59 protein-coding genes, 5 tRNA genes and 1 pseudogene are annotated in these 47,681 nt (G+C 35.4%); 9 read left to right on the top strand and 56 right to left on the bottom strand.

Annotated elements, in window-relative coordinates; translation table 11 throughout:
- Nucleotides 1-156: 156 nt before the first annotated feature.
- The 9 genes from cmk (at nt 157) to U9P79_03370 (ending at nt 9,293) form a co-directional block, all read left to right on the top strand.
- The gene (gene cmk, locus U9P79_03410) at nt 157-837 is read left to right on the top strand and encodes a (d)CMP kinase (protein ID MEA2103672.1); all 681 of its coding nucleotides are present in this window, start codon (nt 157-159) and stop codon (nt 835-837) included.
- Between the two features lie 70 nt (nt 838-907).
- Nucleotides 908-1,432, top strand: a complete 525-nt coding sequence (locus U9P79_03405; GenBank protein ID MEA2103671.1) for a lysophospholipid acyltransferase family protein — start codon at nt 908-910, stop codon at nt 1,430-1,432.
- On the top strand, nt 1,432-2,292 hold the full coding sequence (gene ispH, locus U9P79_03400) for a 4-hydroxy-3-methylbut-2-enyl diphosphate reductase (protein ID MEA2103670.1): 861 nt from the start codon (nt 1,432-1,434) through the stop codon (nt 2,290-2,292). Before U9P79_03405 ends, ispH begins: the two co-directional genes overlap by 1 nt.
- A gap of 38 nt (nt 2,293-2,330) precedes the next feature.
- Entirely contained in the window at nt 2,331-4,301 is a 1,971-nt protein-coding gene (locus U9P79_03395; GenBank protein ID MEA2103669.1) for a 30S ribosomal protein S1, read from the top strand.
- 185 nt (nt 4,302-4,486) lie between these two features.
- Nucleotides 4,487-5,656, top strand: coding sequence for a poly-gamma-glutamate synthase PgsB (gene pgsB / locus U9P79_03390; GenBank protein MEA2103668.1), 1,170 nt, complete (start codon nt 4,487-4,489; stop codon nt 5,654-5,656).
- A gap of 125 nt (nt 5,657-5,781) precedes the next feature.
- Nucleotides 5,782-6,228 (top strand): poly-gamma-glutamate biosynthesis protein PgsC, encoded by a 447-nt coding sequence (pgsC, locus tag U9P79_03385; protein MEA2103667.1) that lies wholly within the window; start codon nt 5,782-5,784, stop codon nt 6,226-6,228.
- Nucleotides 6,229-6,244: 16 nt separating this feature from the next.
- On the top strand, nt 6,245-7,363 hold the full coding sequence (pgsW, locus tag U9P79_03380; protein MEA2103666.1) for a poly-gamma-glutamate system protein: 1,119 nt from the start codon (nt 6,245-6,247) through the stop codon (nt 7,361-7,363).
- Nucleotides 7,360-8,256 carry a hypothetical protein gene (locus U9P79_03375; protein MEA2103665.1) on the top strand — a complete coding sequence of 299 codons (897 nt, stop codon included), beginning with the start codon at nt 7,360-7,362 and terminating at the stop codon, nt 8,254-8,256. Before pgsW ends, U9P79_03375 begins: the two co-directional genes overlap by 4 nt.
- 2 nt (nt 8,257-8,258) lie before the next feature.
- Nucleotides 8,259-9,293 carry a hypothetical protein gene (locus U9P79_03370; protein ID MEA2103664.1) on the top strand — a complete coding sequence of 345 codons (1,035 nt, stop codon included), beginning with the start codon at nt 8,259-8,261 and terminating at the stop codon, nt 9,291-9,293.
- A gap of 205 nt (nt 9,294-9,498) precedes the next feature.
- Here the strand turns inward: U9P79_03370 and ssb are convergent, their stop codons facing one another.
- The 56 genes and pseudogenes from ssb to U9P79_03090 form a co-directional block, all read right to left on the bottom strand.
- The gene (ssb, locus tag U9P79_03365; protein ID MEA2103663.1) at nt 9,499-9,846 is read right to left on the bottom strand and encodes a single-stranded DNA-binding protein; all 348 of its coding nucleotides are present in this window, start codon (nt 9,844-9,846) and stop codon (nt 9,499-9,501) included.
- Nucleotides 9,847-9,907: 61 nt separating this feature from the next.
- Nucleotides 9,908-11,005: a DegT/DnrJ/EryC1/StrS family aminotransferase gene (locus tag U9P79_03360; protein MEA2103662.1), complete on the bottom strand. Its 1,098-nt coding sequence runs from the start codon at nt 11,003-11,005 to the stop codon at nt 9,908-9,910.
- A complete protein-coding gene (locus U9P79_03355) occupies nt 10,980-11,210 on the bottom strand; it encodes a hypothetical protein (GenBank protein ID MEA2103661.1) in 231 nt (76 codons plus the stop codon). The genes U9P79_03360 and U9P79_03355 overlap by 26 nt, the downstream gene beginning before the upstream one ends.
- Nucleotides 11,207-11,959 carry a DapH/DapD/GlmU-related protein gene (locus tag U9P79_03350; protein ID MEA2103660.1) on the bottom strand — a complete coding sequence of 251 codons (753 nt, stop codon included), beginning with the start codon at nt 11,957-11,959 and terminating at the stop codon, nt 11,207-11,209. The genes U9P79_03355 and U9P79_03350 overlap by 4 nt, the downstream gene beginning before the upstream one ends.
- A gap of 72 nt (nt 11,960-12,031) precedes the next feature.
- Nucleotides 12,032-13,186 (bottom strand): methionine adenosyltransferase, encoded by a 1,155-nt coding sequence (metK, locus tag U9P79_03345; protein ID MEA2103659.1) that lies wholly within the window; start codon nt 13,184-13,186, stop codon nt 12,032-12,034.
- 31 nt (nt 13,187-13,217) lie between these two features.
- Nucleotides 13,218-14,621 carry an adenosylhomocysteinase gene (ahcY, locus tag U9P79_03340; GenBank protein MEA2103658.1) on the bottom strand — a complete coding sequence of 468 codons (1,404 nt, stop codon included), beginning with the start codon at nt 14,619-14,621 and terminating at the stop codon, nt 13,218-13,220.
- Between the two features lie 113 nt (nt 14,622-14,734).
- Nucleotides 14,735-15,202 (bottom strand): annotated as a pseudogene (locus U9P79_03335) (vitamin B12 dependent-methionine synthase activation domain-containing protein).
- Between the two features lie 303 nt (nt 15,203-15,505).
- The gene (locus U9P79_03330; protein MEA2103657.1) at nt 15,506-15,817 is read right to left on the bottom strand and encodes a hypothetical protein; all 312 of its coding nucleotides are present in this window, start codon (nt 15,815-15,817) and stop codon (nt 15,506-15,508) included.
- Nucleotides 15,818-16,067: 250 nt separating this feature from the next.
- A complete protein-coding gene (gene rplQ / locus U9P79_03325) occupies nt 16,068-16,439 on the bottom strand; it encodes a 50S ribosomal protein L17 (protein ID MEA2103656.1) in 372 nt (123 codons plus the stop codon).
- Entirely contained in the window at nt 16,426-17,448 is a 1,023-nt protein-coding gene (locus tag U9P79_03320; protein ID MEA2103655.1) for a DNA-directed RNA polymerase subunit alpha, read from the bottom strand. The genes rplQ and U9P79_03320 overlap by 14 nt, the downstream gene beginning before the upstream one ends.
- A gap of 14 nt (nt 17,449-17,462) precedes the next feature.
- Complete coding sequence (gene rpsD, locus U9P79_03315) at nt 17,463-18,092, bottom strand: 30S ribosomal protein S4 (protein ID MEA2103654.1); 630 nt, start codon at nt 18,090-18,092, stop codon at nt 17,463-17,465.
- 10 nt (nt 18,093-18,102) lie between these two features.
- Nucleotides 18,103-18,495 carry a 30S ribosomal protein S11 gene (gene rpsK / locus U9P79_03310; GenBank protein MEA2103653.1) on the bottom strand — a complete coding sequence of 131 codons (393 nt, stop codon included), beginning with the start codon at nt 18,493-18,495 and terminating at the stop codon, nt 18,103-18,105.
- A gap of 39 nt (nt 18,496-18,534) precedes the next feature.
- Complete coding sequence (gene rpsM / locus U9P79_03305; protein MEA2103652.1) at nt 18,535-18,897, bottom strand: 30S ribosomal protein S13; 363 nt, start codon at nt 18,895-18,897, stop codon at nt 18,535-18,537.
- A 48-nt stretch (nt 18,898-18,945) separates the two neighbouring features.
- Nucleotides 18,946-19,059 (bottom strand): 50S ribosomal protein L36, encoded by a 114-nt coding sequence (gene rpmJ, locus U9P79_03300; GenBank protein ID MEA2103651.1) that lies wholly within the window; start codon nt 19,057-19,059, stop codon nt 18,946-18,948.
- Nucleotides 19,060-19,074: 15 nt separating this feature from the next.
- Complete coding sequence (infA, locus tag U9P79_03295; GenBank protein MEA2103650.1) at nt 19,075-19,293, bottom strand: translation initiation factor IF-1; 219 nt, start codon at nt 19,291-19,293, stop codon at nt 19,075-19,077.
- Nucleotides 19,293-20,090, bottom strand: coding sequence for a type I methionyl aminopeptidase (gene map, locus U9P79_03290; protein ID MEA2103649.1), 798 nt, complete (start codon nt 20,088-20,090; stop codon nt 19,293-19,295). Before map ends, infA begins: the two co-directional genes overlap by 1 nt.
- Nucleotides 20,091-20,759, bottom strand: coding sequence for an adenylate kinase (locus tag U9P79_03285; GenBank protein ID MEA2103648.1), 669 nt, complete (start codon nt 20,757-20,759; stop codon nt 20,091-20,093).
- Entirely contained in the window at nt 20,756-22,066 is a 1,311-nt protein-coding gene (gene secY / locus U9P79_03280) for a preprotein translocase subunit SecY (protein MEA2103647.1), read from the bottom strand. The genes U9P79_03285 and secY overlap by 4 nt, the downstream gene beginning before the upstream one ends.
- Nucleotides 22,066-22,518 (bottom strand): 50S ribosomal protein L15, encoded by a 453-nt coding sequence (gene rplO / locus U9P79_03275; GenBank protein MEA2103646.1) that lies wholly within the window; start codon nt 22,516-22,518, stop codon nt 22,066-22,068. The genes secY and rplO overlap by 1 nt, the downstream gene beginning before the upstream one ends.
- A gap of 78 nt (nt 22,519-22,596) precedes the next feature.
- Nucleotides 22,597-23,106: a 30S ribosomal protein S5 gene (rpsE, locus tag U9P79_03270; protein MEA2103645.1), complete on the bottom strand. Its 510-nt coding sequence runs from the start codon at nt 23,104-23,106 to the stop codon at nt 22,597-22,599.
- A gap of 14 nt (nt 23,107-23,120) precedes the next feature.
- Complete coding sequence (rplR, locus tag U9P79_03265) at nt 23,121-23,498, bottom strand: 50S ribosomal protein L18 (protein ID MEA2103644.1); 378 nt, start codon at nt 23,496-23,498, stop codon at nt 23,121-23,123.
- Between the two features lie 41 nt (nt 23,499-23,539).
- The gene (gene rplF / locus U9P79_03260; GenBank protein MEA2103643.1) at nt 23,540-24,130 is read right to left on the bottom strand and encodes a 50S ribosomal protein L6; all 591 of its coding nucleotides are present in this window, start codon (nt 24,128-24,130) and stop codon (nt 23,540-23,542) included.
- A 14-nt stretch (nt 24,131-24,144) separates the two neighbouring features.
- Nucleotides 24,145-24,558 carry a 30S ribosomal protein S8 gene (rpsH, locus tag U9P79_03255; GenBank protein MEA2103642.1) on the bottom strand — a complete coding sequence of 138 codons (414 nt, stop codon included), beginning with the start codon at nt 24,556-24,558 and terminating at the stop codon, nt 24,145-24,147.
- Nucleotides 24,559-24,569: 11 nt separating this feature from the next.
- Nucleotides 24,570-24,755 (bottom strand): type Z 30S ribosomal protein S14, encoded by a 186-nt coding sequence (locus U9P79_03250; protein MEA2103641.1) that lies wholly within the window; start codon nt 24,753-24,755, stop codon nt 24,570-24,572.
- Between the two features lie 12 nt (nt 24,756-24,767).
- A complete protein-coding gene (rplE, locus tag U9P79_03245; protein MEA2103640.1) occupies nt 24,768-25,310 on the bottom strand; it encodes a 50S ribosomal protein L5 in 543 nt (180 codons plus the stop codon).
- Between the two features lie 9 nt (nt 25,311-25,319).
- A complete protein-coding gene (rplX, locus tag U9P79_03240; protein ID MEA2103639.1) occupies nt 25,320-25,628 on the bottom strand; it encodes a 50S ribosomal protein L24 in 309 nt (102 codons plus the stop codon).
- Nucleotides 25,629-25,636: 8 nt separating this feature from the next.
- Nucleotides 25,637-26,005 carry a 50S ribosomal protein L14 gene (rplN, locus tag U9P79_03235; protein ID MEA2103638.1) on the bottom strand — a complete coding sequence of 123 codons (369 nt, stop codon included), beginning with the start codon at nt 26,003-26,005 and terminating at the stop codon, nt 25,637-25,639.
- 9 nt (nt 26,006-26,014) lie between these two features.
- Nucleotides 26,015-26,290 (bottom strand): 30S ribosomal protein S17, encoded by a 276-nt coding sequence (gene rpsQ / locus U9P79_03230; GenBank protein ID MEA2103637.1) that lies wholly within the window; start codon nt 26,288-26,290, stop codon nt 26,015-26,017.
- Between the two features lie 29 nt (nt 26,291-26,319).
- Nucleotides 26,320-26,541 (bottom strand): 50S ribosomal protein L29, encoded by a 222-nt coding sequence (gene rpmC / locus U9P79_03225; GenBank protein MEA2103636.1) that lies wholly within the window; start codon nt 26,539-26,541, stop codon nt 26,320-26,322.
- A gap of 7 nt (nt 26,542-26,548) precedes the next feature.
- Nucleotides 26,549-26,962, bottom strand: coding sequence for a 50S ribosomal protein L16 (rplP, locus tag U9P79_03220; protein ID MEA2103635.1), 414 nt, complete (start codon nt 26,960-26,962; stop codon nt 26,549-26,551).
- 58 nt (nt 26,963-27,020) lie between these two features.
- On the bottom strand, nt 27,021-27,683 hold the full coding sequence (gene rpsC, locus U9P79_03215) for a 30S ribosomal protein S3 (GenBank protein MEA2103634.1): 663 nt from the start codon (nt 27,681-27,683) through the stop codon (nt 27,021-27,023).
- Nucleotides 27,673-28,044 carry a 50S ribosomal protein L22 gene (gene rplV / locus U9P79_03210; GenBank protein ID MEA2103633.1) on the bottom strand — a complete coding sequence of 124 codons (372 nt, stop codon included), beginning with the start codon at nt 28,042-28,044 and terminating at the stop codon, nt 27,673-27,675. The genes rpsC and rplV overlap by 11 nt, the downstream gene beginning before the upstream one ends.
- 6 nt (nt 28,045-28,050) lie before the next feature.
- Nucleotides 28,051-28,323 (bottom strand): 30S ribosomal protein S19, encoded by a 273-nt coding sequence (gene rpsS, locus U9P79_03205; protein ID MEA2103632.1) that lies wholly within the window; start codon nt 28,321-28,323, stop codon nt 28,051-28,053.
- 30 nt (nt 28,324-28,353) lie between these two features.
- Complete coding sequence (gene rplB / locus U9P79_03200) at nt 28,354-29,193, bottom strand: 50S ribosomal protein L2 (GenBank protein ID MEA2103631.1); 840 nt, start codon at nt 29,191-29,193, stop codon at nt 28,354-28,356.
- A 174-nt stretch (nt 29,194-29,367) separates the two neighbouring features.
- Nucleotides 29,368-29,658 carry a 50S ribosomal protein L23 gene (gene rplW / locus U9P79_03195; GenBank protein MEA2103630.1) on the bottom strand — a complete coding sequence of 97 codons (291 nt, stop codon included), beginning with the start codon at nt 29,656-29,658 and terminating at the stop codon, nt 29,368-29,370.
- Entirely contained in the window at nt 29,651-30,271 is a 621-nt protein-coding gene (rplD, locus tag U9P79_03190) for a 50S ribosomal protein L4 (GenBank protein MEA2103629.1), read from the bottom strand. Before rplD ends, rplW begins: the two co-directional genes overlap by 8 nt.
- A gap of 14 nt (nt 30,272-30,285) precedes the next feature.
- A complete protein-coding gene (gene rplC, locus U9P79_03185) occupies nt 30,286-30,912 on the bottom strand; it encodes a 50S ribosomal protein L3 (GenBank protein ID MEA2103628.1) in 627 nt (208 codons plus the stop codon).
- Between the two features lie 58 nt (nt 30,913-30,970).
- Nucleotides 30,971-31,273 carry a 30S ribosomal protein S10 gene (gene rpsJ / locus U9P79_03180; protein MEA2103627.1) on the bottom strand — a complete coding sequence of 101 codons (303 nt, stop codon included), beginning with the start codon at nt 31,271-31,273 and terminating at the stop codon, nt 30,971-30,973.
- Nucleotides 31,274-31,288: 15 nt separating this feature from the next.
- Nucleotides 31,289-33,406 carry an elongation factor G gene (gene fusA, locus U9P79_03175; GenBank protein MEA2103626.1) on the bottom strand — a complete coding sequence of 706 codons (2,118 nt, stop codon included), beginning with the start codon at nt 33,404-33,406 and terminating at the stop codon, nt 31,289-31,291.
- Nucleotides 33,407-33,581: 175 nt separating this feature from the next.
- Nucleotides 33,582-34,052: a 30S ribosomal protein S7 gene (rpsG, locus tag U9P79_03170; protein ID MEA2103625.1), complete on the bottom strand. Its 471-nt coding sequence runs from the start codon at nt 34,050-34,052 to the stop codon at nt 33,582-33,584.
- Between the two features lie 16 nt (nt 34,053-34,068).
- Nucleotides 34,069-34,446, bottom strand: a complete 378-nt coding sequence (gene rpsL, locus U9P79_03165; protein ID MEA2103624.1) for a 30S ribosomal protein S12 — start codon at nt 34,444-34,446, stop codon at nt 34,069-34,071.
- Nucleotides 34,447-34,483: 37 nt separating this feature from the next.
- Complete coding sequence (gene rpoC, locus U9P79_03160) at nt 34,484-38,647, bottom strand: DNA-directed RNA polymerase subunit beta' (protein ID MEA2103623.1); 4,164 nt, start codon at nt 38,645-38,647, stop codon at nt 34,484-34,486.
- Between the two features lie 68 nt (nt 38,648-38,715).
- A complete protein-coding gene (gene rpoB, locus U9P79_03155; GenBank protein ID MEA2103622.1) occupies nt 38,716-42,576 on the bottom strand; it encodes a DNA-directed RNA polymerase subunit beta in 3,861 nt (1,286 codons plus the stop codon).
- Nucleotides 42,577-42,677: 101 nt separating this feature from the next.
- Nucleotides 42,678-43,058 (bottom strand): 50S ribosomal protein L7/L12, encoded by a 381-nt coding sequence (gene rplL / locus U9P79_03150; protein MEA2103621.1) that lies wholly within the window; start codon nt 43,056-43,058, stop codon nt 42,678-42,680.
- Between the two features lie 129 nt (nt 43,059-43,187).
- Entirely contained in the window at nt 43,188-43,730 is a 543-nt protein-coding gene (gene rplJ, locus U9P79_03145) for a 50S ribosomal protein L10 (protein MEA2103620.1), read from the bottom strand.
- A gap of 5 nt (nt 43,731-43,735) precedes the next feature.
- Entirely contained in the window at nt 43,736-44,443 is a 708-nt protein-coding gene (gene rplA, locus U9P79_03140; GenBank protein ID MEA2103619.1) for a 50S ribosomal protein L1, read from the bottom strand.
- Between the two features lie 18 nt (nt 44,444-44,461).
- Complete coding sequence (gene rplK / locus U9P79_03135) at nt 44,462-44,893, bottom strand: 50S ribosomal protein L11 (GenBank protein ID MEA2103618.1); 432 nt, start codon at nt 44,891-44,893, stop codon at nt 44,462-44,464.
- A gap of 13 nt (nt 44,894-44,906) precedes the next feature.
- Nucleotides 44,907-45,437, bottom strand: a complete 531-nt coding sequence (gene nusG, locus U9P79_03130) for a transcription termination/antitermination protein NusG (protein MEA2103617.1) — start codon at nt 45,435-45,437, stop codon at nt 44,907-44,909.
- The gene (secE, locus tag U9P79_03125; GenBank protein ID MEA2103616.1) at nt 45,437-45,625 is read right to left on the bottom strand and encodes a preprotein translocase subunit SecE; all 189 of its coding nucleotides are present in this window, start codon (nt 45,623-45,625) and stop codon (nt 45,437-45,439) included. The genes nusG and secE overlap by 1 nt, the downstream gene beginning before the upstream one ends.
- A gap of 25 nt (nt 45,626-45,650) precedes the next feature.
- A tRNA-Trp gene (locus U9P79_03120) sits at nt 45,651-45,726 on the bottom strand.
- Nucleotides 45,727-45,735: 9 nt separating this feature from the next.
- A complete protein-coding gene (gene rpmG / locus U9P79_03115) occupies nt 45,736-45,885 on the bottom strand; it encodes a 50S ribosomal protein L33 (protein ID MEA2103615.1) in 150 nt (49 codons plus the stop codon).
- A gap of 10 nt (nt 45,886-45,895) precedes the next feature.
- Nucleotides 45,896-47,086 (bottom strand): elongation factor Tu, encoded by a 1,191-nt coding sequence (tuf, locus tag U9P79_03110; protein ID MEA2103614.1) that lies wholly within the window; start codon nt 47,084-47,086, stop codon nt 45,896-45,898.
- A 26-nt stretch (nt 47,087-47,112) separates the two neighbouring features.
- Nucleotides 47,113-47,187: transfer RNA gene (locus tag U9P79_03105), tRNA-Thr, on the bottom strand.
- 1 nt (nt 47,188) lies between these two features.
- Nucleotides 47,189-47,265: transfer RNA gene (locus U9P79_03100), tRNA-Gly, on the bottom strand.
- 13 nt (nt 47,266-47,278) lie between these two features.
- Nucleotides 47,279-47,363, bottom strand: a tRNA-Tyr gene (locus U9P79_03095).
- A gap of 65 nt (nt 47,364-47,428) precedes the next feature.
- Nucleotides 47,429-47,503 (bottom strand) — tRNA-Thr (locus U9P79_03090).
- Nucleotides 47,504-47,681: the final 178 nt, after the last annotated feature.

Genomic DNA, 47,681 nt, shown 5'->3' with positions numbered 1-47,681 from the left:
AATACAGTAATACGTTTCTCCGAAACGTTGGGCGCGAAACACTTCAGAAAAACCGTTTACGATTCACATCTTGATAAGATCATCAATCATTCGCCCGGTTTTACTTTCTTAAAACATTGACTGAAAAAATCCACATTTAAGTTTTTTGCAAATTCTATGAAAAAAATTAAAAAGAAATTCGTCATTGCTATTGACGGACCTGCCAGTTCAGGAAAAAGCACAACTGCCAAACAATTGGCAGATAAGCTCGGCTGCGTTTATATTGACAGTGGAGCTATGTATCGTGCTGTGGGCTTGTATCTAATTGAAAATGGAATTGATATTAAAGATGAAAAAAAAATCAGCGTATGCTTAAAAGACATTTCCATTGAGATCATCAATTATAATAATGAGGACGGGAATATAATTTTACTGAATGGGAAAGATGTTACACAAGATATACGAAAACCGAAGGTATCCAAATATTCATCTCTCGTTGCTCGTATGGGTGCGGTTAGAACCAAATTGGTTGAACTCCAGCGTCAGATATCTCAACGAAAATCCATTGTTATGGACGGAAGAGATATCGGCACAGTTGTCTTTCCCAATGCGGATTATAAATTCTACATTATCGCAGATGTGAAGGAACGTGCCCGAAGAAGGTGGGATGAATTACAAAAAAAGGGTGAAACCAAATCTCTTGAAGATGTGATCAAAGAACTTGAATGGCGGGATGAATCGGATAGCACCAGAAAAATTTCACCTCTCCGAAAACCTGATGATGCAATTTTGATTGATACAACATTCCTCACAATTGCAGAACAAGTAAACAAAATTTATCAGATGATAAATTTTTAAAAATTATATTCTTATGGGATTACCTTTTAAAATTGCTCAAAAAACTTTTCTTTTCACAATGAAGGCATTCTTGAATCTAAAAGTGGTTGGGATAAATATAATTGAAGAAAAAAGTGGGATTATAGTTTGTGCCAATCATCAGAATTTACTTGATCCACCTTTTCTGGGTTCTATTTTACCTTTTGAATCATACTTCATTGCAAAAAGTGAACTTTTTAAAAATAAACTTTTCGGAATAATCATCTCCTTTTTTAATGCTATACCTGTAAAAAGGGATAGTTATTCAGGAAGCACAATAAAAAAAAGTGAAGAGCTGATTAGAAACAAAAAGAATCTGATAATATTTCCGGAAGGCAGCAGAAAATCTTTTAAAGCTAAAGCTGGTATTGCCAGAATCGCAATATCTACCGGAGCAACTATTTATCCCGTAAAAATTTTGAATGCCAATAATTTCAAAGAGTGCTTTTTTCATAAAAAAAATTTAACCTTTATTTTTAAAAAACCTTTCAAACCGGGCTGGCATAAAAAATATACGGATGAGAAACCGAATTATCGCAAATTATCTCAGATCATTCTCGATAGGATAAACGAATAATGACTAAATGTAGTATAGAAATTTCAGAACACTCCGGATTTTGCTTTGGAGTAGAGCGAGCAATTCAAATGGCTCTGCAAGCCTTGAAAGAATACGAAAATGTGGTAACTCTTGGTCCAATTATCCACAATCCGCAAATGGTTCAATACCTACAGAAAAAAGGGTTGGGATGCGTGAATTCCATTGAAGAAATTACAGATCAGGTTGTCATTATCAGATCACATGGAATCACAAATGAAAATTATAAAAAGCTGCAAGAAAAAAATGTAATCATTATTGATGCGACTTGTCCAATCGTTAAAAAGGCACAAAATTTTGCGAAAAAATTGACAGCGAAAGACTACCAACTGGTTATTTTGGGCGAAAAGGCTCATCCCGAAGTTGAAGCTCTTTTGAGCTATGTCGATGACAAATCTATTGTTGTTGATAATCCTAATGAGAAGCTGGAACTGGATGATATGAAAATTGCCTTGATCGCCCAAACCACTCAAAGCGAAGAAACGTTTGAATTGCTGGGCTTTAAGTTGTTAAAAATGTGTCGCGAATTGCACGTTGTAAAAACAATATGCAATGCAACAAAATTGCGGCAAGAAGAGACAAGAATGATTGCAAAAAAAGTTGATATTATGTTTATTGTTGGCGGAAAAAATAGCGCAAACACAACCCGTCTTGCAGAAATTGCCAGACAGGAAAGATGTGAATCTTTTCACATTGAAACTGCCGATGAAATTCATAATAAAATGTTTCGCTCCAATCAGAAGGTAGGAATCTGCGCCGGAGCATCAACTCCTGCTTGGATTATTAATAATGTAAAAAATAAAATAAATAAATATCTATGTGAGGATAATTTAAATGTGTAAATTAAAAATTATGTATCCTCAAATAATTCGGAGGAAAAATGGCTGTTAATGTCAATGAAAAGGAAAAATTGAACGTAAACCAAGTAAGTGAAAAGGAGGACAATAATAAGTCCAAAATTACTATTGATGAAAAACAGGATGAATCCTTGATTGAGAGCAAAAATCTCACACAAGATTCACCGGCAAAAGAAGAACCCTCTAAAAGTAAACCCGAGGATATTGCCGAGAGCTCAGAAGAATCTGATTTGGAAGCAGAACAACCCGAGTCGGATTCTGACGAAAAACCTGCTGAAGATTCTGAAAAGAAATCTGAAAGCAACAATTCTGCCCTTCAAAAAGAAATTGCAATGTATGAAAAAACAATGGAGAGCGTGAAAGTTGGTAACATAATTGATGGTAAAATCATCAAAGTAGATTCAAACGAAGTTTACGTGGATATCGGGTTTAAAGCCGAAGGTATTATCCCTCTTCATGCTTTTAGTGAAGAAGTAAAAGTTGGTGATATAATTTCCGTTTATATTGTATCCCAAGAAAACAAAGCAGGGCGACCCAGATTGTCTAAGAAAAAAGCCGATATTAAAAACACTTGGGATGAACTGGAACAATTAGAAAAAGACAACGTTTCTTTAACTGTCAAAGTTATTAAAAGGGTTAAAGGAGGTTTAATCACGGTTTATAAAGGTGTTCAGGGATTTTTGCCAGCTTCACAAGTTGCCTTAAAAATTCTTCCCAACCTTGATCATCTTATTAATAAGGAACTTGTTGTTAAAATTATTAGCCTTGAACGTTTAAAAAATAATCTTGTTTATTCCCGTAAAATCGTTTTGCAAAAGGACATTAAAAAGCAAAAGGATCAGTTGGTTGAGAAATTAGAAAAAAATTCCGAAGTTGATGGTGTGGTTAAAAACATTATGGACTATGGTGTTTTTGTCGATTTAGGTGGAATGGACGGACTTGTTCACATTTCAGACATGTCATGGGGACATATTGACCATCCTTCTGAAATGCTTTCAATAGGAGATAAGGTTAAGGTGCGAGTGTTGAATTTTGATAAAGATAAGGAAAAAATATCTCTCGGACTCAAACAATTAGTCCCTCATCCTTGGAAAAATATCGAAATAAAATATCCTGAAGGTTCCAAAATAAAAGGAAAAGTTACAAATCTTGCCAATTTTGGTGCTTTCGTTGAACTCGAAAAAGGTGTTGAAGGCTTGATTCATATATCGGAAATGTCATGGACAAAAAAAATTAGCCACCCCAAACAATTATTACAGCTTGGTAATGAAGTCGAAGCCATTATTTTAGATATTGATAAGGATGAGCATCGAATTTCTCTTGGGCTAAAACAGATTGAACCTAATCCCTGGCTAACCATTGAGATTATGCATCCTGTAGGTAGCAAAGTTACCGGAAAAATAAAAAATATTACAGAATTCGGTGCCTTTATGGAAGTTGAAGATGATATTGACGGACTTATCCACGTATCCGATCTTTCTTGGACGAGAAGAATTATGCATCCGAGAGAAACTCTAAAAGTAGGACAAGAAATTACCGCTGTTGTTCTATCTATCGATAATGTGATGCAACGTATTGCACTTGGATTGAAACAATTGGAAGATGATCCGTGGGAAATGATCGAAGATAAAATGCCATTAAACTCAGAACATATTGTGGCAGTTGACAAGATAATTAATAAAGGTGCAATTGTAATTACAAAAGATAATATTGAAGGATTTATTCCGGCATCTCATCTTGGAATTCCCGGATTGCAAGAACCAAAACTTGCCTTTAATAAGGGTGATGAATTACCTGTAAAAGTGATTGAAGTTGATCAAGGAAATCGAAGATTAATTCTTAGTGTGAAGACTTATTACTTTGGTAGAGAAGAACAGGAAATTAATGAATATGTTAGAGAACATTTGAAAAAAATTAAATCTGCTCGATCAGATCGAATTAAAAAACGCAATAAGAAAACACGGGAACAAAAACCTGAAGATACAAAAGCATAATTATAAATAAACATATTGGGAAGGATCGAACGATTCTTCCCTTTTTTTTTGCAACCAAAAGTGAGTTTAAATTCCAAGCAAACCATAGTCCTGTTTTTAAATTCATTGACAACACTTTCTATGTAAAATTTTTTTACTCAAAATAATTTGATTAAAATATTTCTTCTTAAAGGACTTAAAAAAATATGCTCGTTTTATTCATTTTTTTCACTACTCTGATTCTCTATTCTCTTTTTGAGTATCATAGACATCAACGGTATAGGAAGCAGATACCCAAAATCATTCACGTAAACGGAACAAGGGGAAAATCAAGTGTAACTCGTTTAATTGCCTCAGGTTTACGTGCTGGTGGTCTCAAAATAGTTGCAAAAACGACAGGCTCCGCTCCTCGAATTATTTTGGAAAATGGTAATGAAATACCAATTGCCAGATTTTTTGGTGCAAATATTAAAGAGCAATTAAAAATAGTTGAATTTGCCTCCAAGAGAAATATTGATGTACTTGTGCTTGAGTGTATGGCGGTAACTCCTGAATATCAGTGGATTACAGAACAAAAAATGTTACATTCCGAAGTGGGTGTGATAACTAATATTCGGCTGGATCACCTTGACTTGATGGGACCAGGTATGAAAAACGTTACTTATTCCATTTGTAATACGATTCCCACAAATTCAACAGCGTTTACCAGTGAAAAAAAATTATTTCCTGTGATGGAAAAAATTGCAAAAAAGCGAAATACAACAATTCACTATTGTAATCCCAATGAAATTGCAAACGAAGACATAGAAGATTTTCCATTTATTGAGCATAAAGAAAACGTAAGTCTGTCACTTGACGTATGTGAAAATTGTGGGATAGATAGGAAAATTGCCTTATCTGCAATGAAAAAGACGAATCCTGACATTGGAGCTACGAGAATATATAATATGAATATTAATGGCAAAATAATTTATTTTGTCCATTCATTTGCTGCCAATGACCCGGAATCAACAAAATACATTGTTGATTATATCAAAAATTTGCATCCGAATATTGACCATTTTGGATTAGTTCTGAATACTCGAGCTGATAGGATGTATCGCTCCAAACAGCTGATACAAATGCTTACAGATGTTGCTTTTGACAGGTTATTTCTAATAGGAGAAGAATCCTCATCCATCAAGTCATTTGCTTTGAGACATAAAATTGATGGAAATAAAATTGAAGAAATGGGCTGGACAAGAGGAGACGAGCTTATGAGTAAAGTAAATCAACTTGAAGATAAAACCGTTTTACTGATTGGAATAGGCAATATTGGTGGAAACGGTGGGATGATCGTTGATTATTTTAAGGAGCAGCACCGGAAAACTTTATAAATCACAATCACTACATCATAAGATTAAAAGTGGGCAAAGGAAAAAATAGCAATGAATTTTTTTCACGTTTTTTTTGTGATTAAACTTTTTTAGTATGAAGCAAATAAATTTTAGGAGTATAAAATATGTTTGAAGCCTCAATTGGATTTGGAGTTATAATTAGTTTGTTCTTTTTAGAAACGTTCGGCGCTGCTGCCGGCGGAATCGTTGTTAGTGGATATGTAGCAATGTATTTGCATCAACCGTGGACAGTTTTGGGAACATTGATGATTAGCTTCTTAGCGTATGGAATCGTCAAATTAATTGGCATATGGGTTTTTATGTATGGACGACGAAGGATGGTGATTTCTGTTCTTGCCGGTTTTATTCTTGGCTGGCTTGTTCGTTGGTATGGTTTGTTCGGATATTTACCCGGAGATTATTCTGCTCAGGTAATTGGATACATCATTCCCGGTCTTATTGCAAATTCTATGGATCGTCAAGGTATCGTGCCGACTTTAACAATAATGGGTATGGCAGCTGTAATTGTTAGGTTTATTATGGTTTTGGTTTTTTCAGGAAAGATCATTTAACAAATTGAGGTAAAATATGTTTATTCCAAGTGCAAAATCTAAATTTAGTTTGATATCATTATTGATCATTTCGTTAATGCTATTTGCATGGTCTAATAACAGCCGGGTAAAACAAAAGCAAAAATACTATAAAGAAAAATTGGCAGCAGCTGTATTAATGGAAAAGGCTGAAAAAATTTTGAAAGATTATCGAATTGAACAGGGAATCTTTATTGATGAAGTCAACGACCCGAATAAAACAGGTTTAATCGGTGAAAAATATACACAAATTACTACAGAAGAGGGCAAGTTAGAGTCTAAACTTACATCCCTGAATCCGAATTTTGCTGCTGTGATCGTTGAATTTTTCAAGAAAACAGGATTGCAACAGGGAGATGCTGTTGCAGTTAGTTACACCGGCTCATTTCCGGCTTTGAATATTGCTGTTTTGAGTGCTGCAAAAATTCTTGAACTGGACTTGGTAATTATTAGTTCACCAGGAGCTTCCATGTTCGGAGCTACTGACCCCCAATTTACCTGGCTTGATATGGAAAATTTGTTGTATCGAGAAGGAATATTTCCATACAGATCGGTTGCCTCTTCCATCGGTGGTGGAGAAGATAATGGACGAGGTTTGAGTAAACAAGGTAGAGAACTGCTTGAAAACTCTATTCATCGAAATAATATTCCCCTTATCAAGGAAGACAGCCTAATGGCAAGTGTCGAGAAGAAAATGGAGTTCTTCAATACCGAAAAAACAAAAAAGATAAAATTGTATGTGAATGTGGGGGGAGGATTATCCAGTCTGGGGAGCTCATTGAACGGAGAATTGATTGAGACAGGATATCACAAAAATATTCCGGTTAAAAATTATCATGCTAAGGGAACGATGATTCTTTTCGCCCAAAAAGGTATCCCAATAATCCATCTTGAAAATATTGCCATATTAGCGAAAGAAAATGAATTGCTTGTTGCACCGGTCCCTTTACCAAAACCTGGTGTGGGAAATGTTTTCATCGAAGACAGATATAATATTACAGTGGCAGCCATATCGTTAATGATTATGTTTATCTTGATTCTAACGGTAATATTGTTTGATCATAAACGGCAAAAATTTAGCGAAAAAGATATAATTAAAACGGAGGAAAATTTATGAACAAACTATTTTTAATGCCACTGATTTTTCTGATTTGTTTATCAACCTTTCATCCTTTAGATGCAGAAATTACACATAAATACGCAGATCTACAAGATTATGCAATTTTTAATGAAAATACGGGTAAAATATTTAAGTATAAGCTAATTTTCCCAAATAATTCCACGCAACTTCAGATAGATAATTGTGATAGTGCAAAAATTTACACAAGGCTAATCACTGATACCGATAAAAATATCGCATATACGTATAAACTGATTCTAAACAATTCCATCGAAAAAATAATTCACAAATCTGCTAATATTTCCCAAATATCAAAAGGATTATCCGGTGATAATGTAACTTCCTACAACAAATATTTGTGTTTTTTTAGTGATAGTAGCAATTCGCTACAATTTTTTAATGATTCTGATTATAAAATTTTGTTGAAGATTAAATATGAATCACTTAAAGCACTAACAGATCAATATAAATATATTTCTTTTCCAATCCGCCAGCTGGCGGATGAAGACGAGAAAATTCTTGCAATCAATGAACAAAAATACACTTATTATTCAGCAAATTCCAAATCTGTAAAATTCACTTTGATCGGTCCATTTAAATTGAAGATTGTGAGCCGGATTATCATTGATAGTGATGATATTTCCGACAAATTTCGTTACAGATTTGATGTTTATGATAATGAAAAATTGGTTGAAAAATTCATAGAACTTGCTTTCCGTTCTTCAGAAGCAATTTTAACAGATACTAAGGCACAAATACCTTCCACAGGAGATATAAATATCCTTACTTTTGAAAATGGATTACATAATATTGAAATAAAAAACCCTAATGTAAACAGAGAGGTTATTTTTAGCGTTTATCTCAATAAAGTTGTAAATTCAAAAGAGTAAAAATGAAAAAGATTTTAAGTCTCATTTGTTTCTTAATTATTCTCTTCGGTAATCTCTCTGCCGATAATTCTTCCTTAAATTTCAGGTTTACAACATCTTATGAAAGCAATATTCTGCATCTTTCCGAGAATGATATAGATCAATTTTTAGCAGATACATATTCAGCATATTCAGGACAGTATAAACTGAAGTCTGTGGATGATTTAATTTACTCATTCAGAGTAAATCTAAACTACAAAAATTATCTCGTAGGTGGACACACCCAGATCGACAAAATCACATTCGGATATGATAAATATCAAAAAAACGGATTTAATGATTTCAAATTTATTAGTTTACAGATTGACCAATACTTAAATAAATATTTTAAATGTTTTGCGAAATATTACTATTATCCAAACATATATATCAATCAATATAAGAGTGAATTAGAATCCTCTGACGAGTATCGTGAATTGGCATATTCAAAAGATAAATATGTTTCGGGAGGTAAATTAAGTATCCCTAATTTGTTCAGATTTGAATATTCATTTGAATTTGCCCAAAGCTATCATAACCAATATTTTACTTATTACAATGCCGATATTTTTAATAATTCGTTTTCGGTGGAATTTTTTCCTTTGAAAAATTTTAAGATCAAGGCAAAATATTCATACAAATTTTCACTTACAGATATTTTTGTTCAAGCAGGACAGGAAGTAATGGATGCTTCGTACAATTCGGATATTTACTTTCTTTCACTCAATTTTCCTTTGAACATGTTGGGTTTGCGAACTCGATTTATTTATTCCTGGGAATTTGAGGACAAATATTATCAATCTAATCTACCAATCGAAATTGACGAATTCCATAAAAACAGAAATGATCAAATTATTGATCATAACATTATTCTGAAATATTCGGTTTTTGAAAATATCACTCTCAGGGGACTTTACGAATTTAAACAACGAAAAACTTATTCACCCAAAGAAATCGTGAAGCGAGAAAAAAATTATACTGCTTATAGCTGGGGTTTGGGGATTAGTTTGAATTTCTAACCTTTTTAAATTTTAGTTCTTGAGGGATAAAATTTTGGGTTAAACGAATAGAATAGTTTTTATTTGCTTACGATTTTCTCAATAATAAAGATCGGTTAAGAAAATGAAAAATAATTTGATATTGAAAAAAGAAGCCAAGACTATTAATCTCGGCTTCTTTGCATTGTCCCAAACAGATTTCTCAGATTAAGGACATTAAATTGAATTATGAATTCTGTAAGATATGTACCTTATCAACTTTGACAAGTAATTTCGAGTGTGAGTTACCGTCTTTGTCTTTCCAATTGCTATTTTTCAAAGAACCCTCAATGATTACAGGATCGCCTTTTTTACATTTCTCTTCAACTTTTTCCGCTTGTCTGCCCCAAATTTCAGTCTCAACATACGTAGTTTCTTCCTGCCAATTTTTATCTTTGTCGAGATAAGAACGATTATTTGCGATTGTGATATTCGTAACAGCAGTTTTCTTCGAGCCAACATGACGGACTTCCGGGTCTCTGACAATATTACCAGCCAAACTAATTCTATTCAAGCTCGGTGCTTTCTTATTCATTGGATTACCCCCTTTCTTATTATTTGGATAATATGCATTGCATAAAAGTTCCTACTTTCGCTTATTCAAAAACGGATTTGATATTATCAACAATATAATTCTTCTGCTTTTCGTTAAGTTCACTATAAATCGGAATGGAAAGAACCTGTTTTGCAGCTTTTTCTGCTTCCGGGAAATCACCCTTTTTATAACCCAAAAATTCAAAGCATTCCTGTAAATGCAATGGTATCGGATAATAAATGGCATTCCCGATATTTGCTTCCGTTAATTTTAGTTCCAACTCATCACGTTTTTTGCTCCGCAAAGTATATTGGTTATAAATCATACGATTGTAATCTTCTACATAAGGGACGGTTAGCAAGTTCTTCAAATTTTCATTATAGAATTCTGCATTTTCTTGTCGCTTTCTATGCCAATTTTCTAATAAAGGAAATTTCTGGAGCAAAAATGCAGCTTGTAATGCATCCAATCGAAAATTGCCACCGATTATATGGTGATGATATTTCGGTTTGCTTCCATGATTACGAAGTATCCCTATTTTTTCTGCGAGAGTTTTATCATTCGTAGTAACAATTCCACCATCACCGAGACAGCCGAGATTTTTGCTTGGGAAAAAAGAAAAGCATCCGACATTACCGATAGAACCGGCTCTTTTACTTTTGTATTCGGAACCGATTGCCTGAGCAGCGTCTTCGATCACAGCAAGGTTATATTTTTTGGCTATTTCATTAATTTTATCCATTTCTGCAATCTGCCCGAAAAGATGAACAGCCAAAATTGCTTTTGTTTTATCGGTAATTTTTTCTTCAATTAAATTTGAATTAATGTTATAGGTTTTCTGATCAATATCCACAAAAACCGGTTTCGCACCAACTCTATGTATTGAACCGGCAGTTGCAAAAAAAGTAAACGGGGTTGTGATGACTTCATCATCTTCACCAATATTTAATGCTGTCAAAGAGATAATTAACGCATCAGTTCCGGAAGAAACTCCAATCGCATATTTGCATTGACAATATTCGGCAATCTTACTCTCCAACTCTTCAATTTTTGGTCCACCGATAAACCGTTTCGTTTCAAAAACATCTTCAAATGCGGCAAAAATATCCTTTTTGATTGGTTCATATTGAGCATTAAGATCCAGCATTGGAACTTTCATATAGACTCCTTTTTATCATTTCAATTTGTGTTTTTTTATTATTATTCTTCTCAGCCAGCTGGCGGATGGGAACGAGAATACTGTTGAGGGCTTGGGAACGAGAATCGCTTAATTTAAGAAAAATTTTAATGGTTAAATCCCCTTTTTTAAGTGGACTTATTAATTCGTGAAAATCAATGACCTTAGTGGACAGATTCTTTTTCACTTTTTATCCATATTATTTTTCAGCAACTGCTTTTCACTCACGTCTTTATAAACTTTTGCAGGAAAACCAATAACAATTTTTCCCTTAGGAACATCCTTTGTTACAATAGCTCCGGCAGCAACCATTCCATCTTCGTTAATAATTTTTCCCGGTAAAATCGTAGCATTTACTCCAATCCTACCGCCCTTTTTAATTGTTATGCCCTTAAAATGCTCATACCTTTCCTTGTTGCGAGCCATATAATTATCATTGCTGGTTGCTACGCAGGGAGCAACAAAACAATAGTCTTCAATCTCCGAGTAGGCTGTAATGTAAACATTGGTTTCAAACTTACACCGATTGCCTATTTTTACATAATTTTCTATTGCCACATTCCTGCCGATTATGTTCAAATCACCGATCTTCACATTCTCTCGAATTGTAGCCATATCTGCGATTAGATTTTTTTTCCCTATCGAACAACCAACATAAATGATTACATTCCCACCAATTAGACAATCGTCATCAATTTCGGTGGGGGTATATTTCTTTATTTTGAAGATACTTCTCGGAGAATATAGCGGGTTCTTTCCGATAATTGTATTATCATCAATTCTTACATTATTTCCGATTTTACTTCCAGCATGAATCACAACATTATGCCCGATCATACACCCGATTCCAATTTCTACATTTTCTTCAATGATAACATTTTTCCCGAATTCTGTATCTTTTCCAACAACTATATTTTCTGCAATATGTTTTGTCATGTTTACCTTACACGGAAAATAGAAAATAGGAGATCTGTTACGGCTCTCCTTTTTCCCCTTTCCGTTTTTCTTTTATAAATATTTTTTCAAAACATCTAATTTATCTGTTTTTTCCCAAGTAAAAGTTTCTTCATTTCTACCAAAATGACCATATGAAGCAGTTATTTCATATATTGGTCGTTTTAATTTCAAATGAGAAATTATTGCTTCCGGAGTTAAGGGAAAATGTTCACGCACAATTTCTATGATTTTTTCTTTCTTAATCTTTTCTGTTCCGAAAGTATTTACCCAAATGCTTAAAGGTTCAGCCACACCAATTGCGTAGGATAATTCAATTTCGAACCTGTCGGCAATTCCGGCAGCAACAATATTTTTGGCAATATACCTTGCGGCGTAGGCAGCACTTCTATCCACTTTGGAAGGATCTTTTCCGGAAAAGGCTCCCCCACCGTGTCTTCCCATCCCACCGTAAGTATCAACAATTATTTTTCTACCTGTGAGACCTGCATCTGCTTGCGGTCCACCAATGATAAATTCACCTGTAGGATTTACATGAACAATCGTTTCATCGTCCATCATTTCTTTGCAAATTGGTTTAATTACATGTCGCACTATTTCATCTTTGATTTTCTTCACACCTTTGAGATGCTGGGTGGAAACAACGACCGTATGAATTCGTTTGGGTTTTCCATTTTCATATTCCACAGTTGCTTGAGATTTTCCATCTGGTCCTAAAAATGGTAGTATTCCGTTTTTCCTAACTTCTGCAAGTCGTTTAGTCAAATGGTGTGCCACCATAATCGGCATTGGCATCAATTCTGTTGTTTCTCGACAGGCATATCCAAACATCATACCCTGGTCACCCGCACCTTGCTCTTTGTGAAGTCCTTCACCCCTTGAAACACCAATACTAATATTCGGTGATTGGGGAACAAGACTTGATAAAACCCCACAATTTCCATAATCAATTCCATAATCCGTATTTGTATAACCAATTTTCTTTAAGGTTCTTCTTACAATGTCGTCCACAGAGACGAAACCTTCTGTAGTGATCTCACCGAAAACCCAAATAGTTCCGTTTTTTGCGGCTGATTCAACCGCCACACGAGATTCTGAATCCTGCCTTAAGCAATCATCTAATACTGCATCACTTATCTGATCACATACTTTATCGGGATGACCTTCAGTTACAGATTCTGAAGTAAATAATTGTTTTTGTATATTCATTATATTTCTCCGTTCAGTTTTTTTCTTGTTTTTAATATCGGTAATGATCCGGTTTATAAGGTCCCTGTACGGGATAGCCAATATATTCAGATTGTTCTGGGGTCATCTTTGTCAATTTCACTCCAATTTTTTCTAAATGCAATCGGGCAACTTCTTCATCAAGATATTTTGAAAGACGATAAACATCTATTTCATAATCATTTTCCCATAGATCGATTTGGGCGAGAACTTGATTTGTGAAAGAATTACTCATCACAAATGATGGGTGTCCGGTAGCACAACCGAGATTTACTAACCGTCCATCAGCGAGAAGAAATATTGAATGACCATCCGGAAAAGTATATTTATCCACTTGCGGTTTGATGTTTTCTGCCTTTATACCGGAATATTTTTTCAATTGTGCAACCTGTATTTCATTGTCAAAATGACCAATATTGCATACAATTGCCTGATCATTCATCTTTGATATGTGTTCAGCCGTAATTACATGCAGATTTCCGGTAGTTGTAACATAGATATTTCCTTCAGGAAGAGCGTCTTCGATGGTAGAAACCTCAAAACCTTCCATAGCAGCTTGCAACGCACAAATCGGATCTATTTCCGTAACGATAACACGAGCTCCATAACTTTTCATGGAATGGGCGCATCCCTTGCCAACATCTCCGTAACCAAGCACAACTACAACCTTTCCGGCAATCATTACATCAGTGGCTCGCTTTATTCCATCTGCCAAAGATTCTCGGCAACCATAGAGATTGTCAAATTTCGATTTTGTTACCGAATCGTTAACATTCATGGCAGGGGCTAAAAGGTTATTGTCTCTTTTCCTTTGATAGAGGCGATGAACACCTGTAGTGGTTTCTTCAGAAATCCCTTTCAAAATCTTAGCGGCTTCATGCCATTTGGTTGGATTCTTCTCATAAATTTCCCTCAATTTATCCAGCAAAGCTCTCTCATCATCGCCTTCCACTTCTTTGTTTAATATTTCCGGATTTTCCTCTGCATAATACCCACGATGAAGCATGAGAGTTGCATCACCTCCGTCATCAACGATTAAATTTGGACCTGTTCCGTCTGGGAAGGTCAATGCATTATTCGTGCACCACCAGTATTCGTCCTGAGTTTCACCTTTCCATGCAAAAACAGGTATGCCCATTTCTGCAATTGCAGCAGCAGCGTGATCTTGAGTTGAATAGATATTGCAGCTTGCCCAACGAACGTCAGCTCCCAATTCAACTAAGGTTTTTATCAGAACCGCCGTTTGAATTGTCATATGCAAAGAACCGGTAATTTTGACTCCTTGAAGTGGTTTGCTTTTTGAAAACTTCTTTCGGATTGCCATTAATCCGGGCATCTCTTTTTCGGCAATATCAATTTCTTTCCTGCCAAACTCTGCTAAGGAAATGTCTTTTACCTTATAATCATTCATTTTCATTTGTACTCCAATTTTATATTATATTTTGTTTGTTGCTTTCCATCCGCCAGCGGGCGGATTGAGTTACGTAATTATCCAACAGAACGAAATTCCAACATTTAAAGTCAAGTAAATTACAAATCAAAATATCTCGATTGAGAGTGTTGGAAAATTAAAGCACAGGTTGAAAATTCTGGAACTAATTGATCTGCGAAATTCATGCTCACATTTATTCGATTTGCACCGAGCAGTTTTAACACATGTCTTTGTACGGAAAGATTTGGGCAGCACTTATACCCAAAGCTATAACGTGCACCTTGATAATTCTTGGGGGAATCCAATTCTTTTTTACCATTTACCAATTTTTCAATTTTGAGTTCCCTCCTGATTTGTAAATGAATCAATCCGGCATACGCTTCAGTAAGAGCAGAACAATAACCGTTCCAAAGAAAATAATCCTGATATTTTCCATCCATCTGTAATTTATTCGCAAAACCCACAACTTCTGCACCTAAGGTAACCAACTGAAACGCACAAGTGTCTCTAACTCCCTCAATTTGTTTGCGGAAAAAGTCAGTAACAGCTTGGTAAGGAATTTTTTTATCCCTTTCCCTCTTTTTGGTGGAGTGATTTCAAGGGAAAAAAATGGTTTAGATGATTCTTTTATATACTCGGTTATTTGCATAATGCCCCTTATTTTAGATAATCAGTAACCAACATATGCAATCACAAAATTAATTTATAATAAAAAAACTAAAAAAATAAGTTCCCCTAATCCAATCCATCAAATCATTGCCCAATACTGTTTGTATGGTTTTTTTTATTCTAATCAACAAAAAATTCTACTCATATTGAGTGACCTTCTCGGCAAAAAAGATTAATTCAATTAGATAATTAAATATACACTATTTGTAAGTAGTACAAGAATTCTTTTTTTCTGCTGTAATTTTTTTTCGAATTCTGTGTCCGCGTCGAAGATCTACATTATTTCCGCCATCAGGGTCACCACTAAGAGGATTAATACTATTAGTAAATTCACTTTCAAAATTATTTTGGTAATTAGACGGAGTTTGTAAATTTATTGTAAATGAATGAAAAAGATTGGTAATGAATGAAGACTGTTGGGCATAAACAGTGGGATTATTTATGTCTTCACAAAAGCCTAAACTGGTTAATAGCAGTGCAAGAGAAAGAATAAAAACTATTTTATTTAGCATCTTTATCTCCTTTTTAAATTTTGCTATAAATTAAATTAAGCAATTTAATTGTCAAGCATTAACGAGATTATTTATTAATTTACCATATAAAGTTGCAAAAAAAAAGACCTAAAATAAAAAGCACTGGCAGAGGGGAGGCCACCAGTGCTGAGGAGGTCTTTTATGCGGTGTTTCAACCGCTTTAGGGGGGAAAATATTGTAACTACAATTTAATCTAAGTAAAAATTATGTCAACATATTTCTACATTTTTTAGTTTTTTTCTGCTTCTTCCACATATTCAAGAATTGAAATAGGGGCAGCATCACCACGACGATGTCCAATCTTTATAACTCGAGTATATCCACCGTTCCTGTTTTTATATTTGGGGGCAATATCATCAAATAATTTTTTTACAAGATCACGGTTGGTTAATATTTTAAAAGCTTGTCTGCGAGAATGGATTGAATCATTTTTCCCGACAGTAATCAATCTGTCAGATATCTTTTGTACTTCTTTAGCTCTTCTATGAGTTGTCTCAATTCTATTGTGTATAATAAGTTGCGCAGCCATATTATAAAGCATAGATTTTCTGTGTGCTTTGCGTTTTCCAAAAGTGGTTGTTCCATTTTTACGGTGTTTCATTATTTTCCTCAATCTCTTCAATTCTTTTTAATTTCTCATCAATTTCCTTTACATCCATTCCAAGTTTCAAACCATATCGCTTTAGAACCTTTTTCACTTCTGCTAATGATTTCTTTCCGAAATTTCGCAAACGTAATGTGTTTGTTTCTGAGAGTGCTACAAGTTCTTTGACATTGTCAATTTTTGCAGCGGCAAGACAGTTTCTGCATCTCACACTCAATTCGAGTTCTGCTACATCCATTTTCATCAATTTTTGTAGATTTCGCAACTCGGGATCGACTTTTTCCCGCTTTATATATTTAGGTTCTTCCTTAAACTGCATAATCGAATCAAACGAATCCTTTAGAAGCTTTGCAGCCAAATTCAGAGACTCCTCTGGTGAAATGCTTCCGTCGGTAGTAATCTCTAAAATGATTTTATCATAATTTATTTTCTTGTCAACACGTTCTTTGCCGACGTGATAATTAACTTTTCGTATGGGTGAATATATTGAATCAATTGCAATAACACCAACAGGTTTTTCTTCATCAATGATATGCTCGTTTTCTCTTTTATACCCAATTCCATTTCCAACCCATAGAGTAATATTCAATGCAACTTTTTCAGTTAATTCTAGAAGATAGTGATCTTTATTAACTATAGTTACATTTTGCGGAGCTGAAATATCTTTTGCCGTAACTTTTTTGGGACCTTTAATGTTTAACTCTAACACTTGTTCCTTATTTGAATCAATTACGAGAATGAGATTTTTTAAATTTAGAATTAGTTCGATATAGTCTTCTCTAGCTCCTGGAATGGCGATATATTGATGGTGTAATCCGTCTATATGGACAAATTTAACTGCACCACCTTGTATTGATGATAAGAGTGTTCTTCTAAGAGAATTTCCAATTGTAGTACCAAAGCCAGGTTCAAAGGGACCTATTTCGAATTTTCCATAAGTATCCGAAAAAGTTTTTTTATCCTTTTTTCTGTATTGTGGTAACTGAATAGGTTCAATATTTGCCATAAAATCTCCTGAGATTATTTTGAATAGAATTCAACAATAAGTCTGGTATCGATATCCTGTGGAAGCTGTTCCTTATCTGGAAAACTTTTCACAGAGCCTATAAAATTTTCATGATTGACTTCCAACCAGTTGAATTGTTCCAATTTGTTATAGGAGTCCATACCTTCCCGTATAATAGGTATTTGTCTGCTTCGATTTCGAATTTGAATTTCCTGACCTGGTTTAACCCAGAAAGAGGGGATATCAACTTTCTTTCCGTCAACTAAAATATGACCATGATTAACAAGTTGTCTCGCAGAATTTCTGGATGGAGCAAAACCCATTCTGTAAACAACATTATCAAGACGTATTTCCAAAAGTTTCAGCAAGTTTTCGCCACTAACACCTTTCATTTTTTCTGCTTTTTCAAATGTATTTTTAAATTGTTTCTCAAAAAGCCCATACATTCTTTTTGTTTTTTGTTTTTCTCGCAAGTGAACTGCATAATCGCTTTGTCTGCTTCGGAATTTTTTGTTTTTTTCTCCGGGAGGAGAACTATTTCGTTGCAAACTACATTTATCAGAATAGCATCTTGAACCTTTTAAGAAAAGTTTAGTACCCTCTCTTCTACATAATTTACATTTTGCATCTGTATATCTACCCATTATAATTCCTTTATATTCTTCTTCGTTTTGGCGGCCTACAACCGTTATGTGGGATTGGGGTAATGTCTTTTATTGAAAGAATCTCCAAACCATTTGATTCAAGGGCTCGAATTGATGAATCTCTTCCGGCACCAGGACCTTTAATTTCCACATGCACCTTTCTTAATCCTTGATTTACTACTTCTCTTGCTACTTCTGTTGAAGAAAGTTGAGCAGCATAAGATGTACTTTTTCTACTACCCTTATTTCCAATTTTGCCACCACTTGACCAGGCAAGAACATTTCCACCCATATCAGTTATCGTTATAATGGTGTTATTAAAAGTTGCTTTGATATGAGCAACACCATCATTAAAAGTTAGCTTAACTTTTTTTTTCCGAACTTTTGCTTTTTTAATAGCCATCAAATTCTCCTATTGAGGTTTGCTATTCGCATTTTTGAATTATTTCTTTATTCTTCCAAGTCTGGGACCTTTTAGAGTTCGAGCATTAGCATGTGTTTTTTGTCCACGACACGGTAATCCAATTCTATGTCTCAAACCTCTATAGCAACCAATTTCTTTGAGTCGGTTCAAATTCATTTTATTTTCTTTTCGCAAATCACCTTCAATTGTATAGTTGTCTGTAATAATTTCTCTTAATTCTTTAACTTCCTGATTTGAAAGATCTTTTGCACGGATATTTTCGTCAATTCCTGCTATAACCAAAATTTTTTTTGATAAAGTTCTTCCTATACCAAAAATATAGGTCAATGCGATTTCAATTCTTTTATTATTTGGTAAATCTACACCAGCAATTCTAGCCAATTTCTTCCTCCTTATATATGAAAAGTTAATCCACTCAACGGTGAATATTTAACCTTGTCTCTGTTTATGTTTCGGATTTTTACAAATAACATATATTGTACCTTTACGTTTAACGATTTTACAATCTTTACAACGTTTCTTAACTGATGATAATACTTTCATTTATACCTCTTTTTTCTATTTATAACGATAAACAATTCTACCTTTTGTAAGGTCATAGGGTGATAATTCCATTTTCACTTTATCACCGACTAAAATGCGAATATAATTCATTCTCATTTTGCCTGAGATATGTGCTAAAATTACGTGCCCATTTTCTAATTTAACCTTAAATTTTGTTCCAGGCAAAGTTTCTTCAACAATTCCATCAACCTCAATAACGCTACTTTTTCCCACTATTTCTTCTCCAATTGATTATACTTAACTTTACCGTTACTGAACTTAGTTAATATTTCCGGTTTATTTTCGGTAATCAATATCGTGTTTTCAAAATGAGCAGCATTGGAATTGTCAGCTGTTAAATAGACCCATTCATGCTCAATAATTTTTGAAGTACCAATACTAAACATCGGCTCAATTGCAATAGTCATTCCTTTTTTTAGGCGTGGTCCTTTATTTTTTTTGCCAGAATTAAAAACTATTGGATCTTCGTGAAGTTCTCTACCTACACCGTGTCCCGTAAGATTCTCTGCAACAAACAGATTATTTTCTTTAGCAGTTTGTTCAATAATAGCTGAAATATCACCAATTCTATTTCCAACAACACATTTTTCAATTGCTCGCTCTAAAGCCAATTGAGTAACATCCATCAATTTTTTATTCTCTGCACTTATTTCTCCTACGGCAAAGGTTCTGGCACCATCACCACAAAAACCGTTTTTGCGTGTGCCAACATCAATGCTAATAATGTCACCATCTTTGAGGATTTTTTCTGAAGAAGAATAACCATGTACGATCTCATTATTCAGAGATGCACAAATATTATAGGGATATGGCTTAAGCCCATCAACTGAAAAACCATTGAATTCTGCTGTTGCTTTATTTTCAGAAATAATTTCACCAGCACGTGCATTGAGATCTTTTGTAGAAATTCCAGGTTTTATCATTTGCCCTAATTGAAAGAGAACCTCTCCAACAATCCGATTTGACTCGCGCATAAACTCAATTTCTCGTTCGTTTTTAATCGAAATCATTTAGGATAATTCCTTTATAATTAACTTTGAAACTTCAGTAGATTCTTGGTTTCCATCCACTATTCTCAAAATTGCTCTTTCGTCAAACAGATCAAGCATAGGTCGGGCAAAACTATGATAAACACTAAGCCTATTTTTTATCGTCTCAATTTTGTCATCATCGCGAATTTCAAGTTCGGTTCCACAATTATCGCAAATATATGTTCCATTCTCCAATTTGGGTGGTTTAACTGCCAAACTGAAAATTTTATTGCATTTTGGACAATAACGCCTACTTGATAATCGCTTAACTGCATCCGCATCAGAAATATTAACAAGAATAGAAGTAACTAAATCCGCATTTTTTACATATTCTAAATTCAGAAAATTCTTTGCTTGTGATAAATTTCGAGGAAAACCGTCAAAAATCGCTCCATTAGCGCAGTCATCTTCATTAACACGAGATTCTATAAGGTTAAATATAATATCGTCAGGAACTAATTCACCTTTGTGCATATAGTTTTGAGCTTCTTTGCCAATTTTAGTTCCTTGCTTGATTGAATCCCTAAGTATGTCTCCTGTTGAGAGATGTGGTACACCAAATTCTTTATGAAGCATTTCAGATTGAGTGCCTTTTCCAGCACCTGGAGGACCAAGCAGAACTACAATTAAGCGAGAAAATTTCTTCACCTTCTACCTCGAAGTTTTCCCTTCTTCATAAATCCATCGTAATGTCTCATAACTAATTGAGATTCAATTTGTTTCAAAGTATCAAGGGCAACGCCAACAATAATTATCAATCCTGTTCCGCCAAAATAGAAGGGCATTTTTGCATATTTTATCAAAAATGTGGGCATAACCGCAATAATGGCAAAGAATATTGCTCCTGGTAAAGTAATTCTGGTTATAACGCTATTGATATAATCAGCAGTTTTTTTGCCGGGTTTTCTTCCGGGAATGAAACCACCATATTTTTTCATGTTGTTGGCAATTTCAACCGGATTCAAAACAATAGCTGTGTAAAAATATGCGAAGAAAATAATCATCAGCATATACAAAACAGTATAGAGGAAAGCACCTGGTGATAGCCATGCAGAGATAGTGTTCATAAAATCACTTTGTGGAAAAAATGTTGTAATTGTTTTCGGGAACATAAGCACAGCTTGGGCAAAAATAATTGGAATAACTCCGGCAGAATTCACTTTTAATGGTATGTGAGTACTTTGCCCACCGTAAATTTTTCTACCAATAACCCGTTTTGCATATTGAACTGGAATTTTCCGATTTGCCTCTGTTACAAGAATCACCGCAGCCGTAACGAAAATCATCAAAACAATAACAAAGATTGCGAGTATCAAACTCATAGTTCCATTAATAATCATATTTCCCATATTAATGAATCCGCCAGGATACCTTGCAATAATTCCAACAAAAATTATCAAGGAGATACCGTTTCCGATACCCTTATCATTAATTTGCTCCCCCAACCACATTACAAAAATTGTACCTGTTACGAATGTTAATATTGTAACAAGCTTGAAAATCAAACCCGGATGGGAAACAATAAGTACACCTGAAGAAGTTGTAATACTTTCCAGAAAAAAAGTAATACCTAAAGCATTGAAAATTCCGATTACAACAGTGCCGTATCTTGTGTATTGAGTAATTTTTTTCTGCCCTTCGGCACCTTGCTTTTTCAATTTTTCAAAATAAGGAATAATTCCACCGAGTAATTGCATCACGATCGAAGCGGTAATATACGGCATTATACCAAGTGCGAAAATCGTTGCTTTACTAAGATTTCCGCCTACGAATAAATCAAGCATGCCAAAAAGCGTATTACCTCTTGAAGTAAAAAATTCACCAAGAGCTTGAGCGTTGATACCTGGAGCGGGGATATGTCCTCCCAAACGATAAACTATCAAAATGCCTAAAGTAAAAAGAACTTTTTTCTTAAGATCCGGTACTTTAAAAACATTTACCAATGACTTCATCACTATAGAACCTCTGCTTTCCCACCATTCTTTTCAATTATTGCTATTGCAGATTTGGTAAATTTATTTGCTTTAATAATTTTTCTCTCATTAAATTGGTTTTCTTTATTTCCAAGAATTTTAACCGGTAATTTTTTGGTTTTACAGGTCTTAATGAGCCCAAATTTTTCCATTATATCAATGTCTATGATTTCTTCTTCCACCTGAGCAAGTTTGTTTAAAGATACAATTCTAAACTCTTTTTTAAAAATATTTGTAAATCCTTTTCTTGGGATTCTTCGATGAATAGGCATTTGCCCACCTTCAAACCAGACAGGAATACTACCACCACTACGTGATTTTTGTCCATTCATTCCACGCCCGGAAGTTTTCCCAATTCCAGATCCGTCACCTTTTCCAAATCTTTTTTTTGTTTTTTTTGAATTCTTAGGAACTCTTAATTCATTCAACTTCATTTTCAAAACCAAACCTTTCTTCTGCACTTTGTGCCGGAGGGAGATCCGCCCCAATAATTTGGGGACAAAATTTATCAATTATGCCATTAATTCGGCTATAGTTTTTCCGCGTAATTTAGCAAGTTCTTCATGTGAACGCAGAGATTTAAGTGCCTTTTCAGTTGCTTTAACAATGTTATGTTTTGTATTTGACCCGAAAGATTTTGTAAGCACGTTTTCTACCCCTGCACCTTCCATCATTGCACGCACAGGACCACCTGCAATAATTCCAGTTCCTGGAGCAGCCGGCTTTATCATAACTTTACTTCCGCCAAATTTCGTCTTAACTTCATGAGGAATTGTACCGTTTCTCATTGGAAAAGTGAAAGCATCTTTTTTTGCTCTATCTTTAGCTTTATTTATTGCCGACACAATTTGATTTGCTTTTCCCATACCAAAACCTACTTTTCCCTTTTTATTGCCAACAACCATAGTTGCTGTAAAGCGAAAATTTTTCCCACCTTTTACAACTTTTGCTACACGTCTGGTAGAGACAACTTGTTCAAAAACGTATTCGTCTTCGGGTTTATTATTAAATTTTTTCCGCATTTTAATCATTTCTCCTATAGTTTCAAGCCGCTTTTTCTGGCACCATCAGCTAACGCTTTCACTCTACCGTGATATTTAAATCCATTACGATCGAAGCTTACAGCATTAACATTCATTTTTTTACATTTTTCAGCAAGAATTTTACCGACTAAAAATGCCTTTTCAACCGGTTTCATCTTATCTTTTTTCAACTCTTCAAATTGGGATTGTAACGTGGACGCAGAAACGAGAGTTGTATTATGGACATCATCAATAACTTGAGCATAAATATGCTTTATGCTTCTATATACAGAAACACGTGGCATTTCCGGCGTTCCGGATATCTTTTTCCGTATTGTAATTTTTCTTCTTTGTCTTAATAATTTATTTTTATTTACTCTTTTATTCAACATAAAATATTCCTTTCATTCTTCCAATCAGATTGAGAACAGAATTATCCTGCATCGGTACCACCAGCGACTTTACCAGGTTTTTTCTTCACACGTTCATCAGAATAACGAATTCCCTTACACTTATTAAAAGCTCCGGGAGGTCGAACTGCACGAATAGAAGCCGTTACATTTCCCAACAGCTCTTTATCACAAGAATACAAATCTATAATTGCTTGCAATTCAGGAATATCGCTGGCAGCTGCTCGACTTATTTTTTCAGTTTGTACTTCAACGGTTTTTGGCATTTCAACATACACATCGTGCGAAAATCCGAGAGATAAAATCAACCATTTGCCTTGTATGGCTACTTTATAGCCGGTGCCAACGACAAATAATTTCTTCATATAACCTTCAGAAACTCCAACAATCATATTGTCGATCAAGACACGATTTAATCCATGCAAGCTGCGATTTTCTTTTTCGTCATTTTTTCTGGTTACGATAATTTCTTTATCAATTATTTCTGCAGTTATTCCCTTACTAACTGTTAAACTCAAATTACCCTTCGGACCTTTTACTGCAATATTCTGTTTATCAATTTTTACATTCACTAGTTCAGGTATCTTGATTGGTTGTTTCCCTATTCTGGACATATTATTACCTCAACTTACCATATTTTGCATAAATATTCCCCGCCGACATGTTGTTGACGGGCATGAGCATCTGTTAAAATTCCTTTATTAGTAGAAATTATGGCAATGCCGATATGATTCAAGACAATCGGAATATTGGTTGAATTAACATAAATTCTTTTTCCGGGTTTACTGACTCTTTTCACATCTCGAATAAAGGATTCACCATTTTCCAAATATCGAAAATAAATTTTAATTTGTTCAAATTTTCTTTTTTTATCAACCGTTGGTTCTAATATTTCAAAATTCTCAATATATTTTTCATCTTTTAATATCCGCATGATTTCTTTTCGAACATTAGACGAATCAATAATGATGTCTTTCTTTTTTCTGGTTACACCATTTTTAACCATACAAAGCAAATTTGCTATCGGATCAGTAATAGGCATTATTCCTCCATCTACCAGCTTGCTTTCTTTACACCAGGAATTTTTCCCTGACGAGCAAGCTTTCTAAAACATAATCTACAAATCCCAAAATCTCGCATATATGCTCTCGTTCTGCCACATATTCGGCATCTGCTATATTCACGGACCTTAAATTTTTGTTCCTTTTTATTTTTAACTACCCAAGATTTTTTTGCCATAAATTATCCTTACTATTTCTTTTTAAAAGGCATTCCGAGTGATTTTAAAAGCACATAGCCTTCTTCGTCATTATTTGCAGTAGTAACAAAAGTTATATTTAAACCTCTAACTTTATCAACCTTATCATATTCAATTTCCGGAAAAACTGTCTGATCTTTAAATCCTAAAGTGAAATTTCCGTACCCATCAAAACCCTTAGGTGAAATACCTTCAAAGTCACGTAATCGAGGAATAACTATACTAAAAAGTTTATCAACAAAGTTATACATTATTTCACTTCGCAGAGTTGTTTTCGTTCCAATTGGATCACCTTCTCGGATTTTAAAATTCGAGATAGACCGTCTTGCTTTTGTTATCAGTGAATGTTGGCCGGTGAGTAATTCTAACTGTTTGCGAGCATTTTCTACAGCACTCCGATTCACCACAGCTTCACCAACTCCCATATTCACAGAAACTTTAATGAGTTTAGGAACTTGCATAATATTTTTAAACTCAAGTTTTTGTTGAATTTCTTTTTTCAAAACATTTTGATATTTTTCTTTTAATCTATTCATTATACCTCATCAAACCATATCTTCACATTTCACACAATATCTGATTCTGCTTTTGTCTTCAAGGATTTTTATTCTTGTTTTTGAAACTTCGCCACATTTAGGGCAAATAAATCTCACATTTGATACATCTATTGGTGCTTCAATCTCAAAAATACCACCCGCTTGATTTTGTTGAGTGGGTCTTTGGTGTTTTTTTGCAAAATTAACTTTTTCAACGATAATTTTATTCGTGCTGGGAATGGCTTTTAAAACTTCACCAATCACACCGTTATAAACACCTGTGATGACTTTAACTTTATCACCTTTTTTGATTCGCATGTTTTCTCCTATACCACTTCAGGTGCAAGTGAGAGAATTTTCATAAAATTATTATCTCTTAATTCACGGGCTACCGGTCCAAAAATACGTGTTCCAATTGGCTCTAAAACCTCATTAATTAACACAATCGCATTATCTCCAAAGCGGACATAAGTTCCATCCTCGCGTCTAATTGCTTTTCTTGTTCTGACGATAACACCCTCATGGACAGTTCCTGCACGAATTTCTGAATTAGGAGTAGCAGATTTAACTGATATTTTGATTATGTCACCGACATAAGCATATCTTCTTTTCGAGCCACCGAGGACCTTAATACACTGGACAATCTTTGCGCCAGAATTGTCTGCTACCTTCAATCTCGTTTCTTGCTGTATCATTTCAACTCCCTACTCGACAATCATTCTGTTTGTAATTTCTGTCAATTTCCACTGTTTCGTTTTACTAATAGGTCTGCATTCTTCAATAATGACAGTGTCTCCGAAGTGTGATTCATTTTCTTCATCATGGACTTTGTATTTTTTGTGTTTGCGAATGTATTTGCCGTACAAAGGGTGCTTAAATTTTCTTTCAACTTCAACAACAATGGTCTTATCCATTTTATCACTTGTAACAACACCTATTCTGGTTGATTTTTTTTTTGTTCTTGCTTCTATTTTATTCATATTTATCCTAATTAAATTTTGCCGTAGAATTAACTGTTCGGCTGATCGCCAATAGTTTTGATTTGAAGCTCTTTTTCTCTAATAATTGTTTTAACTCGAGCAATATTCTTTTTGATTTTACTCAATTGAGATGTATTTTCAAGACGGTTCATCAGTTTTTGAAAGCGAAGATTAAAATATTGCTCTCTCAAATCATCTTCTTCCAAAACTAATTCATTCATATTCATTTCTCTAATTTCATCTGTTTTCATGGTAACCTCAAATCATATACCTTGTAATAAATTTTGTTGCTACAGGAAGTTTATGACTTGCAATACGAAGGGCTTTTTTTGCCACTTCTTCGTCCAAGCCTCCCAGCTCAAACAAGACTCTACCGGGTTTTACAACTGCTACCCAATATTCTGGGGCACCCTTGCCTTTACCCATTCTGGTTTCTGCAGGTTTGACAGTACAAGGTTTGTCCGGAAAAATTTTTATCCATACTTTTCCGCTATCTTTCAGTTGATGAGCAAGAGAAATACGGGTTGCTTCTATTTGTCGAGACTTTATCCATCCAGTCTCTGTAGAAATTATTCCATATTCACCGAAAGTTAACTTATTTCCTCGGTAAGCTTTTCCACGTCTTCTTCCGCGTTGCTGCTTTCTATGTTTGACTTTTGTTGGCATTAACATAATTTCACCTTTATTCTACTATCGTAATTCGATCCAGATAAACATAAGTTATCTAAGTTTATCTTTGAATTTGCATTAATTCACCGTTGCAGACCCAAATTTTAATTCCGATGATTCCGTATTTTGTTTTGGCTTCAACTAATGCATAATCAATATTTGCTCTAAGGGTTTGGAGTGGGTTTTGTCCCTGATGATATTCTTCAGTGCGAGCGATCTCTGCACCATTCAATCTGCCACTAATTTTAATTTTGATACCTTCAGCACCAGATTCTATGGCGCGAAACATAGATCTTTTCATTGCTCTTCTATATGATATTCTACCTTCGAGTTGACGAGCAATATCCTGACCAATCAATTCAGCGTCAATTTGTGGTCTTTTTATCTCACGAACATCAATTATCAATTTATTATAATCGTCTTGAGAATTCATTTTAAGAAGAGTGAGTATTTCTTGTTTCAATTTTTCAATTTCCGAACCTTTTCTCCCAATGACTATTCCCGGTCTTGCGGTGCGGATGATAATTTTCAATTTATCCGTTTTTCGTTTAATCTCAACTTTGGAAACCATAGCGCCGAAAAATCGTCTCATAATATATTTCGTAATTTCCATATCTTCAAAAAATTTATCTATATACTCTTTTCGGGAATCGGCAAACCAAACAGAATCCCAATTTTTGTTAAAACCAATCCTAAAACCGGTTGGATGTGTTTTATGACCCATTTTTGGCTCCTTCCTCTTTATTCAGATTTAGATCAGAAACCGATATCATTATATGATGAGTTCTTTTTCTGATCAAATCAGCCATCCCCCGAGCTCTGGGACGAGTGCGTTTCATAGTGCGTCCTTCATCTATGAAAATTTTATTTATATACAAATCATTTAGCTGCAATTTGGATTCCTTAACTTGCATGTTAGCAATTGCAGCATTCAAAACTTTTAAGACTGTTTTAGCGGAATGCTTTTTGGAAAAATGAAGAATACTTTTTGCTTCTTCGATTTTTTTATTTCGAATCAGGTCGGCAACAAGACGCACTTTAGTTGCAGAACCTTTTTGATCTTTAACTTTTGCGATGGCTTCCATAATAACCTACACTACTCCCTTTTTCCTTTTATGTCCACGAAAAATTCTCGTTGGAGAAAATTCTCCCAGCTTATGACCAACCATATCTTCAACGATATAAACAGGAACAAATTTTTTTCCATTATGAACAGCAATAGTGTGCCCGATAAAATCCGGTAACACAACTGAGCGTCTGGACCAAGTTTTAATGACTTTTTTTGATTTTTTTTTGTTTAACTTCTCAATTTTTTGCATGAGATAATCGTCAACAAATGGTCCTTTTTTTAATGATCTAGGCATAACTATGATCCTCCGAATTCAATAAAAACATTACTTTTTCTTTCTCTTTTTTGCTTTAATGATATAACTATTTGAATACTTTTTACTTTTTCTGGTTCTATAACCTTTTGCGGGTTGTCCCCAAGGTGATATCGGATGACGTCCACCGGAACTTTTTCCTTCGCCACCACCCATAGGATGGTCAACCGGATTCATAGCAACACCTCTGGTGTGAGGACGTTTTCCGAGCCAACGATTTCTTCCGGCTTTTCCAAGACAATATCTGTTATTATCAATATTGCCAATCTGTCCGATAGTGGCATAACATTCCTTCCGTATTTTTTGAATCGAACCGGAAGGCATTTTAATATGAACATAATTTCCATCTTTGGCAACAATCTGAGCAGCAGTGCCGGCACTTCGAGCTATTTGCCCACCTTTTCCGGGTGTAAATTCTACATTATTCACAAGTGAGCCTATGGGGATTTTTTCTACAGGTGTAGAATTTCCTGATTTTATCTCAACTGCTTCATCAGCTACAATTTTATCACCCACATGTATTTGGTTTGGAGCAACAATATATCGTTTTTCACCATCAACATAAAATAGGAGAGCGATATAAGCCGAACGGTTTGGATCATATTCAACAGAATGGACGAGAGCGGGTATGCCCTTTTTATCGTATCTTTTAAAATCAATCTTTCTATAAATTTTTTTATGCCCGCCACCACGAGATCGAATTGTAATACGACCTTGGCTATTTCTACCTGATCCTCTCCTCTTTTTCTCTAAAAGAGATTTCTCCGATTTTGAAGCCGTAATGAACTCAAAATCGTCGCTGGTATAAAACCTTTGACCTGGTGTATTGGGTTTATGTTTCTTAATTGCCATAAATTAACTCCGTAATTAAATAGGTGCTAAAAACTCAAAGTTCACGAATTCCTGTCAATAATATCAGAAATAAAATGAGTAATAAATTTATGCCGCAAAAACAGAGAAAAATTAAAGAAATCTTTTTAAATATTTCATCTTATTTTTATCTGTATAAGAAGTGGCTAAATGTTACTAAACTTCAAATTCTTTAATTGATTCACCTCTTTCAAGATAGACAGCTGCCTTTTTCCAAGCTGGTCTTCTGCCAGTATGTCTGCCTAATGTTTTGGGTTTTCCCTTATAATACATTGTATTAATTTTCCTTACTTTCACTTCAAAAATTTCTTGAATTGCATTTTTGATTTCAATTTTATTAGCAGTTCTATCCACCTTAAAAATATAGCAATTATTATCTTCCTTAAGATGTGTGCTTTTTTCAGTAAACATTGTTTCGAGAATGATTTTTCGTGGATGCTTATTCATGGAATGTCTCCTCCATCATTTTAAGAGCATTTTCAGTAATTATAATATCACTTGAATTTAAAATCAGATATGGGTGAACATCCTGAGCACGACTTGTTTGAAAATTTTTTAAATTACCAAAAGATTTTCTTACGATTGAGGAATTATCCGGCATTAAAAGAAGGCACTTTCTGAAACCAATGTCCATTTTTTTTATAATTTCATTTGCCTGTTTTGTAGATGCTTTTTCAAAATCAAAATCTTCTACAATGAAGATATGTTCATTTTTGCTACTCAATGCAGAACGAAGTGCCAATCTTTTTTTCTTTTTGGGTATTTTTTTTGTCCAATTCTTTGGCTTATGGGCAAAAGCGACTCCACCGCCGACGCGAGTTGGGCTACCGGCATCACCAGCACGGGCTCTACCCGTACCTTTCTGACGATATAATTTTCTACCGGAGCATTTCACATCCGAGCGACTCTTGGTAGATTTTGTTCCCTGCCTTTGATTTCTATGATACATAGTAACTACTTCGTGCAAAACCGCTTCATTGACTTCTGCATCAAAAAGATTTTCGGGCAATTTGATCTCTTCGATCTTCTCACCTATTTTTGAATATTTTATAGCTTCCATAATGAGACCTTAATTTACTTTTTTTTAATTGTAAGCAGAGTGTTCCTATGTCCGGGAACAGCACCTTTTACTAAGAGAATATTCTTTTCTTTATCAATTCTAATGATTTGAAGATTCTGAACAGTAACTTTTGCATTACCCATATGTCCTGGCATTTTTTTTCCTTTAAAAATTCTTGCAGGGGTGGCGCACTGTCCTACCGAACCTGTTCCACGAAATGATTCATGCGTACCATGTGTCGCAATTTTTCCATGAAAACCATGCCTTTTTATCACACCGGCAAACCCACGACCTTTTGATGTACCGGTTACATTTACATTTTCATTTTCTTTGAAGATATTCACATCAATTTCAGAACCAATGTCATAGGCATTCAATTCTTCATCACTAAGTCTAAATTCTTTTAAATATTTATAATATTTTAATCCATTTTTCTTAAATTGTCCGATTTGCGGTTTCTTGATACGTTTTTCTTTAGTTTCACTAAAACCCATCTGAATAGCAGAATATCCCTCATTCTCAACATTCCTTTTTTGGGTAACAACACAAGGTCCAGCCTGAATTACAGTAACATTGATAGATTTTCCGTTTTCAGAGAAAACTCTCGTCATTCCAATTTTTTTTCCGATCAATCCTAACATTTTAACTCCTTTTATACCTGAGGTAGATTCACCTTAGGTGGACAAAATAAATTCAAATTTATGCCTTTATCTCAATATGAACACCAGCAGGGATATTAAGATTTTTGATAGCATCAGTTGTTTTGGGGGTTACATTTTCAATATCAACCAACCGTTTATATGTTCTCATTTCAAACTGCTCCCGCGACTTGCTATCCACATGCGGGGAACGAAGAACAGTATAAATTTTTTTTCTGGTTGGAAGTGGGATAGGACCAATAATTTTTGCACCTGTCCCTTTGGTGTTACGAATAATTTCAACTACAGATTTGTCCAGAAGGAAATGGTCATACGCTTTTAATTTAATTCTAATTTTGTTCATTTTCGCCTCGTATTATTAATATCCTCGCATTTTTTCAATAATTCCCTTTGAAATATTTTCAGGAATTTCCTCATATCTATAGAATTCCATAGAATAAGAAGCTCTTCCCTGCGAAACAGATCGCAGGTTTGTGGAGTACCCAAAAGTTTCTTTCAAAGGCACATAACCGTGTATAATTTTTATTGACTCTTTTTCTTTCACGTTCGTTACTCTTCCGCGTCTACTATTTAAATCATTAATAACTTTCCCAAGATAAGCATCGGGAGTTATTATATTTATTTCCATGATAGGTTCTAATAAAACTGTTTTTGCTTTTCTGAGTGCATTTACAAAAGCAATAGAACCGGCGATTTTAAAAGCAACTTCTGATGAATCTACTTCGCTATAGGAGCCACCGGTCAAGGTAACTTTTATGTCCTGCACTTCATTGCCTGTTAGCAATCCACCTGCTGCTGTTTCCCTTATACCTGCCACGACAGCCGGGATAAACTGCTTGGGGATTTCTTCTTCAGAAGTATTATTTGTAAACCATGTTTTTTGAGCAGCACTTTCTCTGTCAACTTTATGGTGTTCAACTTTGATTTCTGCTTCTGCAAACTGCCCATGACTTCCGATTTTTCTTGTAAGAATTCCTTTTGCGGTAACTTCTCCGGAAATGGTTTCTTTAAAATTCACTCGCGGTTTTCCCACATTTACATTAACCTTAAAATCTGATAGAAGCCTGTTTACCAAAATTTCAAGATGGAGTTCTCCCATTCCTGATATCAAAGTTTGACCGGTCTCTTTATCCTCTTTCAACTGATAGGTCGGATCATCTTCCAATAATCGCGGAAGTATTTCCTTCAGATTATCTTCATCCTCTTTTGTTCGTGATTCTATTGCAATTGACATGACAGGTTCGGCAAACTTTATCGTCTCAAGTAGATAAGGATGGTTTTTATCAGTAATGCTATTCCCGGATGTTGTATTATCAAGTCCAACAACTGCGGAAATTTCACCAGCAGAAATATGATCCACATTCACAGATTTATTTGCATGCATTTTGAGAATTCTTGTAACTCTTTCTTTCTTATCGTTATTTACATTCAAGACGTATTCACCCTTATTCAATCTTCCCGAATATGCACGAATAAAGGTTAATTTGCCAACATAAGAATCAATCTGAGTTTTGAAAGCAAGAGCGGAAAAGGATTTTGTTCCCCAAGGTGTGATTTCTACAACATCATCCGAGCCCGGTTTATGAGCTTTAATCGGGGGAACATCATTTGGAGATGGAAGATAATCAACTATAGCATCAAGTAACATCTGGAGTGCTTTATTTTTTAAAGCGGAACCACAAAGTACCGGAACAAATTTACAACTAAGAGTTGCTTTTCTTATAGCAGCTCGTATTTCTTCGGGAAATATTTTTTCTTCTTCGACAAATTTTTGGAAAATATTTTCATCGTAATCAGCAAGTTTTTCTATTAGTGCCAAGCGAAGCATTCCGGCATTTTTTAGTGCCAATTGATTCAATTCTAATAATTTCTCAGTTTCTTCCCAGTTTTTTGTAATAAATTTTATTCCCAGTTGCTCTTCATTAAAAAGGTAAGATTTTTGCTCAACGAGATCAATTACACCTACAAATTTTTCATCTAAGAAAATCGGAAATTGGATTAGAAATGAATTCGGTTGTAATTTTGATTTTATTGTTTCAACCGCATATTCGATATCTGCACCGACTCTATCAAGTTTATTCACAAAAGCTATTCGGGGAATATTGTATTTATCCGCTTGATGCCAGACGGTTTCGGACTGGGGCTCTACCCCGGCAACACCACAAAAAATCACAACAGCGCCATCTAAAACCCGCAAACTTCTTTCAACTTCCACCGTAAAATCAACATGACCGGGTGTGTCTATGACATTAATTCTGTTATTCTTCCAGAAGCAAGTTGTAGCAGCAGAGGTTATGGTAATACCACGTTCCTTTTCCTGATCCATCCAGTCCATAGTAGCGGTGCCTTCATGAACTTCACCGATCTGGTGAAGTATCCCCGTGTAATACAGAATTCTTTCTGTTACAGTAGTTTTACCGGCATCAATATGAGCAATGAAACCGATGTTTCTGATCTTTTTAAGGGAATAATCCATTTTTTAATTTTTTAATTTTTCGCCACAACCGTGAAATTAAACAGATAAAAGCATTTCACCGGGCGGGCAAAATTACACAAAAATAAAAAAAATATTTTTTTATATATCGCGGTTGCATATTCTTTCCCGGGTGCTCTTGAGTGGTTTCGTGCCTTATATTATTCATCCTAAATACTTAGAATCTAAAATGGGCAAATGCTTTATTTGCTTCTGCCATTCTCCAAACTTCTTTTCGTTTATCAATAGATGCACCTTGATTTTTATATGCATCCATTAGTTCACCCGCCAATTGGTTTTCAATACGTCGTTCATTTCTTTTTCGTGCATACTTTACAATCCAACGAAAAGCCAAAGTTTGTTGCCTTCCAGGTCTAACTTGAAGTGGGACTTGATAATTTGCACCACCGACACGGCGAGTTTTAACCTCAATTTTTGGTTTAACATTTTCTATAGCTTGTTTAAATACTTCCAAAGGGTCTTCATTAAGTTTATCCTTTATAATATCTAATGCCATATAGAATTTTCTTTCTGCAAGACTCTTTTTCCCAGCCAACATCAAGCGATTAATAAATTGAGTTACAATAATTTCGCGATAAATCGGATCAGGGCTAACTTCTCGTTTCTGAGCTTTTTTTCTTCTAGACATATATCCTCACAATTGATTACAATCCTTTTGTTTTCTTCGTTCCATATTTTGAACGACTTTGTTTACGGTCATCAACGCCCATGGCATCCAGTGTACCTCGAATAAGATGGTATCTCACACCGGGAAGATCTTTTACACGACCTCCACGAACAAGAACAAGAGAGTGTTCTTGAAGATTATGTCCCTCACCGGGAATATAACACGTAACCTCTTTTCCGTTTGAAAGTCTTACGCGAGCAACTTTTCTTAAAGCAGAATTTGGTTTTTTGGGAGTAGTAGTATAGACACGTGTGCAGACACCTCGTTTTTGCGGACATCCGTCAAGAGCCTTATTTTTTTTTGCTTTGGTAAATTTTTTTCTACCATTTCGTACAAGTTGTGATATTGTAGGCAATTTAGCCTCCTACAAGGGGATATCTCCCCTCGTTTTGTTATTTGTGTTTTGTTTTTTTGAACAATAATTCGTTAACGGTTTTTTTCATGCTAATTTTATCTTCTAATGTGCTTTTTACCAGATTTCGATATTTTGGAGTTCCGGTACCAGCTGGAATTATATGACCAATGATCACGCTTTCCTTTAATCCTTCAAGCGTATCCACTTTTCCGGCGATTGCTGCTTGTGTAAGTACTTTGGTCGTATTTTGGAACGAGGCTGCTGAAATAAAACTTTCCGTATTTAGGGCAGATTTTGTAATACCCATAAGCAGCTGTGTAAAAGTGGCAACTTCACCACCATCTTCTTCGACATTAATATTCACCCTTTTCACTTCAAATTTATCCACGATTTCACCTTCGAGGAAATACGTATCACCCGGGTTAATTATTTTTACTTTTTGGAGCATCTGGCGGATAATCAATCGAATATGTTTATCATTGATATCAACACCCTGTTTTCTGTAAACTTCCAGAATTTCATTTGTAATAAACTCTTGTGTTTCAACTATACCACGAGCTTCCAGCAAATCGTGAGGATCTATCGAACCATCAGAGAGAGGATCACCACTTCTTATCTTATCATTTTCATGAACGATAATTCTTCTGCCGTAGGGAACAGTATATTTTTCTTCAATTCCACTGTCTTCAGCCACGACTGTCATTCTTCTGCCAAAACGAGTTAATTTACCGATATGAACAGTACCCTCAATTTCCGAAATAATAGCTTTTTCTTTTGGAGAGCGAGCTTCAAATAATTCTACAACACGTGGAAGACCACCAGTAATATCTTTCGCTTTAATTGTTACCCTAGTTGTCTTACCCAAGATATCACCTTTGAATACCACGGATTTATCTTCAACTTCTAAACTTAATCCTTCCGTTAAGGGATAACTAATATGTTCACCTTCATCAGTTATGATGACTAATTCAGCTTGTTTTTTTGGTTCAAGTGATTGAATAATATTAATTTCAGATTTACCAGTTGTTTCGTTGAATTCAGTTTCATAAGTAGAATTCTCCACAAAATTTTTAAATTTTACAGTTCCGTCTTTTGTAGCAATAAGAGGATGGTTATATGTGTCCCAACTGCACAGCAAAGTATCTTTAACAACTTTTTCATTCTCAGAAACAAAGATAGTTGCACCATATTCCACCACGTAGGAAGCAATTTCTTTATTATCGGATGGATCTAGGATCCCAATTTTACCTTTATTACTTATACATATTTTATTTTTGTCTCTATTTTCAACAAAATCAATTCGATCAAATTTGATAATTCCGTCATTTTCGGCATTCACTTCTGCCTGTTCCACCAAAGTACTTGCGGCACCACCGATATGGAATGTGCGTAATGTAAGTTGTGTGCCCGGTTCACCAATACTCTGGGCGGCAATAACTCCAACCGGATCACCGATTACTACCGGTTTGTTGGTAGCGAGATTTCTCCCATAACATTTTACACAAATTCCTTTGGAAGCCTCACAAGTAAGGACAGAACGTATTTTTACAGATTGAATTCCATGCTTCTGAATAATATTCGCTTTTTCATCTGAAATTGTTTCACCAGCTTGAGCAATAATTTTATTACTTACCGGATCCACCACGTCTTCTGCAGATGTACGCCCTCTAATTCTATCACTTAATGGTTCTATAACACGATTTCCCTCTTTTAAAGCTTTCATCATAACACCATCCATAGTGCCACAATCTTCTTGAGAAACAACCATTGACTGAGCGACATCCACCAAACGTCTGGTAAGATATCCGGCATCAGCAGTTTTGAGAGCAGTATCAGCCAAACCTTTTCTGGCACCATGCGTAGAGATAAAGTATTCAAGAACTGTTAATCCATCCTTGAAACTCGACTTAATTGGATTTTCAATTATTTCACCAATTCCGCCTGTAATTTTTCTCTGAGGTTTTTCCATTAGTCCACGCATCGCACCAAGTTGCTTAATTTGGTCTCGTCCACCACGAGCACCGGAATTAGCCATAATCCAGATGGGATTGAATCCATTTTGATCTTTTTCAAGTTTCTCCATCATATAATCTGTAACTTCATCTGTAGCTGCTTTCCATTTATCAATCAAACGATCATATCGTTCACCTGCGGTAATAATACCGGTTTCCCAATCATTTTGAATTTCCCTGACTTCTTTCTCGGTTTCATTCAGAATTTTTTCCTTTTCCTCAGGAACAACAATATCACTCATACTAAAAGTTACACTGGATTTACTAGCATAACGGAATCCGATTTCTTTCAAATCATCGAGAAATTGAACAGTTCGATAATTTGTACAATTTTGAAAAACTTCAGCCGATAATTGATTTATCTTACCTTTGTCAAAAACATAATTTTTAAATTCCAATTCATCAGGAATAATTTCATTAAGGATAACTCTACCCACAGTAGTTACTATATTCTTTTTTGATTTTGGTTCTCTAAAATAAATCCAGTTGTGAAAGTCAAGAACTTTTTCCTCAATTTTATGATTTGTTTGTGTTCCAGCGGAATACTTTTGACAGATAGCATCTTTTGAATATTCAAAAGCCATAATCACTTCTTCTGCAGAAGCAAAATGGGACAATTTCTTAATAGACACACCCTTGGGTTTTAGAGACTTGGCAATTGTTAAGAAATTGAATCCCAAGACGATATCTTGACTTGCTTTTAGAACCGGAGCACCATTTGCCGGTGAAAGAATATTCTGTCCTGGGGTCATCAATATTCTTGCTTCCATCTGTGCTTCACCTGAAAGTGGAATATGTACAGCCATCTGGTCACCGTCAAAATCAGCATTAAACGGGAAGCAAAGAAGGGGATGAAGTTGAATTGCCTTTTCTTCGGTGAGAACAGGATAGAATGCTTGCATACTTAATCTGTGCAATGTTGGAGCACGATTCAAGATTACGGGATAATCTTTAATCACTTCTTCTAAGATTTTCCATACTTCAGGTTTCTTTTGCTCAATGAAATGTTTTGCCTGTTTTGTGTTTTTTACACCCTCCAGCTTTTCAATTTTTTCAATTATAAAAGGTTTGAAAAGTTCCAGAGCCATTTTTTTTGGTAATCCACATTGGTTCAATTTCAAATCAGGACCTATAACAATAACGGATCTACCCGAATAATCCACACGTTTACCAAGAAGATTTTGGCGGAAGCGTCCCTGCTTTCCTTTAAGTTGATCTGTTAGTGATTTGAGAACGCGTTTTCCTCTTCCCTTAACAGGTCTGGATTTCCTACTATTGTCAAAAAGAGCATCAACAGCTTCTTGCAAAATTCTTTTCTCGTTTCTCAAGATTACTTCCGGAGCATTTCCTTCGAGGAGTGATCTTAAACGGTTATTTCGTGTAATTACTCGTCTATAGAGATCATTGAAATCGGCAGTTGCAAAACTTCCACCTTCAAGATAAACCAAAGGTCGTAAGTCTGGTGGCATAACAGGAAGGACTTCCATTATCATCCACTCCGGTTTATTGCCGGAGCTAATCAACGAATCAATGATTTTTAATTTTTTTATAAGTTTCTGCTTTTTGGTTTTTGTTTCAAATTTAATTGCTATCCTCAATTTATCTATCTCATCGTCTAAATCAAGTTTCGAAAGCAACTCTCTAATCGGCGCCGCACCCATTCCCGCTTTGAAACCTACGGGATATCGCTCGATTGTTTCTAAATATGAATCCTCATCAATAACTTCACCGGTTTCATAATCGGAAGCGCCGGATTCGAGAACAACATACGATTCATAATAAAGAACTCTTTCCAGTTCTTTTTTGCTCAAGCCAAGAAGGTGTTGCAAAGGGCTCGGAATTGACTTCACAAACCAGATGTGAGCAATAGGTACAGCCAATTCTATATGACCCATTCGGGATCTGCGAACTTTTGAACTTGTAACCTCAACCCCACACCGATCGCAAATCAAACCCTTGAATCTATACTTCTTATATTTTCCGCAAGAACACTCATAATCCTTTTCAGGTCCGAATATTTTTTCACAAAACAGACCGTCTCTTTCGGGTTTAAGGGTTCTATAGTTTATGGTTTCCGGTCTGGTTACTTCACCGAAAGACCAGTCGCGAATTTTTTCGGGAGAGGCAATTTTGATGCGTACTGCATCATAACTTTTTATTTTTACGTCTCGTTTTAACTCTCTAATCATTTATTTTCCTCCTAAGGAGGATCTCCGCTAGTGGCGGCTAATCCTTCATCCGCAAATTGCGGGGGAGATTATCCTTGAATATCATCAATATTTTCCGAAATCAACTCGACATTAAGCCCCAAACTTTTAAGTTCGGAAACTAACACGTTAAACGATTCCGGGATTCCTGGTTTAGGCAATTCTTTGCCTTTTGTTATGGCTTCGTAAGTTTTGTTTCTACCTATAACGTCATCCGATTTAACCGTAAGCATTTCCTGCAGAAGACGTGAGGCACCATAAGCTTCAAGAGCCCAGACTTCCATTTCTCCTAATCTTTGTCCGCCATGTTGTGCTTTACCACCGAGTGGTTGTTGGGTTACAAGCGAATAAGGACCTGTGGATCTTCCATACATTTTATCAACAACAAGGTGGTTCAATTTCAACATATAGATGATACCAACTGTTACTCTATTGTGAAATGCTTCTCCGGTTTTTCCATCGTAGAGTACCGTTTTTCCATCACCATCATATCCGGCTTTTTCTAATTCCTTAGTGATTTCATCAATAGTAGCACCATCAAAGACAGGTGTTTCAGCCTTATATCCCAGAGCCTGAGCAGCCCAACCAAGATGTGTTTCCAAAATCTGCCCAATATTCATTCGAGATGGAACACCCATTGGATTTAGAATAATATCCACAGTTGTACCGTCTTCCATAAATGGCATATCTTCAATTGGAGCTATTTTTGCTATAACTCCTTTATTTCCATGTCTTCCAGCCATTTTATCACCAACTTCAATCTGACGTTTTTTTGCGATGAATATTTTCACCATTTGCAAAATACCCGATTGAAGTTCGTCACCATACTTTACTCTATCACATTTTTTCTTATATTCATTTTCATTATCATCTAACAAGCGCTTAACTTGGAAAATAATGCCAGAATAAATTTTATCCTGTTTTGATTCATCCTGAATTAACTGCTGTTCGAGATTCAATTTGCTAAAGCTAATCTTGTTGATATTTTTTTCTGTAATTTTCTTGTTAGGCGGTAGATAAAACCTGCCGGTTTTCTTTTCCATAAGTCTATTAGATTTTTCGCCGAGAATTGACTTTGTTAATCGTTTCTTCAAAAAATCATAGATCTTACGATTTTCATTTTGAAATACTACTTTCAATTGTTTCAATTGTTCTTTTTTCTCTTCTTCGTTTTCTTCGGTACCATCTTTCCTTGCGAATATTTTCACATCCACAACAACACCTTCCATCCCTGGTTTTGCTTTTAAGGATGAGTTGGAAAAATCTCCAGCTCGTTCACCGAAAAGAGCTCTCATCAACTTTTCTTCAGGAGAAAGGTCAATCCCTGATGATTTTGGAGTAATTTTACCAACGAGAATATCACCGGCTTTTATCCTTGAACCAACTTTCACAATCCCATCTTCATCAAGATTTCGCAGTGCTACTTTGGGAACATTCGGTATATCACTCGTTAATTCTTCATCGCCTTCGCGTGTAGTTCGAACTAAAACTTCGAGCTCATCAATATAAATTGAAGTAAGTTCATCATCTCGAGCTACTTGTTCATTGATAATAATCGCATCTTCATAATTATAACCATACCAAGGCATAAATGCGACTCGCATATTTCTTCCGAGAGCAAGCTCACCATCTTTAATTGCAGGTCCATCTGATATTAATTCATCTTTTTTTACTTTCTGTCCAATTTCTACTTCCGGATGTTGATTAATGCAAGTATCCTGATTTGTTCTTTCAAATTTCTTAAAGTGTATTTCCGCTTCATTGTCTAAACTGAGAACACCATCTTCTTCTTCCCTTTTCAGAACAATTTTATTTGAGGTAACCGATTTCACAACCGCATCAAAAGGAGATTTTACAGCCAGTTCAGAGTCTCGAGCAATTATTTTTTCGATCCCTGTAGCAACGATTGCCGCCTGTGGATTAATAAGGGGAACTCCCTGCCTTTGCATATTGGAACCCATTAAAGCACGATTTGCATCATCATGCTCAAGAAATGGAATTAACGCTGTGGACATACTCACAATTTGCTGTTTGGAGGCATCAACATAATCAACTTCTTCTTTGGGAACTTTTATAAAGTCTCCACTCAGAAGGCACTGTAAGGATTTATCCTTGATATTTCCATGAGCATCAACGCGAATACCAGCCTGCGCTATCTTCTTCCCTTCTTCCGAAATAGAATCCAAATAAACAACTTCCTGAGTCAATTTTCCCTCTTTTATCTTGATATATGGGGTAACTAAAAATCCATATTCATCAAGTTTTGCGTATAAAGAAGGGGATGTGAGGAGTCCGATATTTGGTCCTTCCGGAGTTTCGATAGGACAAATTCTACCGTAATGGGAATAATGAACATCACGCACTTCAAAGCCAGCGCGTTCACGTTTCAACCCACCTGGACCCAATGCACTCAATCTTCTCATATGAGTGATTGCAGCAAGCGGATTCGCTTGTTCCATAAATTGTGAAAGTTCACCAGTCAGGAAAAAAGAATGAACAACGCCCATCAGTGCATTCGTATTAATTAATTTTACAATGCGAATATCAGTCGGATTGCTCAAAGTCATTCTTTCACGAGCGATTCTAACAATTCGAGCAAGTCCGATAGAGAATTGATTTGCAACCAAATCTCCCACGCCACTTACATTTCTGTTTGCGAGATGATCAATATCGTCGGTGGAACTTTCACCCTTAACAAGAGAGATGATTTCTTTTGAGATAGCCACAAAATCTTCTTTTGTCATAATTTGCGTATTAATATCAATGTCAATACCCAAACGTCTATTTAATTTAAATCTACCGATTTTCCCGAGGCTATATCTTTTCTTGTTGAAATAAATTCGATTTATTAGTTCTTCAGCGACTTCTTTGGTTGGTTCTTCTCCCGGTCGAATCAAGTTATAAATAAATTTCAGAGCTTCTTCTTGATTACTGCTTGTGTCTTTGGAGAGGGTTGACTCTATAATTCTTTGGGAAACTTCGCAATCACTGTGAATTACGGTAACTTTTTTATATCCAGCAGCGGTTAATTTATCAACAAGTGCGTTGGTTAGAATATTTCCACCTTCGGCAATAATTTCTCCGCTTTCTTCATCAATTATATCACGGAAAATGATTCTATCTTCATTACCGGCAAGGGGATTTTTTCTGCCTTTTGACTGATCGGAAGAATCCGCTTCAGATTCTACCGGCGGTACAAAAATATCAATTTCCTCGGTTTTGTAGAAAATCGAGCGAATAGTGTCATTGTCGGAAATCCCCAAGCATCGGAATAATGTGGTTACTGGAATTTTGTGTTTTCTGTCTATCAAAGCATAAATTATATCCTTTGTGTCGGTTTTAAATTGAAACCACGAACCGTGTACAGGAATTACTTTTGCCGTGAATAACCTTTTCCCACTTCCATGGGTTTTACCGGTGAAAACAATACCGGGTGATCTGTGAAGTTGGTTGATAATTACCTTCTCCTCACCATTGATAATAAATGTGCCTTTATCTGTAATGACTGGAATTTCTCCAAGAAACATTTCCTGCTCAATAACATTTTTTACTCGTTTTGGTTCATCCTGAGCAGTTTTTTCAAAGACTGTAAGTCGAAATTTAACTTTTAAGGGTGCTTGATAAGTTAAATTTCTATCATTACATTCATCAGCATCATATTTTTCAGTAAGTAAAGAATAATTTATATATTCAAGCCGATATTGTCCACGTGGGTCTTCAATAGGAAAGTGATGTCTGAATACCTTTTCTAATCCAACATCCTCATCTCTTTTTTGAGGATGGATATCTTTCTGAAGGAATTTAGCATAAGAATTTTTCTGCATTGATAACAGATTTGGGATTTCAATCTTCGGGAGTTTAAAACCGTGTAAATTTTTCCTTAATTTTGAAAAGCTCTTTCTTTGTTCCAAGCTTTCTCCTTATATAAATTATTTCGTTCCGAACGTATCGGAACGAAATAATTATAGAACAGGCTTTCGCCTAGTAATAGAATTCAACATATAATTTATTACTACTTAATCTCGACTTCACCACCTTGGGCTTCAATTTGCTTTTTGACAGATTCGGCTTCATCTTTGGGAACACCTTCAACGATTGGGCTAGGTGCATCATCTACTAATGCTTTTGATTCTTTAAGACCAAGTTTTGTGATTTGTCTTACAACCTTGATAACTTGAATTTTCTTAGCACCGAATGATTTCAGAATTACATCGAATTCTGTTTTTTCTTCTTCTTTTTCTACGGCTGCGGCAGCTGGAGCTGCAACTGCTACTGAAGCTGAGGCGCTTACACCAAACACTTCTTCAAGGGTTTTTACGAGCTCGGCTAATTCCATCACGTTTAACTCTTTTACAAGTTCAACGATTTTATCCTTCTTATTAGTTTCGGACATTAATCCTCCTATAAGGTTTCAGAATAATTTTTTCTAATTTAATTCTAATTATTGTTAACATTTCTTTGTATTTCGGTTAGGATTTATTTTATATAATATGTATATTTTTAAATTTTGATTTTAATGAAATTATGCTTCTTTTTTATCTTTAATTGCGTTTAATGCTAATACAAACTTTTGTAAAATACCATTCAGACATACAACAAATCCGCTAATCGGCGCATTGAAACCACCCACGACTCTTGCCAAAAGTTCTTCTTTTGACGGCAAGTCCACGATTTGATTCAGTTTATCAGGATTCATAACTATTTTATCAACAATGCCTATCTTAAAATCCAGAATACTTTTTTCTTCGGGAAGTTTCTTTTTAAAATTTGCGAGAATTCTGATTGGAGCAGCTTCATCTTCTTTGGATAACGCTATTGAAGTCGGACCAACAAGATAAGAATCTAATCCACCTATTTCAAGGTTACTCAGAGCCCTTTTTAGTAATGTGTTTTTACAAATGAAATAATCTACATTACTTTCTCTAAATTGTCCTCTTAAAGCAGTATCCTCTTCTACTGTAATTCCCTTATAATCCACAAGAAGCAACGATTTTGCACCTTGTATTCGCTTTGTCAGTATATCAACTTTTTCTATTTTTTGGGGATTAATTTGTCTTTCTGCCATAAATCCTACTTTGCTTTTAGTTCTTTAATATAAGCAGGAGAATCAATTCGAATTCCCGGGCTCATGGTTGAACAAATAGTCATTTTTTTTATATATTTACCTTTTGATGCTGCCGGTTTATCGTGCAAGATAGCAGCCATAGCTGCACCAATATTTTCAATTAATTTATCATTGTCAAAAGAAATTTTTCCAACGGGGAGATGAATATTTGCATGCTTATCTACTCGATATTCGACTTTACCTGCTTTTGCTTCTGTTACTGCTTTTTCAACTTCCAAAGTAACTGTTCCTGTTTTGGGATTTGGCATTAATTTCCTCGGCCCAAGTACACGACCGAGTTTACCGACAAATCTCATCATGTTCGGGGTTGCAATTGCCACATCAAAATTTGTCCAACCGCCATTAATTTTCTCGGCAAGATCTTCCATCCCAACGAAATCAGCACCTGCTTCTTTTGCTTCATCCGCTTTGTCACCTTTTGCAAAAACCAGAACTGTTACATCTCTACCGGTTCCGTTCGGAAGAACAACTGTTCCGCGAATCATCTCATTTGCTTTTTTGGGATTTACTCCCATAACCAGATGTAATTCAACCGTTTCGTCAAATTTTTTATGCGGAATTTTTTTCAAAAGCTCAAGCGATTCCGATATTGAATATAATTCTAATGTATCAAACTCTTCTTGTGCTTGTATGTATTTTTTTCCCTTTTTCATAATATCACTCTCGTATTTTTAGCCCTTTTTTTGAATAGTTATACCCATGCTTCTAGCAGTCCCGGCAATCATTCTTTTTGCTGCTTCCATATCAGACGCATTAAGGTCTTTCATTTTAATCTTAGCAATTTTTTCCAGCTGCTCTTCCGTGACAGAACCAACCTTTTCCGTATGAGAAGTAGGAGATCCTTTTGCAAGTCCAACTTCTTTTTTTAAAAGGATAGCTGCCGGGGGAGTTTTCACAATAAATTTAAACGATCTATCTTTATAAATTGTTACTTCAGCAGGGATTATCAAGCCTTGATCTTTTTTTGTAATATCGTTAAATTGTTTACAAAAACCTGGAATATTTACACCATATTGACCTAATGCAGGACCAACTGGAGGGGCTGGGGTTGCTTGCCCAGCTTTTAATTGCAATTTAACTTTACCTAAAATTTGTTTTGCCATAATTATTTATCCTTCAATCAAGTAATTCAACCTGATTATAATTCACTTCAACTGGTGTAATGCGACCGAAAACGGTTACATTAACTACAAGTTTCTGCTTGTCAGAATTAATTTTTCCAATTGAACCCTCAAAATCTTTGAAAGGTCCTTCAATAATTTTCATACGACTTCCGACAATAAAATTTATTTCACTAATAGTTTCACCGTCATCCTGTTTGATACCAAGTATCCTATTCTTTTCTTTATCTGATATGGGGATTGGGGTTTGTCCGCTTCCCATAAATTTCATCGCTTTCGGTATTGACATGACCAATCTTTTTGTTTCAGGTGTCATCACCATTTCGATCATGATATAGCTGGGGAATATTTTTTTTTCTTTAACAATCCTTTTCCCATTCCGAACGATAAAAGTTTTATGAGATGAAATATGAATATCACCAAAGTATTCTGCCAGATCACTTTCTGTAAGTAATTTTTCCAAGGCTAACTTAATTTGGTTCTCCCGATTTACATAAGTTTGGAGAACATACCACTTTTTTTCCATTATTTAAATAATACAAACCCTAGAATTTGCGTGAAGATATTATCTACCAGCCAGATAAAAACACCAAATAAGACAGAAAAACTGAGCACAACGTAGGTACCTTCTTTTAGGTCAACCATACTAGGCCAGGCGACATGACGTAATTCTTGTTTTACTTCTTTAAAAAATTTTATAGTCTTTTTAAACATAGTTTCATCCAATATCAGAAAATAATGGCAGGCCCGGCAGGAATTGAACCCGCACTCTTCGGTTTTGGAGACCGCTGCTTTGCCAATTAAGCTACGAGCCTACGCAGGAATTATCTTGTTTCCTTATGCTCGGTATGTTTTTTACAAACCGGACAATATTTTTTAAATACAACTCTCTTAGGATGCGTTTGACGATTTTTTTTTGTCGTATAATTACGTGATTTGCATTCGGTACACTCTAATTTTATATATACTCGCATTCTTCAAGCCCTATTCAATAATTTCAGTTACGACACCGGCTCCAACAGTACGTCCACCTTCACGAATAGCGAAACGTAATCCTGATTCCATGGCAATATACTTAATAAGTTCGATTTCCATTGTGATGTTATCACCTGGCATTACCATATCAACGCCTTCAGGTAAATTAAGAGTTCCTGTTACATCTGTTGTTCTGAAATACAACTGTGGTCTATAACCATTGAAGAAAGGTTTATGTCTTCCACCTTCATCTTTTGTAAGAATGTAGGTTTCACCTTTAAATTTCTTATGAGGGGTTATGCTACCAGGAGCGGCAATAACCATTCCACGTTCTACTTCATCTTTTGCGATACCACGTAAAAGCAATCCCGCATTATCACCGGCTTCACCTCTGTCCAAAATTTTTCTGAACATTTCAACACCGGTAACAACTGTTGATTTTGTTTCACGAATACCAACTCGTTCGACTTTGTCTCCAGTTTTAATAACGCCACGTTCGATTCGACCTGTAACTACTGTTCCGCGTCCGGGAATGCTGAAAACGTCTTCGATTGGCATTAAGAATGGTTTATCCGTTTCTCTTTCCGGAGTTGGGATATAGTCATCAAGAGCTTGTATCAATTCATAAACAGGTTTAATCTTTTCGGGATCTTCCGAATCGTTAAGCATCTCAAGAGCACTGCCCATAATAACAGGAGCATCATCTCCATCGAATTTATATTCATTTAGCAAGTCACGAACTTCCAATTCTACAAGTTCAATCAATTCAGGATCATCCACTAAGTCAACTTTGTTTAAAAAAACAACGACTTTAGGGACATTAACCTGTTTTGCCAAAAGAATATGTTCTCTTGTTTGAGGCATAACACCATCGGCTGCACTAACAACCAAGATGGCGCCATCCATTTGGGCTGCACCGGTGATCATATTTTTGATATAATCAGCATGTCCGGGACAATCCACATGCGCATAATGCCGATTATCACTTTCATATTCGACATGTGCTGTTGCGATAGTAATACCGCGTTCTTTTTCTTCGGGGGCATTATCAATATGATCGAAATCAATAAACTCTGCCTGTCCTTTTGCTGCTAAGATTTTGGTCATAGCTGCTGTTAATGTGGTTTTTCCGTGATCAATGTGACCAATTGTTCCAACATTAACGTGTGGTTTGTTTCTAACGTATTTTTCTTTAGCCATACATCCTCCCAAAATGATGATAGATATGGAGCTCATGACCGGGATTGAACCGGTGACCTCTTCCTTACCAAGGAAGTGCTCTACCACTGAGCTACATGAGCATGGAGCGGGAAACGGGGTTCGAACCCGCGACCCTTAGCTTGGAAGGCTAATGCTCTAGCCAGCTGAGCTATTCCCGCAAATTAAATGAAATGGTGGGGAGAGAAGGATTCGAACCTCCGAAGGCGTCGCCGGCAGATTTACAGTCTGCTCCCTTTGACCGCTAGGGTATCTCCCCATAAGGCGATAATTTTAATTGTCGCTTGCTATGGGTTTCCATTTTACACGATTTTCTAACACTTATGGAGCCACCAGAGGGAGTCGAACCCACGGCCAGAGGTTTACAAAACCCCTGCTCTACCACTGAGCTATGGTGGCGTAATTGATTTTTGAATTCTTTCTATTTGGAGAACACAAAATGCTCACTGGTGCTTTTTTGTGTCAAACTTTTCACATTTTTTTTTTGCATTTTCCTCTTAAAGCCGATTTTAAAAGATTTTCAGAAATTTTATTCCCGTAATAAATTGAAATTACTTAGTGTCTGTCCGTAAAGTAG

The organism is Candidatus Cloacimonadota bacterium (genome assembly GCA_034661015.1).
GTDB lineage: Bacteria > Cloacimonadota > Cloacimonadia > JGIOTU-2 > JGIOTU-2 > JAYEKN01.
Note: the sequence above shows the minus strand (reverse complement) of the source record. Positions and strands in the feature narration are given on the sequence as shown.

Coding starts and splice junctions, on each gene's coding strand:
- ispH (MEA2103670.1), top strand. CDS start 1,432: ATGACTAAATGTAGTATAGAAATTTCAGAACACTCCGGATTTTGCTTT.
- tuf (MEA2103614.1), bottom strand. CDS start 47,086: ATGGCTAAAGAAAAATACGTTAGAAACAAACCACACGTTAATGTTGGA.
- rplE (MEA2103640.1), bottom strand. CDS start 25,310: ATGAATAGATTAAAAGAAAAATATCAAAATGTTTTGAAAAAAGAAATT.
- rplC (MEA2103628.1), bottom strand. CDS start 30,912: ATGTTAGGATTGATCGGAAAAAAAATTGGAATGACGAGAGTTTTCTCT.
- secE (MEA2103616.1), bottom strand. CDS start 45,625: ATGTTTAAAAAGACTATAAAATTTTTTAAAGAAGTAAAACAAGAATTA.
- rplJ (MEA2103620.1), bottom strand. CDS start 43,730: ATGGCAGAAAGACAAATTAATCCCCAAAAAATAGAAAAAGTTGATATA.
- rplD (MEA2103629.1), bottom strand. CDS start 30,271: ATGGAAGCTATAAAATATTCAAAAATAGGTGAGAAGATCGAAGAGATC.
- rpsH (MEA2103642.1), bottom strand. CDS start 24,558: ATGCCTATTACTGATCCGATAGCAAATTTGCTTTGTATGGTTAAAAAT.
- U9P79_03350 (MEA2103660.1), bottom strand. CDS start 11,959: ATGACAAAACATATTGCAGAAAATATAGTTGTTGGAAAAGATACAGAA.
- rpoC (MEA2103623.1), bottom strand. CDS start 38,647: ATGATTAGAGAGTTAAAACGAGACGTAAAAATAAAAAGTTATGATGCA.
- rplL (MEA2103621.1), bottom strand. CDS start 43,058: ATGTCCGAAACTAATAAGAAGGATAAAATCGTTGAACTTGTAAAAGAG.
- rplA (MEA2103619.1), bottom strand. CDS start 44,443: ATGAAAAAGGGAAAAAAATACATACAAGCACAAGAAGAGTTTGATACA.
- rpsJ (MEA2103627.1), bottom strand. CDS start 31,273: ATGAACAAAATTAGAATTAAATTAAAAGCGTATGACCATTTCCTTCTG.
- fusA (MEA2103626.1), bottom strand. CDS start 33,406: ATGGATTATTCCCTTAAAAAGATCAGAAACATCGGTTTCATTGCTCAT.
- rpsC (MEA2103634.1), bottom strand. CDS start 27,683: ATGGGTCATAAAACACATCCAACCGGTTTTAGGATTGGTTTTAACAAA.
- rplQ (MEA2103656.1), bottom strand. CDS start 16,439: ATGAAACACCGTAAAAATGGAACAACCACTTTTGGAAAACGCAAAGCA.
- U9P79_03395 (MEA2103669.1), top strand. CDS start 2,331: ATGGCTGTTAATGTCAATGAAAAGGAAAAATTGAACGTAAACCAAGTA.
- U9P79_03370 (MEA2103664.1), top strand. CDS start 8,259: ATGAAAAAGATTTTAAGTCTCATTTGTTTCTTAATTATTCTCTTCGGT.
- rpsD (MEA2103654.1), bottom strand. CDS start 18,092: ATGGGTAGATATACAGATGCAAAATGTAAATTATGTAGAAGAGAGGGT.
- map (MEA2103649.1), bottom strand. CDS start 20,090: ATGATTTCGATTAAAAACGAACGAGAAATTGAGTTTATGCGCGAGTCA.
- rplW (MEA2103630.1), bottom strand. CDS start 29,658: ATGAATAAGCATCCACGAAAAATCATTCTCGAAACAATGTTTACTGAA.
- cmk (MEA2103672.1), top strand. CDS start 157: ATGAAAAAAATTAAAAAGAAATTCGTCATTGCTATTGACGGACCTGCC.
- rplX (MEA2103639.1), bottom strand. CDS start 25,628: ATGCGAATCAAAAAAGGTGATAAAGTTAAAGTCATCACAGGTGTTTAT.
- rpsG (MEA2103625.1), bottom strand. CDS start 34,052: ATGTCTAGAAGAAAAAAAGCTCAGAAACGAGAAGTTAGCCCTGATCCG.
- rplK (MEA2103618.1), bottom strand. CDS start 44,893: ATGGCAAAACAAATTTTAGGTAAAGTTAAATTGCAATTAAAAGCTGGG.
- rpmC (MEA2103636.1), bottom strand. CDS start 26,541: ATGAAAACAGATGAAATTAGAGAAATGAATATGAATGAATTAGTTTTG.
- rpmJ (MEA2103651.1), bottom strand. CDS start 19,059: ATGAAAGTATTATCATCAGTTAAGAAACGTTGTAAAGATTGTAAAATC.
- U9P79_03330 (MEA2103657.1), bottom strand. CDS start 15,817: ATGCTAAATAAAATAGTTTTTATTCTTTCTCTTGCACTGCTATTAACC.
- pgsW (MEA2103666.1), top strand. CDS start 6,245: ATGTTTATTCCAAGTGCAAAATCTAAATTTAGTTTGATATCATTATTG.
- U9P79_03360 (MEA2103662.1), bottom strand. CDS start 11,005: ATGAAAGTTCCAATGCTGGATCTTAATGCTCAATATGAACCAATCAAA.
- rplO (MEA2103646.1), bottom strand. CDS start 22,518: ATGAAGTTGAATGAATTAAGAGTTCCTAAGAATTCAAAAAAAACAAAA.
- ssb (MEA2103663.1), bottom strand. CDS start 9,846: ATGAATAAGAAAGCACCGAGCTTGAATAGAATTAGTTTGGCTGGTAAT.
- rplF (MEA2103643.1), bottom strand. CDS start 24,130: ATGTCCAGAATAGGGAAACAACCAATCAAGATACCTGAACTAGTGAAT.
- pgsB (MEA2103668.1), top strand. CDS start 4,487: ATGCTCGTTTTATTCATTTTTTTCACTACTCTGATTCTCTATTCTCTT.
- rplB (MEA2103631.1), bottom strand. CDS start 29,193: ATGGCAATTAAGAAACATAAACCCAATACACCAGGTCAAAGGTTTTAT.
- rplP (MEA2103635.1), bottom strand. CDS start 26,962: ATGTTAATGCCAACAAAAGTCAAACATAGAAAGCAGCAACGCGGAAGA.
- pgsC (MEA2103667.1), top strand. CDS start 5,782: ATGTTTGAAGCCTCAATTGGATTTGGAGTTATAATTAGTTTGTTCTTT.
- rplV (MEA2103633.1), bottom strand. CDS start 28,044: ATGGAAGCCATCGCAAAAGTTAAAGATCAAAAAGGTTCTGCAACTAAA.
- rpsE (MEA2103645.1), bottom strand. CDS start 23,106: ATGCGGAAAAAATTTAATAATAAACCCGAAGACGAATACGTTTTTGAA.
- metK (MEA2103659.1), bottom strand. CDS start 13,186: ATGAATATACAAAAACAATTATTTACTTCAGAATCTGTAACTGAAGGT.
- nusG (MEA2103617.1), bottom strand. CDS start 45,437: ATGGAAAAAAAGTGGTATGTTCTCCAAACTTATGTAAATCGGGAGAAC.
- rpsK (MEA2103653.1), bottom strand. CDS start 18,495: ATGGCTATTAAAAAAGCAAAAGTTCGGAAAAAAAAAGTTAAGCTAACT.
- rplN (MEA2103638.1), bottom strand. CDS start 26,005: ATGATACAGCAAGAAACGAGATTGAAGGTAGCAGACAATTCTGGCGCA.
- ahcY (MEA2103658.1), bottom strand. CDS start 14,621: ATGAAAATGAATGATTATAAGGTAAAAGACATTTCCTTAGCAGAGTTT.
- U9P79_03250 (MEA2103641.1), bottom strand. CDS start 24,755: ATGGCAAAAAAATCTTGGGTAGTTAAAAATAAAAAGGAACAAAAATTT.
- rpmG (MEA2103615.1), bottom strand. CDS start 45,885: ATGCGAGTATATATAAAATTAGAGTGTACCGAATGCAAATCACGTAAT.
- rpsS (MEA2103632.1), bottom strand. CDS start 28,323: ATGCCTAGATCATTAAAAAAAGGACCATTTGTTGACGATTATCTCATG.
- U9P79_03375 (MEA2103665.1), top strand. CDS start 7,360: ATGAACAAACTATTTTTAATGCCACTGATTTTTCTGATTTGTTTATCA.
- rpsQ (MEA2103637.1), bottom strand. CDS start 26,290: ATGAATAAAATAGAAGCAAGAACAAAAAAAAAATCAACCAGAATAGGT.
- U9P79_03320 (MEA2103655.1), bottom strand. CDS start 17,448: ATGGCAAATATTGAACCTATTCAGTTACCACAATACAGAAAAAAGGAT.
- rplR (MEA2103644.1), bottom strand. CDS start 23,498: ATGTTGAATAAAAGAGTAAATAAAAATAAATTATTAAGACAAAGAAGA.